The organism is Streptomyces sp. A1136 (assembly GCF_004795055.1).
Lineage (GTDB): Bacteria > Actinomycetota > Actinomycetes > Streptomycetales > Streptomycetaceae > Streptomyces.
Window position 1 is genome coordinate 169,907 of the sequence record NZ_SSBJ01000002.1, and the last position, 55,509, is coordinate 225,415.

Here is a 55,509-nt window from a genome sequence, read left to right on the forward strand (position 1 = left end):
GCCTTCTTCTCCTGCTTCTCCCGCTTGAGGTAGCGCATGGTGCGCATGTTGTGCAGGCGGTCGGCGAGCTTGATGACCAGGACCCGGGGGTCCTTGGCCATGGCCACGACCATCTTGCGGACCGTCTCCGCCTGCGCGGCCTCCCCGAACTTGACCCGGTCCAGCTTGGTGACGCCGTCGACCAGCAGGGCGACGGCGTCGCCGAAGTCGCGTCTGAGTTGCTCCAGGCCGTACTCGGTGTCCTCGACCGTGTCGTGGAGCAGGCCCGCCATGAGGGTGGCCGGGTCCATGCCGAGCTCGGCCAGGATGGTCGTCACCGCGAGCGGATGGGTGATGTACGGGTCGCCGCTCTTGCGCTTCTGCCCGCGGTGCCAGCGCTCGGCGACCTGGTACGCCTGCTCGATCTGGCGCAGGGTGGCCGTCTCGATCTTCGGGTCGTTGCTGCGGACTATGCGCAGCAGCGGTTCCAGTACCGGGTTGTACGGGTTGGAGCGCTGGACCCCGAGGCGGGCGAGGCGGGCGCGCACCCGGTTGGAGGACCCGGCCTGCTTCGCCGGAGCGGGCTTGGCCGCGGGCGCGGCCTTGACCGGCACCGGCGGCACGGGCTTGACCGGCGGTGCGGGCGGGGGCGTGGCGGCGGTCGCCGCGGCCTGCTCGGGCTGCGGGTCGGGCTGCGCGGCGGAGAGTGGCTGGGCCTCGTCTGGCAAGAGCGCTCCTTGGGGGTCCCCCCGGACGGGGTCCGGGGGAGGATCCGGGGCCCCGGTCAGGTCCGGATAACCCATGGTAGCGAGGGTTGCGTCCCCTCGTTCTCCGAGCCTCCTCCCGATGCGGGCAGCGGCCGCGTACGCGAAAGCGGCGGGCACCCGGAAGATCCCGGATACCCGCCGCCGCGGCGCGTCGGCGCCGTCAGACCACGATCAGCGCGTCCAGCGGGGCGCCGCCCAGAGCGGGCTCCAGCTTCGCGCGGCCGGGCAGGAAGGACAGCTCCATCAGGACCGCCACTCCCGCCACCTCGGCGCCCGCCCGCCGGATCAGCGACAGCGAGGCCTCCGCGGTGCCACCGGTGGCCAGGACGTCGTCGATGACCATGACCCGGTCACCGATGGCCAGGTCCTCGGCGTGGACCTCGATCTCCGCGGTCCCGTATTCCAGGTCGTAGGCCTGCCCGAGGGTCGCCCCCGGCAGCTTGCCGGCCTTGCGGACCGGCACGAAGCCGATGCCGGCCTGCACGGCCACGGGCGCCGCCAGGATGAACCCGCGCGCCTCCAGCCCGACGATCTTCGTCGCGCCGTACCGCACCGCCAGTTCCGCCAGCGCGTCCGTCAGGGCCGCGAAGGCCTTCGGGTCGGCCAGCAGCGGGGTGATGTCCTTGAACGTCACGCCCGGCTTCGGGTAGTCCGCCACGTCCTTGATCTTGGAGAGGAGCAGCTCGCGCACCTCTGTCGTGCAGGCGGTCATCGGCGCCGCCGTCCCGGGCCCTGGCCCTGTGCGACGACCTGCGGGCCGTCCTCGGCCTCGTACCCGTCGTCCGGGGACTCGCCCTTGGCCGCGGCGGCCGCCCGCTTCGCGAGGACCCGCTTGCGCAGGGCCTTCATCGCAGGCTCGCGCTCCTTGAGGTCGACGACCAGCGGGGTCGCGATGAAGATCGAGGAGTACGCACCGGCCGCCAGACCCACGAACAGCGACAGCGAGATGTCGTTGAGCATGCCCGCGCCCAGGAAGCCGCCGCCGATGAACAGCAGCGCGCCGACCGGGAGCAGCGCCACGACCGTGGTGTTGATCGAGCGGACCAGGGTGCCGTTGATGCTGCGGTTGGCGATCTCGCTGAACGTGTAGCGGGTCTGCTTGGTGATGTCCTTCGAACCCTCCTTGAGACCGTCGAAGACGACGACGGTGTCGTAGAGGGAGTAACCGAGGATCGTCAGCAGACCGATCACGGTGCCCGGCGTGACCTCGAACCCGACGAGCGCGTACACGCCGACGGTGATGGTGAGGTCGTGGATCAACGCGACGAGCGCCGCCACCGCCATCCGCCACTCGAAGGCGATGGCGAGGTAGAGCACCACGAGGATCATGAAGATGCCGAGGCCGGTCCAGGCCTTGTTCGCGATCTGCTCGCCCCAGCTGGGGCCGACCAGGTCGGCGTTGATCTGGTTCGCGTCGACCTTGAGGTCGGTCGCGAGCTGCTTCTTCACGCCGGCCGCGTCGTCGGTGTTCAGACCCGAGATCTGGATCCGCATGCCACCGGTGCCGAGCTCCTGGACGATCGCCTCGTGACCGGAGGCCTTCTTGGCGTCCTCCGTCACGTTGGCGACCGAGACGGCCGTCTTCGGGGTGGTGAAGACGGCACCGCCCTTGAACTCGATGCCCATGTTGAGGCCCTGTACGGCCAGGGCCACGATCGCCGTGATGGTGATCAGGATGGAAACGCCGTACCAGAGGAAACGCTTGCCGACGAAGTCGTATCCGACCTCACCGCGGTACAGCCTGGCGCCGAGATCTCCCAGCTTCGACATCTCACGCCTCCTTTGCGTCGACGGGGGCGGGCACGGCGGCGGCGGTCGCTCCGCCGGCGCTACGGCGGGACCGGCGCAGCGGCGGCTTGGCGCCGAGGCGCTTGGGGTCCAGCCCGGACCACGGGTGGCCGCTGGAGAAGAACTTCGTACGCGCCAGCAGGGTCATGACCGGCTTGGTGAAGAGGAACACCACGACCACGTCGAGCAGGGTGGTCAGACCCAGCGTGAAGGCGAAGCCCTGCACCTTGCCGACGGTGACGATGAACAGCACCGCGGCGGCGAGGAAGGACACGAAGTCGGAGACCAGGATGGTGCGCCGGGCCCTCGGCCACGCGCGTTCCACCGCGGGACGCAGGGTGCGGCCCTCGCGGATCTCGTCGCGGATGCGCTCGAAGTACACGATGAACGAGTCCGCGGTGATGCCGATCGCGACGATGGCACCGCAGACCGCGGGCAGGTTCAGCGCGAACCCGATGCCCTTGCCGAGCAGCGCCATGATCGTGTAGGTGAGGATCGCCGAGACCAGGAGGCTGACGATGGCGATGAAGGCCAGACCCCGGTAGTACACGAGTAGGTAGATCACGACGAGCGCGAGGCCGATGGCGCCCGCGATGAGGCCGGCCTGGAGCTGCTCGCTGCCGAGCGCGGGGGTGACGGTGGTGACGCTGTCCTCCTGGAAGGAGAGCGGCAGCGCGCCGTACGACAGCATGTTGCCCAGGTCCTGGGCGGACTGCTGGGTGAAGCCGCCCGAGATCTCGGCGTTGCCGCCGGTCAGCGCCTGGCTCACGGACGGGTCGGAGATGACCTGGCCGTCGAGCACGATGGCGAACTGGTTCTGCGGGGACTGCTTGGTGGCGAGCTCACCGGTGACCTTGGCGAACTTGTCGGCGCCCTTGTCGGTGAACTGCATCGTGACGATCCACTGGGCGGTCTGCGGGTTGATCGCGCCCTTGGCGTTGTCCACGTCCTGGCCGTTGACCGCGGCCGGGCCGAGCACCCACTTGCCCCAGGTGGTGCCGCGCTTGCCGCAGGCGAGCGTCGGGTCCTCGGGCTTGACGTCCTTGCCCACCGTGGCGCGCTGCTTCTCGTCGTTGCAGTCCAGCGCGGCGAACTTCGCCTGGAGGTCCGCGACGGCGGCATCGGCGCCCGAGGGGGTCGGGACCGGGGTCGGCGCCTTGTCGTCTGCCTTCTTCGACTCGCTCGCCGAGGGCGAGGGAGTGGGGCTGGGCGCACCCGGGGCCTTGAGGGCCTCGCTGAGCACACGTCCCTGGGAAGTGGCGCTGGACGACGGGGTGGCCGAGGAGCCGGGCTTGCCGTTCTCCGCCTTGGGGGCGCCGGAACCGCTCGCCGAGGGGCTCGGGGCACCGCTCGTGGAGGGACTCGGCGTCGTCTGCGGGGCGGCCGGGGCACCGTCGGCGAAGGCCAGGACGGGGCGGAAGTACAGCTGGGCGGTGGTACCGACCTGCTCGCGCGCCTGCTGCTCGTTCATCCCGCGGGGGATGTTCACGATGATGTGGTCGCGGCCCTGCGTCTGGACCTCGGCCTCGGAGACGCCGAGACCGTTGACGCGGCGCTCGATGATGCCGACCGCCGTGTTCATGTTGGTCTCGTTGACCGCGTCCGGCTTGCCGGGCTCGCTCTTGGCCTTGAGCGTGATGCTCGTGCCGCCCGCGAGGTCGATGCCCAGCCGGGGCGTCGTCTGCTTCGTGAGGAACATCCCCGCGGTGAGCGCCACCATCGCGATCAGGATGATGGCCAGGGCGCGCCCCGGCCTCCCCTGAGCCCCCGTGGGCCGCCGGCCCTTCTTCGGTGCTGCCACCTTGTCGTATCTCCCTGTCCAACCGCCCCGCGCCGGGTCAGCGCGCGGACGGCCACGAAATGTGTGGTGGGGACCCCTGCCCCCCGCAGAAGTGTCGCTGACGGGGGCCGCGCCGGCCGCCGGTCAGGCGCCGTCGCGGTCCCCGGCCGGTCGCTACTTGGCGCCGGCCTCGCCGTCGGTCTTGCCGTCCTTCGGCTCGTCGCCCTTGGGCTCGTCCTTCTTGCCCAGGTCGAGCTTGGGAGCCTCGTCCTGGTCCTTGGAGAGGTCGGTCTTGACCGGCTCGTCCGTCTCGCCCGCGGTCAGCGAGGAGGCGTCGTCCGGTACGACCGGCGCGTCGCCGATCGGCTCATCGGTGATGCCGTGGACGATGCGGTTGTACTCCGCGTCCTCCAGGACCGCGCCGATGGCGTTCTTGGCGTAGATCGCGTGGACACCGGGGGCCACCTCAAGGGTGAGGGTGTCGTCGCCGATCTCCTTGACGGTGGCGTACATGCCGCCGATGGTGCGGACGCCGGTGCCGGGGGTCAGGTGCTCGCGCATCTGCGCGGCAGCCTGCTGCTTCTTCTTGGCGGAGCGGGTCATCAGGAACATCGCCCCGATGAGCACGATGAATGGGAGGAGCATGCCGATATTCACGGGACGAAGATCCTTCGCACGACCGCGCGGGAGGCGGCCTTTTCTACGGGGGTGGGCATACCGACCCGAAGGGTCGGCATCGGCGGAGTCTAGGCGAGTCCGCACCGATGGAACAACGCCCAGCATGGCACCGCGGTTCCTGGACGGTCGAACCTCCGCGCCGTCACGCCCCGAACAAGCCCTGTTGTCCGCTTGATCCACTGACGCCGTGCCCGGGCGGGACAAGGCCCAGGTGAGCCCATGCGGCGGGGGTCGCGACCCGCCCGCGCGGGGTACGGGCCAGCAGGCCCTCCCGGACCAGGAAGGGCTCGGCCACCTCCTCGACGGTCTCGCGTTCCTCGCCCACGGCGACGGCGAGGGTCGACAGGCCGACGGGCCCGCCGCCGAACAGCTTGAGCAGTGCCTCCAGCACGGCCCGGTCCAGCCGGTCGAGCCCGCGCGCGTCCACCTCGTAGACCTGGAGGGCCGTACCGGCGATCTCGCGGGTGATCACTCCGTCGGCCCGCACCTGGGCGTAGTCCCGGACTCGGCGCAGGAGGCGGTTGGCGATGCGCGGGGTGCCGCGCGAGCGTCCGGCGATCTCGGCGGCCCCGGCGGTGTCGATCTCCACGTCGAGGAGGCGGGCGGAGCGGTGGATGACGCGTTCCAGCTCCTCGGGGGCGTAGAACTCCATGTGCCCGGTGAAGCCGAACCGGTCGCGCAGCGGCGGCGGGAGCAGCCCGGCGCGGGTGGTCGCGCCGACCAGGGTGAAGGGCGGGAGTTCCAGCGGGATCGCGGTGGCGCCCGGGCCCTTGCCCACGATCACGTCGACGCGGAAGTCCTCCATGGCCATGTACAGCATCTCCTCGGCGGGCCGGGACATGCGGTGGATCTCGTCCAGGAAGAGCACCTCGCCCTCCTGGAGGGAGGAGAGGATCGCGGCGAGGTCTCCGGCGTGCTGGATGGCGGGGCCGGAGGTGATCCGGATGGGCGCGCCCATCTCGGCCGCGATGATCATGGAGAGGGTGGTCTTGCCGAGGCCGGGGGCGCCGGAGAGCAGGACGTGGTCGGCGGTGGCCCCGCGCTGGCGGGCGGCCTTGAGGACGAGGTCCAGCTGTTGGCGGACCTTCTCCTGGCCGACGAACTCCCCGAGGTCCTTGGGGCGCAGGGCGGCCTCGACGGCGGTGTCCTCGCCGTCCGCCGCCGCCGCGACAATGCGGTCGCTCTCGTCGTCCCAGTTCACGGTCTCAGTCTGCCTTCTCGGTTCGTACGGTGATCATCGTCCCGCTCGCGGCGGTGTCCGGTCCGGAGGGCCGGTCGGCGCGAACCGGTTCGACCCGGTCCGGGCCCGTTCAGCGGGCCCGGTTCAGGGACTGGAGCGCGGCGCGCAGCAGTTGTGGGACCGGGGCCGAGCCGCCGGCGGCGATGGCGGCCTCCGCCTGCGGGGTCACCGCCGTGACGGCCTCCTCGGCCTCGCGGGAGGCGTACCCGAGGCCGATCAGCGCGGCGGCGAGCTGCTCCGTCCAGGGCGCGGGACCGGCCGCGGCGGCCCGCTGCGCCCCCACCACGGCGCCCAGCGGCGCGCCCAGCTTGTCCTTGAGCTCCAGCAGCAGCTTCTGAGCGCCCTTCTTGCCGATGCCGGGGACCGCCATCAGGGCCTTCTCGTCCCCGGTCGAGACCGCCAGGCGCAGGGCGTCGGGGCTGTGGACCCCGAGCATGGCCTGGGCCAGCCTGGGGCCGACCCCGCTGGCGGTCTGGAGGAGCTCGAAGACCTGCCGTTCGTCGTCGTCGGCGAAGCCGTAGAGGGTCAGCGAGTCCTCCCGTACGACCAGGGACGTCGCCAGCCGGGCCGTCTCCCCCAGCCGCAGGCCGGCGATGGTGGCGGGCGTGCACTGCACGGCCATGCCCACTCCGCCGACCTCGATCACGGCCAGGGTGGGGGCGAGCGCGGCGACCGGGCCGCTGACGAACGCGATCATGAGGGGCGGCCTTTCACGGCGGAGGCATGCTGGGCGAGCGCCTGCTGGAGGCGGCTTTGGGCGGGGGCCCGCCAGATGTGGCAGATGGCGAGCGCGAGGGCGTCCGCGGCGTCGGCGGGTTTCGGCGGGGCCGACAGCCGCAGCAGCCGGGTCACCATCGATCCGACCTGCGCCTTGTCGGCCCGGCCGGCGCCGGTGACGGCGGCCTTGACCTCGCTGGGGGTGTGCAGGGCGACCGGCAGACCGCGCCGGGCCGCGCACAGCATCGCGACGGCGCTGGCCTGGGCGGTACCCATCACCGTGCTGACGTTGTGCTGGCTGAAGACCCGCTCCACGGCGACCACTTCGGGCCGGTACTCGTCGAGCCACTCCTCGATGCCGCGCTCGACGGCGACGAGCCGGAGCCCCAACTCGGCGTCCGCCGGCGTCCGTACGACCCCGACGCCGAGCATCGTCAGGGGACGGCCGGCGACCCCCTCGACCACGCCGACGCCACACCGCGTCAGCCCCGGGTCCACACCGAGTACGCGCACGTCGCCCCCCTTCTTCGATCGCCTGTCCGTGTGCACGTGCAGGCTATCCCGCCCCACTGACATGACGACGGGCCGACAGGACGTGTCCTGTCGGCCCGTCGCACTGATGCGAGGTGTGGGGCGCCGGTCAGGCGTCGACCTTCTCCATGACCTCGTCCGAGACGTCGAAGTTGGCGAAGACGTTCTGCACGTCGTCGCTGTCCTCCAGCGCGTCGATCAGCTTGAAGATCTTGCGCGCGCCCTCCTCGTCCAGCTCGACCTGCATGGTCGGGACGAAGCTGGAGTCGGCCGAGTCGTAGTCGATGCCCGCCTCCTGGAGCGCGGTGCGGACCGCGACCATGTCGGTGGCCTCACTGATGATCTCGAAGGTGTCACCGTTGTCGTTGACCTCTTCGGCACCGGCCTCCAGCACCGCGCCGAGGACGTCGTCCTCGGTGAGCTCGCCCTTGGGCAGGATGACGACGCCCTTGCGGTTGAACAGGTACGAGACCGAGCCCGGGTCGGCCATCGAACCGCCGTTGCGGGTCATGGCGACGCGGACGTCGGAGGCGGCACGGTTGCGGTTGTCGGTGAGGCACTCGATGAGCACCGCGACACCGTTCGGGCCGTAGCCTTCGTACATGATCGTCTCGTAGTCCACGCCGCCGGCCTCAAGGCCGCCGCCGCGCTTGACCGCGGAGTCGATGTTCTTGTTCGGGACCGAGCTCTTCTTGGCCTTCTGGATGGCGTCGAAGAGCGTCGGGTTGCCGTCGATGTCGGCGCCGCCCATACGGGCCGCGACCTCGATGTTCTTGATCAGCTTCGCGAAGAGCTTGCCGCGCTTGGCATCGATCACGGCCTTCTTGTGCTTCGTCGTAGCCCATTTAGAGTGGCCGGACATCCGCCTGTCTCCTTCGCGTCACCAACAGTGTTCGTACCCGATCCTACCGGGACCTGTTCACAGCCCCGCGCGCACCATGTCGACGAAGTACGCGTGAACCCGGTCGTCGCCGGTGAGTTCCGGGTGGAACGAGGTGGCCAGCACGTTGCCCTGCCGCACGGCGACGGTGTGGCCGTCGTACGTGGCGAGCACCTCGGCGGCGGCGCCGACCGACTCGACCCAGGGGGCGCGGATGAAGACGCCCTCCACGGGGCCGCCCTCGATGCCCGCGAAGTCGACCTGCGCCTCGAAGGACTCGTTCTGCCGGCCGAAGGCGTTGCGGCGCACGATCATGTCGATCCCGCCGAGCGTCTCCTGGTCCTCACGGCCGTCCAGCAGCTTGTCCGCGAGCATGATCATGCCGGCGCAGGTGCCGTAGACCGGCATGCCGGCCCGTACGCGCTCGCGCAGCGGTTCCAGCATCCCGAACAGCACGGCGAGCTTCGACATGGTCGTCGACTCGCCGCCGGGGATCACCAGGGCGTCGACCTCGGTGAGCTCCTCGGGACGCCGGACCGGCCTGGCCACGGCGTCCGCCGCGGCCAGGGCGATCAGGTGCTCCCGTACATCGCCCTGGAGAGCCAGGACACCGATGGTGGGAGTCGTCATTACCAGCCCCGGTTGGCGTAACGCTCGGCCTCGGGCAGGGTGTCGCAGTTGATGCCGACCATGGCCTCGCCCAGGTTGCGGGAGGCGTCCGCGATGATCTTCGGGTCGTCGTAGAAGGTGGTGGCCTTCACGATGGCGGCGGCGCGCTTGGCCGGGTCGCCCGACTTGAAGATGCCGGAGCCGACGAACACGCCCTCGGCGCCGAGCTGACGCATCAGGGCGGCGTCGGCCGGGGTGGCCACGCCACCGGCGGAGAACAGCACGACGGGGAGCTTGCCGAGCTCGGCGACTTCCTTGACCAGCTCGTAGGGGGCGCGCAGCTCCTTGGCGGCGGCGTACAGCTCGTTGTTGTCGAAGCCGCGCAGCTTGGCGATCTCGTTCTTGATCTGGCGCAGGTGACGGACGGCCTCGACGACGTTGCCGGTGCCGGCCTCGCCCTTGGAGCGGATCATGGCCGCGCCCTCGGCGATGCGGCGCAGGGCCTCACCGAGGTTGGTGGCGCCACAGACGAAGGGGGTGGTGAACGCCCACTTGTCGGAGTGGTTGACCTCGTCGGCCGGGGTCAGGACCTCGGACTCGTCGATGTAGTCGACGCCGAGGGACTGCAGGACCTGGGCCTCGACGAAGTGGCCGATGCGGGACTTGGCCATGACGGGGATCGAGACGGCCTCGATGATCTCTTCGATCATGTTCGGGTCGGACATGCGGGCGACCCCGCCGTCCTTGCGGATGTCGGCCGGGACCCGCTCCAGGGCCATGACGGCGACGGCGCCGGCGTCCTCGGCGATCTTCGCCTGCTCGGCGTTGACCACGTCCATGATCACGCCGCCCTTGAGCTGCTCGGCCATGCCGCGCTTGACGCGGGAGGTGCCGATAGCCGACTCAGCGGACTGCGGGGTGGAGGGAAGCGTGCTCACGGATTGACCTCACTCGAAGGAAGAAGGGTGCTGCGGTACTACAGCACTGAGCAAACCTCCCGGGCCCAGTCCACTGCAAGGGCCAATGAGGAGCCGGTGGCTCCTTCCGATTTGGCCATCGGGTACAAATGCGCCCGTCCGGATGTGCCTCGGGACCTGCCGGGACGACACGCCTAGGGGCGGTCGGCGAGGTCCGCGGGCGGCTCGTCGTCCATCTCGAAGGCGAGCGGGAAGGGAGCGTGGCCGGCCAGCCGGAACCAGCGCACCTTGCGGTGCTTGCGCAGCGCCCGGGCGGCCCGTACGGCGTCGTTGTGGAAGCGCCGCGCCATCGGCACCCGGCGCACGGCCGCCGCCAGCTCCTCCGCGGCCTTCACCCCACCGGGCGCCGCCTTCACCGCCTCGACCTGGTCCGCGTCGGCGAACACGGCGCGCAGCGCCTGGCTCAGCTCGCTCTCCGCCACCTCGCGCTGCTCCTCCTCGGCCTGCCGGGCGCCGTGCGCCGACTCGTACAGCACCAGCGAGGAGGCGGGGTCGAGCACCCCGGAGGTGGCGACCTCCAGCACCACGGAGGCCCGCCGCACCAACTGCGCGTCGAGCGCGGCGCGCGCGGCGTCCATCCGCGAGTGCAGCCGGTCGAGCCGCCCGGCGGTCCAGCTCAGGTACACGCCGACGACACCGAGCGCCAGGGCGATCCAGACAAGGGTTTCGATCACGGACGGCGAGCCTACCGTCCACGCCGGAGCGGCCCGCGCGGTGCCGGACGCCGCGGGCCCGGCATGATCCGAAAGACGCGGCCTAGTCCCGGGTCAGGCCCAGCCGGGTACGGAGGCTGACGCGTTCGTCCGCGGCGACCGCCGCCGCGCCGTCCGTGACCGTCTCGTAGACGGCCAGGATGTCGGCGCCGACCGTCGACCAGTCGAAGCGGCGGACGTGCGCGGAGCCGCGCTCGCTCAGTTCCGCGCGGCGGGCCGGGTCGCGCAGCAGGCGCACCGCGGCGGCGGCCAGCGCCTCGGAGTCCTCGTTCGCGAAGAGGTCGCCCGCCCGGCCCTGGTCCAGGACCTGCGCGAACGCGTCCAGGTCGGAGGCCAGGACCGCCGCGCCCGCCGACAGCGCCTCGACCAGGATGATCCCGAAGCTCTCCCCGCCCGTGTTCGGGGCCACGTACACGTCGACGCTGCGCAGCAGCCGGGCCTTGTCCTCGTCCGAGACCATGCCGAGGAACTCGACCCGCGAGCGCAGGTCGGCCGGGAGGGAGGCCACCGCCTCCTCCTCGTCACCGCGCCCGGCCACCAGCAGGCGGACGTCCGGGCACTCCTCGACGATCCTCGGGAACGCCGCCATCAGGACGGGCAGGCCCTTTCGCGGTTCGTCGATGCGGCCGATGAAGCCCAGGGTCGTGCCGCCCCACTCCGCCTTGGGCGGGGCGGAGGCGAAGAAGTCCACGTCCACCCCGTTCGGGATGACGACGGCGTCCCCGCCCAGGTGCTCCACCAGGGTGCGCCGCGCGTACTCGCTCACCGCGATCCGGGCGCTGATCTTCTCCAGGGCCGGCTGGAGGATCGGGTAGGCGGCGATCATCGCCCGTGAGCGCGGGTTGGACGTGTGGAAGGTGGCCACGATGGGGCCCTGCGCCGCCCAGCAGGACAGCAGTCCCAGCGACGGGGAGGCGGGCTCGTGGATGTGGATCACGTCGAAGACCCCGTCGTGGAGCCAGCGCCGTACCCGCGCCGCCGACAGGAAACCGAAGTTCAGCCGGGCGACGGACCCGTTGTAGGGCACCGGCACCGCCCGGCCCGCCGAGACGACGTACGGCGGCAGCGGGGTCTCGTCGTCCGCGGGGGCGAGGACCGACACCTCGTGCCCCAGGCGGATCAGGTGTTCCGCCAGGTCCCGGATGTGGAACTGGACGCCGCCCGGCACGTCCCACGAGTACGGGCACACGATGCCGATCTTCACTAGGCGCGCTCCTCCAGATCGTCCAGCCACAATCGCTGCAACATGTGCCAGTCCTCGGGGTGCGCCGCGATGCCCGCGGCGAACGCGTCGGCGACCGCCTGCGTCATGACGGCGGTCTTCTCGGTCCGGGTGCCGGTCCCCGGGACCGCCACCTCGGGGTGGATGCGCCCGTACATGCGCGGGGTGTCGCCGTAGTGCAGGGTGGCAGGCAGCAGCGCCGCCCCGGTCTGCTGCGCCAGCAGCGCGGGCCCGGCCGGCATCCGTGCCGTCGCGCCGAAGAAGTCCACCTCGACCCCGGAGGCGGACAGGTCCCGGTCGGCGACCAGACAGACCAGGCCGCCGGAGCGCAGCCGGCGCGCGAGCGTGCCGAAGGCGGCCCCGCCGCTGTGCGGCAGCACCTCCATGCCCAGGCTCTCGCGGTAGGCCACGAACCGGTCGTACAGGGACTCCGGCTTGAGCCGTTCGGCGACCGTGGTGAACGGGATGCCGAGGTGGCTGGTCGCCCAGGCCCCGGCCAGGTCCCAGTTCGCCAGGTGCGGCAGGGCCACGACGACCCCCCGCCCGGAGGCGATGGCCTCGCGCAGGATGTGCTCGTCGGCCATCTCCACGTCGGCGGAGAACCGTCGCGCGTCCATGGTCGGCAGCCGGAAGGACTCCATCCAGTACCGCATGTACGAGCGCATGCCCGCCCGGGACAGCTCCCGCAGCCGCTCCGGGTCGGCGTCGGGGACGACCCGGGCCAGGTTCGACTCCAGCCGCAGCACGCTCTTGCCCCGCCGCTTCCACGCCGCGTCGGCTATCCGGCGGCCCAGGGCCACCGCGGCCGGCTCCGGCAGTCTCTTGACGGCCGCCCAGCCGAGCCCGTAGAGCCCGTCGACGAGCTTGTCCCGCGCCGCGCCCATCAGGCCGCCCCGCCCTCGGACAGGTGCGCCTCGGCGTCGGCTTCCGCCGCCTCGCGCCGTACGGTGACCACACGCTGGATCAGCGTGACGAGGGAACCCGCGGCCACCACCCACAGCGCGATCGGCAGCAGTACGCCGATCCAGGAGGGCACGCCGAAGGTCTGGAGGCCGGACAGGCCGGCCGCGACCAGCGAGATCACCAGCCTCTCGGCGCGCTCGACGAGCCCGTTGACGGCGACCGGAAGCCCGATCGCCTCGCCGCGGGCCTTGGTGTACGAGACCACCTGCCCACTGGCCAGGCAGAAGATCGCCACCGCGCACAGCGTGTTGTCGTGGCCCGAGCCGGCGTACCAGAGCGCGAGACCGCCGAAGATCGCCGCGTCGGCGACCCGGTCGAGCGTGGAGTCGAGGAACGCGCCCCAGCGGCTGGAGACCCCGGCCTGGCGGGCCATGTTCCCGTCCACCAGGTCGGAGAAGACGAAGAGGGTGATGGTGATCGTGCCCCAGAAGAACTCGCCCCTGGGGAAGAAGACCAGCGCTCCCGCCACCACTCCGGCCGTGCCGATCAGCGTGACGGCGTCCGGGCTCACCCCCCGACGGAGGAGAAAAGCGGCGAATGGCGTGAGAACACGCGTGAAGAATGCACGCGCGTACTTGTTCAGCATGGCCTTCCCGGAGGGTCGCTGGGCCGCACGGCCCCATCGGCCACCGGCTGGCCCATCGTAGCCGGCGCCCCGCACCCCCACCGCCCCGCACCCACCGGTTCGCGCCGGACAATCCCCGCGCCACCCGTACGTCATGCTCCGGACGGCGCCCGGTACGACGTATGGACGCAGTGTGACGGCGGTGCAAAGCTCGAAGAACCCCAGTCACCCTCCTCACCGCGACACCGGGAGGCACGATCACCATGGGAGCCACCTCACACCAAGCCGGGGCCGCCGGCAGGGCACTGACGGCCGACCGCCCCGCATCCGTACGGAACGTCGTGCTGGTCGGCCACAGCGGCGCCGGGAAGACCACGCTGGTCGAAGCCCTGGCGCTCACGGCGGGGGCCGTGAACAGGGCCGGACGCGTCGAGGACGGGGCCACCGTCTCCGACTACGACGAGATCGAACAACGCCGCCGGCGCTCCATACAGCTGTCCCTCGTGCCGGTCGAATGGGGCGGAATCAAGATCAATCTGTTGGACACCCCCGGATACGCCGACTTCGTCGGGGAACTCAGGGCCGGTCTGCGCGCCGCGGACGCGGCCCTCTTCGTCGTCTCGGCCGCCGACGGCATCGACGGGGCCACCCGCATGGTGTGGGACGAGTGTGAGGCCGTGGGCATGCCCAGGGCCATCGTCATCACCCATTTGGAGGCAGCCCGGGCGGATTACGCGCAGATGACCTCGATCTGCGGTGAAAACTTCGGCGGCGAGGACCCGGACGCCGTCATCCCCCTCTACCTGCCCCTGCACGGGCCCACCGGGCCCGACGGGCACGCACCCGTCACCGGACTGCTCGGGCTGCTCTCCCAGCGGGTCTACGACCACACCTCCGGCGAACGCGTCGAACGCGACCCGGACCCCGCCGAGCTCGCGCTGATCTCCGAGGCCCGCTCCCGCCTGATCGAGGGGATCATCGCGGAGAGCGAGGACGAGACCCTGATGGACCGCTACCTCGGCGGCGAGGACATCGACCTCAAGACCCTCGTCGACGACCTGGAGCGGGCCGTCGCACGCGGCACCTTCCACCCCGTCCTGATGGCGGCTCCGGCCGCCGAGGGGGCCCGCCAGGGCCTCGGCACGGTCGAACTCCTCGAACTGATCACCGGCGGCTTCCCCACTCCCGTGGAACGCCCCCCGCTCACCGTCACCACCCCCGACGGCGCGACGCGCCCCGACGTCACCTGCGACCCGGACGGGCCGCTCCTCGCCGAGGTGGTCAAGACCTCCTCCGACCCCTACGTGGGCCGCGTCTCCCTCGTCCGCGTGTTCTCCGGCACCCTGCGTCCGGAGGAGACGGTGCACGTCAGCGGACACGGACCGGCCGACCGGGGCCACGAAGATCACGACGTGGACGAGCGGATCGGCGCCCTGACCTCGCCCTTCGGCAAGCAGCAGCGCACCCTGACCCACGTCGTCGCGGGCGACCTCGCCTGCGTCGCGAAACTGGCCCGCGCCGAGACGGGCGACACCCTCTCCGCCAAGGACGACCCGCTCCTCATGGAGCCCTGGCCGATGCCCGAACCGCTGCTGCCCCTGGCCATCGAGGCCCACAGCAAGGCCGACGAGGACAAGCTCTCCCAGGGTCTGGCCCGGCTCGTCGCCGAGGACCCGACCATGCGGCTGGAGCAGAACCCGCACACCGGACAGCTCGTCCTGTGGTGCCTGGGCGAGGCCCACCAGGACGTCGCGCTGGAACGGTTGCGCACCCGCTACGGGGTCCAGGTCGACCCCGTCCCCCACAAGGTGAGCCTGCGCGAGACCTTCGGAGCCAAGGCCGCCGGACGCGGCCGGCACGTCAAACAGTCGGGCGGCCACGGCCAGTTCGCCATCTGCGAGATCGAGGTCGAACCCCTCCCGCCGGGCAGCGGCATCGAGTTCGTAGACAAGGTGGTGGGCGGGTCGGTGCCCCGCCAGTTCATCCCGTCCGTGGAGAAGGGCGTACGCGCCCAGGCCGCCCGGGGAGTGGCGGCCGGCTATCCGCTGGTCGACGTACGCGTCACCCTGCTCGACGGCAAGGCCCACTCGGTGGACTCCTCCGACGCCGCGTTCCAGACGGCGGGCGCCCTCGCCCTGCGCGAAGCCGCCGCCGAGGCGCCGATCCACCTCCTGGAACCCGTCGCGGAACTCGACGTCCTGGTCCCGGACGAGTACGTCGGCCCCGTCATGAGCGACCTCGCGGGCCGTCGCGGCCGTGTCGTCGGCACCGATCAGGCCGGCCCCGGGCGGACCCGGGTGCGGGCCGAGATACCCGAGATCGAGATCGGCCGGTACGCGGTGGAACTGCGCTCCGTGTCCCACGGCACGGGCGGGTTCAGCCGGACGTACGCCCGGCACGAGCCGATGCCCCCGCAGTTGGCGGACAAGGTTCGCGAACAGGCAGAGAAGGGAAGTTAATCGACATAGCACATGGGATGCCGCCCATTCAACCGTGTTGCGGTGGGCGGTATTTCCCTGTCCCATGACCACGGGGTGGGCTCCGCCGATAGGCTCTTGGGCGGGGCGAACGCATGACGGCACGTCGATGGGGGCAACGGTGGCGGACGACGGATTCGACTTCAGGCCCGGGGCGCAGATCCCACTCCAGGGAGGCGGCGGGCAGACCGCGGCGACCAACGCCCTGGCCTCCGCCGCGTACCGCGACGGCAAGGTGGACGAGATCCTCAAGGCCAACAACGAGTACCACGAGTCGAAGATCAAGCCGGGCAAGATCTCCCTCCTTGAACCCAACCTCGGCGAGGCCTTCTGCCGGGCCGTGGAGGCCCGCACCCTGGGCCCCGGGCGCAAGCCGCTGATCCAGTCCTTCGGGGCCGACCCGCAGACCGTCGTCGAGCATTGCCTGGCCGCGTCCCGCATCCGCAAGGAGCGCGACCGCAAGTTGCGCCTGATCACCCTCGTGTGCGGGGTGGTGTTCCTGCCCGGACTGCTGCTCTGGCTGGGCCTCTTCCAGCTCCGCAAGTCGCTCGGCAAGGGCAAGCGGGGGTCCTGGGTGGGCACCGCGCTGCTGGTCGGCGTGGCGCTGGTCATCGCCGTACTGATGTTCCGGCTGCCGTTCACCGGGTTCTTCGGCCTCTACCTGCGCGCCATGGTCATCGCCCCGGCCGTCGGTTGGTTCCTGGCCCGCCGGCTCTGCGAGACGACCGCGGTGGACATGCGCTCGCGCTGGGACGGTCTGCTCGGCGGGGGCGGGGTGGCCGCGAAGATCCCCGAGGCCGTGCCCGGCAACCCCGACGAGAAGGCCCGCGAGGACCTGCGCCACCAGTTGGCGAAACTGACCGCCGAGGACCGCAGCAACTCGGTCTTCTACGCCGGCCCCAAGGGCATCCTCGGCATGGGCACCCGCTGGGGCAGCTGGCAGATGGCCGAGGAACTGGTCCCCAAGACCGAGGGCGCCGAGATCCACCCGTTCCGCAGCTGGGACGTCATACGCGCGGTGGACACCGAACTGCGCAAGCTGGAGCGCGGCCCCCTGCACACCGGCGGCTTCCCGACCGCCTCGATCCAGCACTGGATCGTCACCCCGATCGGCGAGGGAGCCACCGAGGTGGCCCGCCCCACCGGTGAGGACGTGGACACCTTCCTGGTGAAGCCGCACGAGATCACCCGGATCTGCAACGAGCAGCAGTTCAGCGCGGGCAACCGGCACTACCTGGGCATCCAGTACCCACTCTGGGACGGCCAGCTGGTGATCACCATGCTGGTGACCGTCACCGTGCTCTACAAGACCCTGCGGGTGGACGTCACCGCGCACGCGCTCGGTCCCGTGCACGGCCTGTTCACCACGAAGTCCGCGCCCAAGACCGTCGAGGTCCCCAAGTCCGTCCGGTTCTGGGAGACGGTGGAACGCGGCCTGCCGCTGGTGGACGCGGACGAGGTGGTACGTCTGGCCGTGCGGGCCCCCCTGAGCTGGTACCCGCCGATCCTGGACTACCTGGGCGGCAAGCTGATCCTCCCGGAGCCCTTCGGCGTCCGCCACGTCTGGGCGGGTTCGATGTGGCGCCACCGGTTCATGGCGGACGACGCCCTGCGCACGGTGACCCCGGTCCTGCGGGCGGTGCACGCCGCCGTGTTCCGGGTGCTGGAGGAGAACGGCGTCGACACCGACCGCTTCATGAACCGCTCGTCCATCATGAGCGGGGTCATCCAGGAGCCCGCCCCGCGCAAGGCGGACGTCTACGACGCCTAGGGCGGCCGGCGAGGCGCACCTCCGGGCCCCCTGGGGCGCGGCGTGCCGGTCGGTGGGCCGACCGGCCGGTGCCCCGGTCAGTCGGTCGGCCAGGCCTCCGCGAGCATCCGGCGGGTGTCCGCGAGGAGTTGGGGCAGCACCTTGGTGTGGCCGACCACCGGCATGAAGTTCGTGTCCCCGCCCCAGCGGGGCACGATGTGCTGGTGCAGGTGCGCGGCGATGCCGGCTCCGGCCGCCGCCCCCTGGTTCATGCCGATGTTGAAGCCGTGGGCCCCCGAGGCCTTGCGGAGCGCGGTCATGGCCCGCTTGGTGAGCTCCCCGAGCTCGGCCGTCTCGGGTCCGTCCAGTTCCGTGTAGTCGGCGACGTGCCGGTAGGGGACGACCATCAGGTGTCCGCCGTTGTACGGGTAGAGGTTCAGCACGGCGTACACGTACGTGCCGCGGGCCACGATCAGCCCGTCCTCGTCGGACATCTCCGGAATCCCGCAGAAGGGACAGCCGTCCCCGGCCTCCGGGCCGGTCGGCTTGTTCTCGCCCTGGATGTAGGCCATCCGGTGGGGCGTCCACAGACGCTGGAACGCGTCCTGCGTACCCACACCGATCTGCTGCTCCGGCTCACTCGTCATGGGATGCAGCATATGACCTTGCCTTCCCTGGGCGTGTCGCCGGGGCGTACACCGGCCGGCGACGGGCCATGCTGGGCGGATGCGCGACGATCGGACGACCCGGGAGGCTGCCTGGGAGCGCCGCACCGAGCTGCCCCTGTTCTATGCCTCCCTGGTCTTCACCGCGAGCTACGCGGTCCGGGTGCTCGCCACCGGGGCGAGCGAGGTCCTGCGCGACGTGGCGCTGGCATTGACCGGCCTGACCTGGGCGTGCTTCATCGCCGACTACCTGGTCCGGCTGGTACTGAGCCGCCGGCGGGCGCTGGCGTTCGTCGGCCGGCACTGGCTGGACACCCTCATCGTGCTCCTGCCGCAGCTACGGCCCCTGCGGGTGGTCAAGCTCCACGACGCCGTCCAGGCCAAGACCAACCGCCCCCGCCGTGAACTGCACGTGCGCGTGATCATGTACGCCGGTCTGGCCGGAATCCTGTTGGGGTTCTCGGGCGCGCTCGCCGTCTTCGACCAGGAGCGGGACGCCCCCGGCGCCTCGATCCTCACGTTCGGCGACTCGGTGTGGTGGGTCTGCACGACCCTGACGACGGTCGGCTACGGCGACGTGGTGCCCGTGACCCCCGTGGGGCGGCTGATCGCCTCGGGGCTGATGCTGTGCGGTCTGGCGCTGCTGGGCGCGGTCACCGGTTCGTTCTCCTCCTGGCTGCTCCAGGTGTTCCGCCGGGAGGACGAGCCGGAGCCCCCGGAGGACGGAAGTCCTCCGGGGGCTCTCTGAGGGCCGTGCCGGGTCAGACCTGGACCCGGTCCTCGACGACCTTGGCCAGCTTGGCCAGCGCCTCGTCCTTGGCGATGCCGTTCTCCTGCGAACCGTCGCGGTAGCGGAAGGAGACGGTGCCCGCGGCCATGTCCTCGTCACCCACGATGATCATGAACGGAACCTTGAGCTTCTGGTGGTTGCGGATCTTCTTCTGCATGCGGTCGGAGGAGGCGTCCACCTCGACGCGCAGGCCCTTCTTCTTCGCCTCGGCGGCGAACGCCTGGAGGTACTCCACGTGCCCGTCCCCGATCGGGATGCCGACCGCCTGGACAGGGGCCAGCCACGGCGGCATGGCGCCGGCGTAGTGCTCCAGGAGAACGGCGAAGAAGCGCTCGATCGAGCCGAACAGCGCACGGTGGATCATGACCGGGCGTTGGCGCGAGCCGTCCGGGCCGGTGTACTCCAGGTTGAAGCGCTCCGGCAGGTTGAAGTCCAGCTGGACCGTCGACATCTGCCAGGTGCGGCCGATGGCGTCCCGGCACTGCACCGAGATCTTCGGGCCGTAGAAGGCGGCGCCGCCCGGGTCCGGCACCAGCGGCAGACCCTGCTTCTCCGCGACCTGGCGCAGGGTCTCGGTGGCCTCTTCCCAGATCTCGTCCGAGCCGACGAACTTCTCCGGGTCCTTGGTCGACAGCTCCAGGTAGAAGTCGGTCAGACCGTAGTCCCGCAGCAGGTTCAGCACGAAGGTCAGCGTGCGGTCGAGCTCCTGCGCCATCTGCTCCTTGGTGCAGTAGATGTGCGCGTCGTCCTGGGTGAAGCCGCGCGAGCGGGTCAGGCCGTGCACGACGCCCGACTTCTCGTACCGGTACACGGTGCCGAACTCGAACAGCCGCAGGGGCAGCTCACGGTAGGAGCGACCGCGCGCGTCGAAGATCAGGTTGTGCATCGGGCAGTTCATGGGCTTGAGGTAGTAGTCGGTACCACCGTCGAGCTGCATGGGGGGGTACATGCCCTCCGCGTACCAGTCCAGGTGGCCGCTCTTCTCGAAGAGGGTTCCCTTGGTGGCGTGCGGGGTGTAGACGAACTCGTAGCCCTCTTCCTCGTGGCGCTTGCGCGAGTAGTCCTCCATGGTGCGGCGGATGACGCCGCCGCGGGGGTGGAAGACGGCGAGGCCGGAGCCGATCTCGTCCTGTACGGAGAACAGGTCGAGCTCGGTGCCGAGCTTGCGGTGGTCGCGCTTCTCGGCCTCGGCGAGGAAGTCGAGGTGGGCCTTGAGCTCGTCCTTCGAGGGCCAGGCGGTGCCGTAGATGCGCTGGAGCATCGGGTTCTTCTCGCTGCCGCGCCAGTAGGCGGCGGCGTTGCGCATCAGCTTGAACGCCGGGATGTTGCGGGTGGTGGGCAGGTGGGGACCGCGGCAGAGGTCCTTCCAGCACAGCTCGCCGGTCTTGGCGTCCAGGTTGTCGTAGATGGTCAGCTCGCCGCCGCCCACCTCGACGTCCGCGCCGTCGTCGCTCGACGCGGAGCCCTTGATGCCGATGAGCTCCAGCTTGTACGGCTCGTCGGCGAGCTCCTCGCGGGCGGCCTCGTCGGTCACGACGCGGCGGGCGAACCTCTGGCCCCGCTTCTGGATCTCCTGCATCTTCTTCTCGATGGCCTTGAGGTCATCGGGGGTGAAGGGCTTGGCGACGTCGAAGTCGTAGTAGAAGCCGTCGCGGACCGGCGGGCCGATGCCCAGCTTGGCCTCGGGGAAGAGCTCCTGCACGGCCTGGGCCATGACGTGCGCGGTCGAGTGGCGCAGGATGTCGAGGCCGTCCTCGGAGGAGATCTCCACCGGCTCGACGGTCTCGCCCTCCCGCACCTCGTACGCGAGGTCCTTGAGTTCGCCCGCGACGCGCGCGGCCACGACGGTGCGCTCGCCGGCGAAGAGCTCGGCCGCCGTAGTGCCCGTGGCCACCACGCGCTCGTCCCGCTCGGAATCGCGTTGGATGATCACACGGACGTCTGACACCGGTCTCTCCTGAACTCTGGGGGTGCGCGAGCGAACACTGCGCGCCTGAATCGTACCGAGCGCGGGGGCCGCGCCGCCAAACGGTTGTCCCGCCGCCCCGGGAAGCCCTCTACGGTGGCCCCATGCCGAAGACGACCGGGCCCGTGCGGCCCTTGGACCTGACCGACGACGCCACCGCTGCCGCGGTACACCGCGTCGGGCGCGAGGCGTACGCGGTGGAGGCGGGACTGATCGGCTTCGACGGGATACCGGCGCTGCGCGAGAGCCTCGCGCAGCTGCGGGAGCGGCCCCTGCGCTGGCTGGGCGTGAGCGGCGCGGACGGGGAGATCGCGGGTTTCCTGGCATGGGAGGAGGAAGCCGACGGCTCCGTCTGCGTCGACCGGCTGTGCGTGGCCCCGACGGCCTTCCGCCGGGGCATCGCCTCGCTCCTGCTGCGGCACCTGCTGACCGACACCGTCCCCGACCGCCGGGTCACGGTCTCGACGGGCGCCGCGAACGCCCCGGCGGTGGCCCTGTACGACCGCCTGGGCTTCCTCCGCGGCGACGACTTCTCCCCCGCCCCGGGCCTGGTGATGGCCTCCTTCACCCGCGACCCGGGAGGAGAGGTCCAGGGCGTGGTGTAGAAGGCGGGCCACGGCGCGGTTTCGGAACACGCCCTCGGCCCGGCCCCCGCCGTCCGGGGGCAGCGACCGGCGGGCCCGACCGTCACTCGTCGGACGGCAGGACGTCGGACGGGTCGAAGGGCTCGTCCAGCGACTTCATCAGGCGGTCCCGTTCCACCTCGTCCAGCGGGACGGGGACGACGTCGGTGGCCTCGGTCAGCCGCCGGAAGCCGCCCCGGCGCTGGAGCCGGCCGCTCATCCGGACCGGAAGGCCCACCAGGTGCGCGTGTCCGGCGACCCGGTACGCCTCCTCGTCGAGCCGGGCCCGCACCTGCGGCACCTCCGCGCCCGCCAGCACCCGCAGCCGCACCGTCCCACCGCCTCCGGGGGCCGAGCGCCGCATCCGGACCACCGCCCCGACGACCCGGACCGGGACGGCCGGCTCGTCCCGGGTGTAGCGGGCGGCGGCCTCGCGCAGTACGGGGAGGTCACCCGGGGAGAACTCCACCGGCTCCGGTCGCGCCGCGCACCCCGCGGGCACCCCCGCGGCCGGGGACCAGGCCAGACAGACGCGGGCCCCCTCGGAACCCCGTACCAGGGCGATCAACGCCTCCGCCAGCTCGCGGCTGACGCCGGCGCCCACCGCCGCGTCGAAGGCCTCCATGCCCCCGGTGGCCCGCCGGTAGTCCACCGCTTCGCGCGCCGCGTGCAGGGCGTGGTGCAGCCGGGTCACGACCCCCCGCCCCCCGTCCACCGGGAGGTACGCGGTCAGCCGGCGCCCGCCCGGCGAGGGGCCCACGAGCACGCCGTCCAGGCTCCGTCGGGCCTGGGCGCGGTGCCGCGCGCCGTAGTACCCGGCCCGGGCTCGGACGGCGAGGGCGCCGGCCAACAGCACCTGGCGCGCGGCCGTACGGAGCTGCTCCTGCACGGGCCACGCCTCCGGCCGCCGCGCCGCGTACGCGCCCTCCGGGAACTCCCGCTCCCAGCGGATCTCGTCGCTCGGCACGCTCAGCCCGAAGAGCACCTCCCGCGCCGAGGGCAGCCCGCCCTGCGACAGCGCGGTCAGCGCCTCCTCCAGGAGGTCGGCGCAGTCCGGGAAGGTCCGGCTCTCCGGGACGAGGAGGCTGGTGCCCGGGCGGCCCGGCGGGGTCCAGCGTCCGTACCGTCCGGCGGCGCCGCCCCGTCGCAGCCAGCCGTGCCGGTGCAGGAGCGCGCCGAGTACGGCCGGGTCGACGTGCGCGGCGTCGGGCGTCGCGGGGGAGGTCGGGTCCACGAAGGGAGACGGGTCCGCGTACGGCGACGGGGACGACAGCGGTTCGAGGCGTGGTGCGTTCCGGTCCATCAGGGTGTCCCTCCCGACCCGACCCGGGTCATGATCTCGCAGAGCGCCCGGTCGTCGAAGATCCGAGTGGTGGGTATCCGTACGGTGGTCCGGCGCCGGCCGGTCACGGGGTGCCCGGCGAGATTGGTCCAGTAGCAGCAGTGCCGCAGGTCGAGCCGGTCGTGCCCGGCGCTGAGCCACTCCCCGCGCTCACGCGGGACGAGCATCACCACGAGGATCTTGTGGACGGCGACCGGGGTGCGGGCCAGCTTCACGAGGTGTTCGTTGTCGAGGGTGAAGCCGAAGGTGGCTCCGGCCGGCCGCGGCGGTATCTGGTAGGTCGCCTTCAACTGCACCTTGATGGTGACCTCGTCGTCGATGACGTGCTCGGACGCGCCGTGACTGACGTGCCAGTCGATGCCGTTGTCGGGAAAGGGCTGGGACAGCGAACACCCGGCCGCGGCGGCGACCGCGTGCAGGTATCCCACCTGGAGGGTCTCCATGCAGGCGGTGGTGGCGAGTGAGCCGCGCGACGGTCCGGTCGCCGCGTCCGTCCGCGGTCCGATCCGCCCTTGCAGCACCCCGCCCGGTTCGGGCTGCGCGAGCGCCATGGCCGGCTCCCCATGCCTTCCGGGCTCTGCCTCGTGAGGGGTGGTGGGGGTGACGACCGATCAGGCGTGCGGTCACCCAAGGAGGTTGTCTCCGCAGCGGACCGGGGCCAAACGGCGTACGGGGCAAACAGCCCGGGTATCACCGATTCGGGCAAGGGGTGGCGAGTTCCCGTCGCGCCCCATCTGCCGATCGGGGACGAGGAGTTCGCCATGACACGCTGGTACGAGGGACCGCTGGCCGCATTCGACACGGAGACGACCGGGGTGGACGTCGAGCAGGACCGGATCGTGTCCGCCGCGCTCGTCGTGCAGGAGTGTGCGGGCGGCCGGGTCCGCACCACGCGCTGGCTGGTCAATCCGGGCATCCCGGTGCCCCGGGGCGCCACGGAAGTGCACGGCCTGACCGACGAACACCTCCAGCGCAACGGCCGTTGGCCGGCGCCGGTGGTGGAGGAGATAGCCCGCTCGCTCGGCGAGCAGCAACTGGCAGGCCGGCCGGTGGTGGTGATGAACGCGCCGTTCGACCTGACGCTGCTGGACCGGGAGTTGCGCAGGCACCGGGCGTCGTCGCTGGCGCGGTACCTGGACGACCGGCCGCTGACGGTGCTGGACCCGCGGGTGTTGGACAAGCACCTGGACCGCTACCGCAAGGGGCGCCGGACGTTGGGCGACCTGTGCGCGCACTACGGGATAGAGCTGGAGGGCGCGCACGACGCGGCGGCCGACGCGTTGGCCTCGCTGGAGCTCGTCCGGGCGCTCGGACGCCGCTTCGCGGGCCGGCTGGAGCGGCTGACGCCCGCCGAACTGCACGCGCTGCAGGCGGTGTGGCACGCGGCGCAGGCGCGGGGGCTACAGGCCTGGTTCGCCCGTCAGGGCACCCCGGAACCGGTGGACCCGCACTGGCCGCTGCGGCCGGAGCTCCCGGCCGCGGCGTAGGCGCGCTCCGGAACACCACGGGCACGGCATCCGGAAAAAGCGGAAGGCCGGTCCGTCTTGCGACGGACCGGCCTGTCCCGGTGGGCGATACTGGGATCGAACCAGTGACCCCTTCGGTGTGAACGAAGTGCTCTCCCGCTGAGCTAATCGCCCGGAACGGGTTGAACAATACAAGAGCCCCGGGGTTCTGTTCAAACCGCTGCCGGCCGGGCCGCCAGCCACGCCGCGAGAGCACGCTGCCCGGCGCGCATCATGAGGGTGTGGTTGAGCCGGAACAGGGGCCGCCCGGGCACCGCGAGGCGGCGCATCAGCGGCCGGCGCACCTCGACCTCCTGTTCGTAGACGGCGCGCGTGCCGGTCCCCCGCGTGCGCACGGTCCATCGCGCCCACCCCTCGACGTCCCCGCTCAGCGCGACCTCCAGCACGCCGCCGGCGGGGTCGCGGAGCAGCTCGGTGACGGTGACGCGCAGCTCGTAGGGCAGCGCGGAGCGGATGACGGCGGTGGCCGCGTCGCCGGCGGCGGATTCGAGGCGGCGGACCTGGGGCCACCAGCGCGGGTAGTCCTCGACCCGCTCCAGGGCGCGGTAGACGAGGGCGGGCGGGGCGTCGAGGTCCCACACGCTGCGGAAGCGGAAGCGGCTCCACCCGTGTCGGGGGCTGTGATCCATGCTCCCAGCCTGCCCCGACTCCCGCACGACCATCCCCGTAGGCCGGGCGACCACGACGGTCCGGAGGTCCCCTCGACGGCCTCCCTACGGCTTCGCGACGGCCCGTCCGGGCCCCGCGGAAGCCCCGCGGCGCGCTCCCCGGCCCGTCGGACCGGCCGTCCCGCGCGAGGGCGTCGCAGGCCCCGTACAGCCCTCCCGGGCGGCGAGGCGCGGGCTCGGACACGCCGAAGGCCCGGAGACTCGTTTCGAGTCTCCGGGCCTTGGGTCCGGTGGGCGATACTGGGTTCGAACCAGTGACCCCTTCGGTGTGAACGAAGTGCTCTCCCACTGAGCTAATCGCCCGGACGCACCGCAAACATTACCGCATGTCAGCGGTGCTCTACGCCATCAGGGCGGATCGGGCCGATCACTGGTCCTTGATGTTCCACGGCAGCATGAGGCCGTACTTCCACAGGTAGAAGCCGATCAACACGGCCGCCACGGCGAGGCCCACGCCGGTCAGGATCAGGTTGCGCCGGCGCACCCTGGGGTCCATCGCCTTGTGCGCCGCCTCGGACACCTTCCGCTTCGTCCAGCGCAGCACCACCTGCGCCCAGGCGAACTCGGTCCCCCAGATCACCAGGCCGGCGAAGATCGCGACCCATCCCGGGCCCGGCAGGACGAGCATCGCGATGCCGGCGGCGATGACGGCCAGGCCGACGATGAACACGCCGACCTGCCAGGTCAGGTGCAGGCTGCGGTTGGCCTTCACGAAGGCCGGCGCCTTCGAGACGTGCGGCTGGTCCGCCGAATCCGTTCCGTTCGGCGCCGACTCGTGCGCCCCGTGGTCACTCCCCGTATTCATGGGTCGAATCTACCGGAGTCGGATCACGGGCCGGAAGCACACGTGATCGGTCGTTTGGATCCGCCGTCCGAGGGACCCAGAGGTCCGCAAAACGGTCAGAGGGGTTTACAACGCCACCGTAGGTGGCATGTCGATTTCGCCGACGTGCGAATCCCCGAGCGCACACTGAGCGAAAGGCCCTGGCGCTTATGAACACCACGGTCAGCTGCGAGCTGCACCTGCGCCTCGTTGTGTCGAGCGAGTCCTCACTGCCTGTTCCCGCGGGCCTGCGGTATGACACGGCCGATCCCTACGCCGTGCACGCCACCTTCCACACCGGCGCCGAGGAGACGGTCGAATGGGTATTCGCCCGCGACCTCCTCGCGGAGGGTCTCCACCGACCCACCGGCACCGGCGACGTCCGCGTCTGGCCGTCCCGCAGCCACGGTCAGGGAGTCGTCTGCATCGCCCTGAGCTCTCCGGAAGGAGAAGCACTGCTGGAAGCACCCGCCCGAGCACTTGAGTCCTTCCTCAAGCGGACGGACGCCGCGGTCCCACCGGGGACCGAACACCGGCACTTCGACCTCGACAAGGAGCTCTCCCACATCCTGGCCGAAAGCTGACCCAGGACGCGGGCGGCCCTCCCGGCCGCGGCCGGGACCACCCGACACCGTCCGACTCGGGGCGACGGTGCGGGATGGACAACCACATGCGGCAGTGCCGGCGCTGTTCTCGCGGAAGCCAACCGCGGGGGCGGCGCCGCCGTGCTTTCCGGGGACGGTCGCACCTCCCGGCAGCGGCCGGGGACGACTAGAGTCGGCCCCCCACGCGGCTCAGACCGATCGCCGCAGGCCCGGCCCCCAGGGAGACCCCCGTGCAGATCCCCCACGACACCCGTCGCGCGCTCGACGTCGTCGTCGCGCTGGTGAACACCGCGGCCGAGCCCGGCAGCCCCGACGGACTGTCCGACGTGGGCGCGCTGCGGGGCTTCGTCCAGGAGTACGCGATCAGCGACGTGGGCGAACTCGGCGCCCGTGACCTCGCCGGGGTGCGCACCGTGCGCGAGAAGTTCGCACAGACCTTCGCCGCCCCGAACCCCCGGGCCGCCGCCACGCTGATCAACGAACTGGTGGCCACGGCCGGCACCACGCCGCGACTGACCGACCACGACGGCTACGACTGGCATGTGCACTACTTCGCGCCGGGCGCCTCCGTGGGCGACCACCTGGCGGCCGACGGCGGCATGGCGCTGGCCTTCATCGTGGTCTCGGGCGAGCAGGAGCGGCTGCGCCGCTGCGAGGCCCCGGACTGCCGACGGGCCTTCGTCGACCTCTCCCGCAACCGTTCGCGTCGCTACTGCGACAGCCGGACCTGCGGAAACCGGCTGCACGTGGCCGCGTACCGGGCGCGCCGCAAGGAGGCGGACGCGCACGGCTCAGAGCAGGAAGAGGTCGTGTACGGCGGCGAGCAGCAGCAGGGTTCCGATCACCGCTAGGAAGATCATCAGGGGCGGCTGGGACAGCGCGAAGAGACAACCGCGGGCTTCTTCGGCGGGAACGCGAGCCGAGGGCTCACCAGGTGATGTGTCCGGCATGTCGGGCCGATGATCGCCCAGCGCGCTCGGAATCGCCCCTCAACACGCCAGGACTCGGCGGGAGTTCGCCCTTTCCCGTGACGGGTCGAAGGGGGCGGGGCGACGGGGCCGGGGCGGCGGGGGCCGGTCCCCTCCCGGTCGGAGGCCGCGCTCAGATGCCGTGCTTCTTGAGGATCGCCTCGATGTCGGAGAAGTCGTCCGCCGGAGCCGCGGCCCGCTCCGGCGTCGGCCGGGAGCCGGCGGCGAGGGAGGGCGCGGAGGCGTCGGGCGCGACGGCGTCCCGGGCCCGGCGGCCCCGCGACGCCCGGGGCTCCGTGGGCTTCCCGGTCCGGCCGACCGCCCGGCGCTCGACGGTCCGGGTGAGCAGGAACAGCGCCCAGGCGAGGCCCAGCAGACCGAAGCCGAGCCAGACGGAGGGCTTGAACACCATCCCCGACACCCACTCCACGACGCCGGTCAGTACCAGTGCGACCGGCACAAGCGAGTACGCGGCGATGCGCGTCGCGGCGAGGAAACGCCTGCGGTACGCGGTCAGCGCGGCGATGCCCAGGCCCGCCGCGGACACCGCGGAACAAATGGTCTCGGCGAGCATGCGGTCCTCCAGGAGCCGACGGATCGGGTGGGGGCGGCGCTCCGCCCCCGTCCATCGTGCACCGGCCACCGGCACGGGGGCCACGGCCGGGGCGGCGCCGGGGCGGATCTCCGGGACATCTCGGGGTCGGCCGTCCTCCCCAGGTCCCGGTCGGTGCGACCGGGGGCCGGCTGGGAGACTGTGCGCATGACCGATTCGCACTCCCCCGACTCCGTTCCCGCGTCCACGCCCGCCGCCCCCGCCGCCCCCGTCGTGCTGGAGGTCTGGTGCGAGCTCCAGTGCCCGGACTGTCACAGCGCCCTGGACGACGTACGCGCCCTGCGGGCCCGCTACGGCGACCGGCTGGACATCGTGCTGCGGCACTTCCCGCTGGAGAAGCACAAGCACGCCTTCGCCGCGGCCCAGGCCGCCGAGGAGGCCGCGGAGCAGGGCCAGGGCTGGCCGTACGCGGAGGCCGTCTTGGCCCGCACCGCCGAGCTGGCCACGCGCGGGGAAGCGGTACTGCTCGATGTGGCGCGTGAACTCGGCCTGGACGTCGAGGAGATCGACACCGCCCTGGTCGACGGCCGGCACATCCTGATCGTCGACGCCGACCAGGCCGAGGGCAAGGCGATCGGCGTGACCGGCACCCCGACGTATGTGATCGGCGGCGAGCGCCTCGACGGCGGCAAGAGCCAGGAGGGCCTGCGCGCCCGCGTCGAGGAGATCGCCGACCGGCTGTTGGCGGGCTGAGCCCGCTACAGCAGGTCCTTGGCGTGGTTCAGGGCCGTGGGTCGGTAGCCGAGGGACTCGTACAGGCGCAGCGCCGGTGTGTTGGTGGTGAAGACCTGGAGGGCGACCGTCCCGTGGCCCGCCCGGAGTGCCTCGCGTTCCGCGAGCAGCATCAGCGCTCGCCCGTGACCCCGGCCGCGGTGCCCCTCGGCGACCTCCACCTCGAAGACGTAGGCGCTCTCGCCCTGCGCGGCGAGCCACAGGTGGCCCACGGGGGCGCCGGCCGCCTCCAGGACTGCGAGGGTGACTCCCTCGGTGTCCCGGCCGTCCGGGAAGCGGGCCGCGTGGTCGGCCACCGCCCGGGCGTGCGCGTCGCGCTCCGGCATACCGCGCGCGGCCAGTTCCGCGGCGTAACCGGCCGGCGCCGCGGCGGCCCAGGCCGCGTACTCCGCGTCCGTCATGGGCCTGGCCGTGACGCCTTCGGGCAGGGCGGGCGGCTCGGCCGGGAGCGCTTTGGCCAGGTAGCGGCTGTACTCGGTGTAACCCAGGGTCTCGGCCAGCCGTAGGCCGCCCGCGGACCCGGCGGGGACCGACACCCGCACCCGCCGGCAGTCCCAGCCGCGCAGCACCTCCTCGGCGGCGAGCGCGGCGACGGTGGCGCGACCCCGGCGGCGGTCCGGCGGGTCGATGACCAGGTCGGAGATCTCCCCGACCCGGGGCCCGAACGCGGTCCCGGCGCTGATCACCAACTCCCCGACGCGCCTGCTGTTGACGCGCACCTCGTACGGGCGCGACCGCGCGCCGCCGTCGTCCTGCCGGAGCGGCCCGCTCGGCCGCAGTGTGGTGGTCATCGTCGAGTTCTACCCTCCGGACGGCCGCCGCGACAGGGCGTGCGGGCGCGAGAGGCCCCGTATCCGGGTCTACGGGTCGAGGTCGGAGCCCGCGCGCTCGTCGAAGATCCGCATCGCCTTGGCCGTCACGGGCCCCGGGGCGGTCGTCACGAGGCGCCCGTCGACGCTGTGGACCGCCTGGACGTCGCGCAGGGTGGAGGTGAGGAAGACCTCGTCCGCGCGGTCCAGCACGTCGAAGGGCAGGTCGGTCTCCTTGGCGCCGGTCCACTCCACCACGAGGGCGCGGGTGATGCCCGCGAGGCAGCCGGAGGCCAGGGGCGGGGTGTGCAGCTCCCCGTCGAGGACGACGAACACGTTCGATCCGGTGCCCTCGCAGAGCTGCCCGACCGTGTTGGCGAAGAGCGACTCGGAGGCTCCGGCCGCGTTCGCGCGGGCCAGCGCGACGACGTTCTCGGCGTACGAGGTGGTCTTGAGACCGGTCAGCGGCGAGCGCTCGTTGCGGACCCACGGCACGGTGATCACCGCGGTGGTGTCCGGGCGCCGCGTGGTCTCGCCGACGGCGACGACCAGGGTGGGGCCGGTCTTGCCGCGCTCGGAGCCCAGCGGGGACTCGCCGCCGGTGTAGGTGATGCGCAGCCGGCCGAGCGGCATCGGGTTGGCCTCCAGTACGGCCGCGCAGGCCCGGCGCACCTCGTCGTGGTCGGGGTCGGGCAGCCCGAGCCCGCGCGCCGAGCGCGTCAGCCGGTCCAGGTGACGGGTGAGCGCGAACACGCTCCCGTCCTTCGCCTTCAACGTCTCGAAGAGGCCGTCGCCCACGGTCAGCCCGTGGTCCAGTACGGACACCTTCGCCGCGTCCGCGTCCCGCAGCTCCCCGTTGAGCCAGATCCTCACCGTACGGTCCCTTCGCTCAGCCCGTGCGCATCGTGCGCACCGTGCGGCTCGTGCGTTTCCGACGCTACCGCGAGGAGCCGGGCCGCCTTCAGTTCGGTCTCGGCCCACTCCCGGTCCGGGTCGGAACCCCAGGTGATCCCGGCCCCGGTGCCGAAGAGGAGGCGGGCGCCGGCGGGCACCTCGCGGTCGATCCAGAAGGTGCGGATGCCGACGGCCAGCTCGGCGGTGCCCCGGTCGGCGTCGACCCATCCCACCGCGCCGCAGTAGGGGCCGCGCGGGGCGGTCTCCAGGGCCTCGATGATCCGCAGCGCCGAGGATTTCGGGGCGCCCGTGACCGAGCCGGGCGGGAAGGTCGCCTCCAGCAGCTCCGGCCAGCCGGTGTCCTCGGCCAGCTCGCCGCTGACGGTGGAGACGAGGTGGACCAGGCCCGGGTGCTCCTCGACGGCGCACAGTTCGGGGACGGCGACCGAGCCCGGTGAGCAGACGCGGCCGAGGTCGTTGCGCACGAGGTCCACGATCATCACGTTCTCCGCGTGGTCCTTGGGCAGCAGGTCGGCGACGGTGCGGCCGGTTCCCTTGATGGGCCCCGACTCCACGTGACGGCCGCTGCGGCGCAGGAACAGTTCGGGGGAGGCGGTGGCGATCTCCACGCCGTGGGCCGGCAGCCGAATCGTTCCTGCGTAGGGCGCGGGGTTGCCGCGCGCGAGCAGGGCGGTCAGGGCGTCGACGTCCGCCCGGGCCGGATCGGGCAGCGGGGCGGACAGCACGCGGCAGAGGTTGGCCTGGTAGACCTCCCCGCGCGCGATGTGCTCGCGGACACGGCGTACGCCGGCCACATAGGCGTCCCGGTCGAGCGAGGAGGTCCACTGGTCGGCGGCGGGTCCGCGCCAGGCGCCGGGGACGGGTCCGGGGACGGGGTCGGGGCGTATGTCCCCGAAGCGCGCGCACACCACACGCCCCTCGAAGTCCACGACCACCGCCCAGAAGCCGGTGGAGTCGAGGGCGGAGGGATCGCTGGTGACGTCGCGGAGATCGGTCGCGAGGCGGCCGCCGAAGCGGGCCAGGGGAGGCAGGTCGTGCACGGCTGCGAGTCTATGACCGGTGGCGCGATGGCGCCGGAGAGGTGACGGCGGGGTGACCGGCGGTGATCGAGCGGCAGCACGCTGCGGAAACGCGTTTTTGAGCTGGCCCGGGAATCCGCTAGAGTTCAACACGTCGCCAGGGAGCGAAGGGGAACACCCCGGAGTGAACACGGTGACCTGCGGACGTAGCTCAGTTGGTAGAGCACCACCTTGCCAAGGTGGATGTCGCGAGTTCGAGTCTCGTCGTCCGCTCGAAGTGGGGGGTCTTCCCGAGAGCCCCCGCAGCTCCGGGTGGAGTGGCCGAGAGGCGAGGCAACGGCCTGCAAAGCCGTCTACACGGGTTCAAATCCCGTCTCCACCTCCAAGGACGATTAGCTCAGCGGGAGAGCGCTTCCCTGACACGGAAGAGGTCACTGGTTCAATCCCAGTATCGTCCACTGGTCCGCGAGGACCACCCGCGCGATTAGCTCAGCGGGAGAGCGCTTCCCTGACACGGAAGAGGTCACTGGTTCAATCCCAGTATCGCGCACGCATCACCTGCTCCACCTGCGGCTTTCGAGCCGTGATCCCGCGCGATTAGCTCAGCGGGAGAGCGCTTCCCTGACACGGAAGAGGTCACTGGTTCAATCCCAGTATCGCGCACCACCGGAAAGCCCCGGCCGTTCCCACGGTCGGGGCTTTCGCGTTCCGTCCGCCGCCGCGCCCAGGAGGGTCGGCCGGGGGGTGGGAGAGGTCCGACGGGCGGAAGCGCGCGTGAAAAAGGGTGCTGCCCGTCCGACTCCCCAGTCGTACGGGCAGCACCCTTCACCTGCCGTCCGTCGTCGCGCCCCCGTCCCCACGGGGTGCGACAAAGGCGATGTCCCGGCCCGGGCCGCTCTCCCGGACCTGGAGCGCCGCTCAGCGCCCCATCATCGCGCCCACGGACGACGCCTGCGCCGCCACCTGCTCGAAGCCCCCGAAGAGGAAGAGCAGGAGGACGGCCAGGGGGAGCACCATGGCGGCGGCCACCAACGGGTGGCGCGTACCGGACTCATGGCTGTGGAACGCGAATGCCTTGCGCCCTTGCCGTGCGGAGCCCGCCATGGTCCTCTCCCTGTCGTCTGGCAGCGGCGGGCTCGTGACCTCGGGGGACGAGTGTGCCGCCCGCCGCTTGTCCTCAACACTAGGCGGGCGCAAGGACCCTGGCCTCATGCCCTCGTACCCATTGCCGGGCCTCCGAGAGGATGAGGGAACGCCCTCGCGCCTACTCCCCTGGGTGGAGATCACTCCCCCGGTGTGAGGGTCTCCCCGGAAGGGATGACCGGAGGGTAGTGACTTCCCTCACTTCCGTCACTCCCCGCACACGCGTGTCTTCCCACGAGCCGTCCGCGCCCGGCGCGGCGGGCGGCGGGCCGGGCGCCGGCGCACAACCCGCCGCCTGGACCGGCGAAGGGGCCAATCTCCTTGGGGTGAGGGCCGTTTGGAGGTATCCGGCGCCCGGGGTGGGACGGCCGCCGAACCAGCTGAGCCACCCTCAAGTGGCGTGCTCCGCACTGAGAATCGATTGTCCCGGCGAGGGCGCGGCCTCTGAGCGCTCGTGCCGGATGGTCCGTAAGCTGTGGCACGTCAACAGGACGACCGGGCAGCGGGGTGGACATGGCGATGATGCGGCTCCGGCGCGAGGACCCGCGTGTCGTCGGCTCCTTCAGGCTGCACCGGCGGCTGGGGGCGGGCGGCATGGGTGTCGTCTACCTGGGGTCCGACCGGCGCGGGCAGCGGGTCGCGTTGAAGGTGATCCGCCCGGACCTGGCGGAGGACCAGGAGTTCCGCTCCCGCTTCGCCCGTGAGGTGTCCGCCGCGCGGCGCATCCGAGGGGGTTGCACGGCGCGGCTGGTCGCCGCCGACCTGGAGGCCGAGCGGCCGTGGTTCGCGACCCAGTACGTGCCCGGCCCCTCCCTGCACGACAAGGTGGCCGAGGAGGGCCCCCTGACGGCGGCGCAGATCGCCGCGATCGGCGCCGCGCTGTCGGAGGGCCTGGTGGCCGTCCACGAGGCGGGCGTCGTCCACCGCGACCTCAAACCCTCGAACATCCTGCTGTCGCCCAAGGGCCCGCGCATCATCGACTTCGGGATCGCCTGGGCCACCGGGGCGAGCACCCTCACCCATGTCGGCACGGCGGTCGGCTCCCCCGGGTTCCTCGCGCCGGAACAGGTGCGCGGCGCCGTCGTGACCCCCGCGACCGACGTGTTCGCCCTCGGCGCCACCCTCGCCTACGCCGCGACCGCCGACTCGCCCTTCGGGCACGGCAGTTCCGAGGTCATGCTGTACCGCGTGGTGCACGAGGAGCCCCATCTCCAGGGTGTTCCGGACGCCCTCGCGCCCCTCGTCCGGGCCTGCCTGGCCAAGGACCCCGAGGACCGGCCGAGCACGCTCCAGTTGTCGATGCGGCTCAAGGAGATCGCGGCCCGTGAGGCGCAGGGGCTGGGCGAGCTGCGGCCGCCGGCGCAGCGCGCCCGAACCGAGCGGCCCACGGGCCGGCTGACCGAGCAGTACCCGGACCAGCGCACGGAGCGACGTACCGGAGGAGGTGCGGGAGGCGGCGCGGCAGGCGGTGGCGCCACCCCGCGGCCGCACGGCTCCTCCGGCGGCCCGCACTCGCGCCCCTCGTCGCCCCGCGACCCCGGCTCCACCGCCGGACGCGGCGGTGGCCGCCCGGCGCCGCGCACGACGGGGACGGGCCGCCGCCCCGCGGGGCCCGACCCCAAGCTGATGCGGCAGCGGCTGATCGTGTTCGTCGTGGTGACGCTGATCGTCGCGCTGGGCATCGCCGCCGCGCAGAAGCTCTAGGCCCGGTCGGCTCCGGTCCCGTCCCGGACGCCCCGGGTCAGGCCGACGGGGGGCGGGTGGCGTAGAAGGCGACCGCCGAGGCGGCGGCCACGTTGAGGGAGTCGATGCCCTCCGCCATGGGGATGCGTACCCATTCGTCGGCGGCGCGCAGGGCGTATGTCGACAGGCCGTGCCCCTCGGAGCCGAGCATGATCGCCGAGCGTTCGAAGCGCTCCGACGGGACCTGGTCCAGGGGGGTCGCCTTCGGGCTCGGGGTCATGGCGAGGATGCGGTAGCCGGCCTCGCGGACCTTCTCCAGGTCGGCAGGCCACTGGTCGAGGCGCGCGTAGGGGACGGAGAAGACCGAGCCCATCGAGACCTTGATGGCGCGCCGGTAGAGGGGGTCCGCGCAGTCCGGGGAGAGGAGTATCGCGCTGATGCCGAGCGCCGCCGCGCTGCGGAAGGCGGCTCCCAGGTTGGCGTGGTCCACGAAGCCCTCGAAGACTGCGATCCGACGTCCCGAGGACTCGTCGGCCAGCAGGTCGCCGGGCACCGGAAGGGGCTTGCGCTGCATCGACGCCAGCGCGCCGCGGTGCACGTGGTAGCCGGTGACCCGTTCGGCGAGCTCGGGGGTGACGGCGTAGACCGGGGCCGGGAGTTCGTCGATGACGTCGCGCATGACGTCGACCCACTTGGCGGAGAGCAGCATCGAGCGCATCTCGTAGCCGGCGTCCTTGGCGCGTCTGATGACCTTCTCGCCCTCGGCGATGAAGAGCCCTTCGGCCGGCTCGCGCCTGCGCCGCAGTTCGACGTCGGTCAGGCCCGTGTAGTCGCGCAGGCGCGGGTCGTCGGGGTCTTCGACGGTGATGAGATCAGCCACAGGGTGATACTGCCTTGTCCTGGGTGTGGTGCCAACGGCCCGGTGCGGCGCCGGCGAAGGTCTTCAGGCCGTCGGTGCGTTGACCGTGACGACCGGGCCGATGACGATGACGGCCGGCGGGCGGACCTCCCGCGCGCGCACGGTCTCGCCGACCGTGGCCAAGGTGGCGTCCACGCGGCGCTGGGTGGCCGTGGTGCCCTCCTGGACGACGGCGACCGGGGTGTCCGCGGGACGGCCGTGGCGGACCAGGGCCTCGGCGATCAGGCCGATCTTGTCGACGCCCATCAGGATCACGAGGGTGCCGGTCAGCTTGGCGAGGGAGGCCCAGTCCACGAGGGACCGCGGGTCGTCGGGACCGACGTGCCCGCTGACCACGGTGAACTCGTGCGCGACGCCGCGGTGGGTGACGGGGATGCCGGCGGCGCCGGGCACCGAGATGGAGCTGGAGATGCCCGGGACGACGGTGCAGGGGATGCCGGCCTCCGCGAGGGCCTGGAGTTCCTCCATGCCGCGGCCGAAGACGTACGGGTCGCCGCCCTTGAGCCGGACCACGGCCTTGCCGGCCTTGGCGTGCTCGATCAGGGCGTTGTTGATGGCCTCCTGGGCCATGAAACGGCCGTACGGGATCTTCGCCGCGTCGATGACCTCGACGTGCGGCGGGAGTTCGTCGAGGAGGTCGCGCGGGCCGAGCCGGTCGGCGATGACGACGTCCGCCTCGGCGAGCAGGCGCCGGCCGCGCACGGTGATCAGGTCGGGGTCGCCGGGGCCGCCGCCGACCAGGGCCACGCCGGGGGTGTGGCCGCGCCGGCGGGCGGAGACGAGGGAGCCGTCCCGCAGTCCCTCCACCACGGCGTCGCGGACGGCGGCGGAGCGGCGGGGGTCGTTGCCGGTCAGTACGGCGACGGTGACGCCGTCGACGCGGCCGGTGGCCGGGGTCCACGCGGTGGCGGCGGAGGCGTCGTCGGCGCGTACGCACCAGACCCGCTCGCGCTCGGCCTCGGCGGAGGCGCGGTCGTTCGCCTCGCGGTTCTGGGTGGCGATCAGCGCGTACCACGCCCCGGCCAGGTCGCCGTCCTGGTATCGGCGGCGTTCCCAGCGGATCTCCCCGGTCTCGGCCATGGCGTCCACGGACGGGGTGGCCGAGGGCGAGACGAGCAGGACGTCGGCCCCGGCCGCGACCAGCGCGGGCAGGCGGCGCTGGGCGACCTGGCCGCCGCCGATGACGACGACGCGGCGGCCGGAGAGGCGCAGACCGACGGGGTACGCGGGGTGTTCGGCCATGGCGGTGCGGCTCCTGATACGGCGTGTGTCTGCGGCCGCTGCTGCGCTGGAGCGGCTTGTCCGGTGTGACGTGCGGTTTCGGGTGTGCGGGTCCACGATACGACCCGGTGCTGCCACCGCCGCGCGGGCAGGCGGGCTCCTGCCCGCGCCTGCCCGCGCGCGGCGGCTCGCGGCTACTTCTCCGTGACTCCGGCGGAGTCGAAGGTGGCGACCTCGTGCATGGCGCGGGCCGCGCTCTGCACCAGCGGGAGGGCCAGCAGGGCGCCCGTGCCCTCGCCGAGACGGAGGTCCAGGTCGACCAGGGGGCGCAGGCCGAGCTTGTTCAGGGCCGCGACGTGGCCGGGCTCGGCGCTGCGGTGGCCCGCGACGCACGCCGACAGGGACTCGGGGGCGATGGCCCGGGCGACGAGGGCCGCCGCGCCCGCGCTGACGCCGTCGAGGATCACCGGGGTGCGCAGCGAGGCGCCGCCCAGGAGGAGACCCACGATCGCCGCGTGCTCCAGGCCGCCGATGGCGGCGAGGACGCCGATCGGGTCCGCCGGGTCCGGCTGGTGGAGTTCCAGGGCGCGGCGGACGACCTCGACCTTGCGGGCGTGCGTCTCGTCGTTGATGCCCGTGCCGCGACCGGTGACCTCGGCCGGGTCCACGCCGGTGAACACGGAGATCAGCGCGGCCGAGACCGTGGTGTTCGCGATGCCCATCTCGCCCGTCAGCAGGGCCTTGTTGCCCGCCGCGACCAGGTCGCGGGCGGTCTCGATGCCCACCTCGATGGCCTGGATCGCTTCCTCGCGGGTCATCGCCGGGCCGGTCGAGAGGTCGGCCGTGCCGGGGCGGACCTTGCGGGGAAGGAGTCCCGGCGTGGCCGGGAGGTCTCCGGCGACGCCCACGTCGATCACGCAGACCTCGGCGCCCACCTGGTTGGCGAACGCGTTGCAGACCGCTCCGCCGCCCAGGAAGTTGGCCACCATCTGGGTGGTGACCTCCTGGGGCCAGGGGGTGACGCCCTGGGCGTGCACCCCGTGGTCACCGGCGAAGATCGCGACGGCGGCGGGCTCGGGGATCGGCGGCGGGCAGACCCGGGACAGGCCCGCGAGCTGGGCGGAGATGATCTCCAGCATGCCGAGCGCGCCGGCCGGCTTGGTCATGCGCTTCTGCCGCTCCCAGGCCTCGCCGAGCGCCTTCGCGTCCAGCGGACGGATGCCGGCTACGGTCTCGGAGAGCAGGTCGTGCGGCTCCTCGCCGGGCAGCGCGCGGCGCCCGTACGTCTCCTCGTGGACGACCCAGGCGAGCGGTCGGCGCCGCGACCAGCCGGCCTGCGCCAGCTCGGGCTCCTCCGGGAACTCGTCGACGTAGCCGACGCACAGGTACGCGACGACTTCGAGGTGTTCGGGCAGGCCGAGCTCGCGGACCATCTCGCGCTCGTCGAAGAAGCTGACCCAGCCGACGCCGATGCCCTCGGCGCGCGCGGCGAGCCAGAGGTTCTCGACGGCGAGCGCCGAGGAGTACGGGGCCATCTGCGGCTGGGTGTGCCGGCCGAGGGTGTGGCGGCCGCCGCGCGTGGGGTCGGCGGTGACGACGATGTTGACCGGGGTGTCGAGGATGGCCTCGATCTTGAGTTCCTTGAACTGCTTCGCCCGGCCCTTGGGCAGCGACTTGGCGTAGGCCTCGCGCTGGCGCTGGGCGAGTTCGTGCATGGTCCGGCGGGTCTCGGCCGAACGGATGACGACGAAGTCCCAGGGCTGGGAGTGACCGACGCTGGGCGCGGTGTGCGCGGCCTCCAGGACCCGCAGCAGGACATCGTGCGGGATCGGGTCGGGGCGGAAGCCCTTGCGGATGTCACGGCGCTCGCGCATGACGCGCTGGATCGCCTCGCGGTCGGCGTCGGCGTAGGCCGGGGCCGGTTCGCCGGGGGCGACGGCCGGTACGGGCGCTTCGGCGGCCTCGGTGGCCTCCGCGACCTCGGCCGGCTCCGGCGTCCCGGCGGGCGCGGGGACTTCCTCGGCGGGCGGGAGGGGCTCGGCGGGCGCCGCGACGGGGGCTTCCGGCCCCGGGACGGCGACGGGCTCGGCCGGCGCGGCGTCGGCGGCGAGCGGCTCCGGCTCGGCCGGGGCGGCCTCCTCCGCGGCGGTCTCGTCGGCGACGGGGGACTCGGGCGCCTCGGGCGCGGCCGCGGCCTCGACGGGCTGCGCCGGCGCCACGGCGGCGACCTGGGCGGGCTCCGGCTGCTGCTCCGGCTTCAGCTCCTGCTGGGGGGCGGCCTCGGGGAGGGCTTCGACCGGCGCGGGCTCCACGACCGCGACGGGCTCCGCCGGGGCGGGCTCGACCGGGGCGGCCACGGCCTCCGGCGCGGACTCGCGCTCCGGCGCGGGCTCGGGTGCGGTCGGGGCGGCGGCCTCCGGCTCGGCGGCGGCCTGCGGCTCGACAACGGCTTCCGCCGCTGCGGCGGGCTCCTCGACGGGCTCCGCGGTCGCCACGACCGACTCGGGAGCGGGCTCCGGGGCGGAGTCCCGGGCGGGCTGGGCGGGTTCCGGCTGCGCCTCGGTGACGGTCGCGGGCGCCGGGGCGGCGACCTCCGCCGGCGGCTGCGTGGGCCACGGCGTCCCGGCCTGCGGCGGGACCTCGGTGGGCTGCGGCGCGGCCGGGGCGGGCTCCTCCGGCTGCGGGACGTCCAGGTACTCCGGGCCCGTGGTGGGCGGACCGGGGTCGCGCACCGGGATCGGGGTCACCGGCGCGGGCGCCGCCACCGGGGCGGTGGCCGGGCCCCGGTCCGCCAGGGACCGTACGACTCCCCCGGCCTCGGGGACGGCCGGGCCCATGTGCAGCGGGCGGCGGGCGGCGGCCTGGGCCGGCGGCGCGGCGGCCGGTGGCGGGACCGTGAGACCACCGAGGTCGAGCGCCCCGGAGTCCCGGCCGCCCGTCTCGTGCGCGCCCGCGCTGTACTCGGTCTGGGCGGCGTCGGGGAAGCCGGGCTGCGCGGGGGCGGGGTAACCGGCCTCGGGGAAGCCGGGGTAGCCGCCGTCCGCCGCGTTCGCCACGGCGCCGTTCGCCGCGGCCGCGTTCTCCGCGGCGGCGTGGTCGACGTAGGCGGGCTCGACGTGGACCCCGCCGGTCTGTTCGGTGTAGAGCGGCTGCGGGTAGTCGGGGTACGACTGCGCCTGCTCGACGGGGAACGCGGGGGCCGGCGGGACGGGCTGCGGGTCGCTCCACGCGCCCTGCCCGCTCGGCATCAGCAGGAGTTCCTCGTCCTCCGCCTCGGCGGAGTCGTCCACCAGGTCCTGGAAGGCGTAGCCCGCCGGAGCCTGGGGCGGGACGGGGGGAAGGGGCGGGGCCTGAGCGGGGATGCCCTGCTGATCCACCATGCCCGTGTTGTCCGGGTGACCCTCGCCCGGGACCTGGCCGGTGTCAGTCATGCGTACCCCTCGCCCATCGGTGTTGCCTCTTCGATCGCCCGGTCGCCCACAGGGCCGCCACGCGGAGTTGCCGTGCGGGTTGTCGTGAGCCGCGTTCGCCTCGGGTGCGTCCGCACGACAACTACTGAGCATTGTCGCGCCCGTCAGCCGTCGTGTGGGCCAGAAATCAGCACGGTCCGTTGTGGACTGCGCCACGTCCCGCGTCCGCCGAGGCAGTACGACGATCGGTCAGCCTACCCCGGGGGCCGCGTCCGGTCCTGTCCGGGCGGTTCGGGGCCGCTCCGCCGCCAGCAGGAACACGACGGAACGGTCCTGTTCGTCCCAGGTCCGCGTGTCGAGTCCGACGGACTGGAGCAGGGCGCACTCGACGGCGTACCCGTGTTCGGTGAGCGCGCGGCCGATGGCCTCGGCCTCGTCGCGGGTGGAGGCGTGGCTGACGATGCGTTCGGGCCGGCGGTCGGCGACGGCCGACACCACCGCGGCCCCGCCGGCGCCCACCCGCACGACGTCGGGTTCGGGCAGGTCTTCGAGTACGAGGGGGGCGCGTCCGGCGACGACCTGGATCTGCACTCCGCGGGCGCGGGCGAGGGCGGTTACGCGTTCGCACGCCCCCGGGTCCGCGTCGACGGCGATGACTGCGGCGCCGAACGCGGCGGCGTCCACGGCGAGTGCGCCGGAACCGGAGCCGATGTCCCAGACGAGGTCGCCGGGGCGCGGGCCGAGTCGGGCGAGTTGGGCGGCGCGCAGGTGGGCCGCCTCGCCTTCGCCGGCTGCGACTCCGGGCCGGGCCCAGCCGCGTTCGGCGGGTCGGCCGGCGTTGCGGCCCAGCAGCCAGGCCGGTTCGGCGGTCGCGGGGACCTGGCCGCCGATGACGATGACGACGTTGGGGTCGCGCCAGCTGTGGTCGGCGGCCTTGTCGGAGGTGAGGACGGTGACCCGCTCCCGGGTGGTGCCCAGTTCCTCGCAGATGACGAAGGTCCGGTGCACCGGGCCGAGCAGCAGGGCGAGTTCGGCGGGCCCCGCGCCGGGCGCGGTGAGCACGGCGACCTTGGGGTGGGCACGGCAGACGTTGACGGCGCGGCGCAGGGTGCGCGGGTGCGCGACCACCACTTGGGCGTCGTCCCAGGGCATCCCGGCGCGGGCGAAGGCGGCGGCGACGGAGGAGACGGCGGGGACCACCTCGACTTCGAGGCCGTACTCGGGGGCGCGCAGGGTGCGGACGACCCCGAAGAAGCCGGGGTCGCCGTCGGCGAACACGACGGCGCTGCCGCGGTGGCCGGCGATCCGGCGGGCGGCGAGCCCTATGCTGCCGAGGCGGATGCGTTCGGCGGTGGGCGGTACCTCGGGCAGCGCGAGGTGGTGGGCGGCGCCGGCCACCAGGGTGGCGGCCGAGAGTGCGGACCGGGCGGGCGCGGTCAGCGCCGAGCCGTCCCAGCCGATCACCGTGACCCGGTCGGCCATCGTCGTCAGTCTCCTGTGGTGGGGGCAGGCGAAGCCTCGTCGGGCGGGGCGGGCACGGTGAGACTACCTGGTCATCGGGTCAGTTCCGGTCGGCGCCGACGCTGTGGCAGCCCACGTCCGCCCGCTCCCGGATCTCGTACTGCTCGCCCTGGCCGGGGTACTCGTCATAGCCGCCGGTGTCTTCGACGTCCTCGGGGACCAGCCCCCACACGATGAGGTCGCTGCGGGTCTCGGTCCAGCCGCCGTCCGCCGTCTGGGTGCGCACTATGCACGCGTTGCGCAGGACGCCCTCGCTGATGCAGCCGATCTTCTGGGCCACTTGGTGGGAGGCGGTGTTGTCGGCGGCGGTGCGCAGTTCGAGGCGCTCGAAGCGGCGGTCGTCGAAGAGCCACTGGGCGACGGCGAGGACCGACTCGCCGGCGTAGCCCTCGCCGCGGGCCCAGGGGGCGGTGAGGTAGCCGACCTCGGTGGCGCGGGTGCGCCAGTCGGTGTTGCGCAGGTGCACGGCGCCGACGAGACGATGGGTGAGGAACTCGGTGACGGCGAGGACGATGCCCCGCCCCTCGGTGCGTTCGGCGTGCGAGCGCCGGGTGGCCCAGTCGTGGGCGTCGGCGCGGGTGTAGGGGTGGGGGGCGGAGGTCCAGGCGATGACCTGCTCGTCGTTCATCATCTCGGTCAGAGCGGTGACGTCCTCTTCCTCGAACGGGCGCAGCACCAGCCGGTCCGTGCTGATCGTGACGTCCGGGAAGGTGGTAGTCATGCGCAGCTCCATGCCTGAGACCGTGGTGCGACCGTGGTGCGGGGGGACCGTTCGTGCGGGTCGTAGGCCACAGCATGCAGCATCGCGGTGGTGATGTGCAGGGCCGGGCTGCCCGGATGCGGGCAGGCGCGGGCCCCGCTCGCCCGACCGGGCGCGCGGGGCCGAAAACCCCGGCGGGTGCGGAGGCGTGCGCCCCCGCATCCGCCGGGCGACAGGCCTAGGCCTTGGGGGCGCCGAAGGCGGGGGTGACGGAGCCCTGGTACTTGTCCTCGATGAACTTCTTGACCTCGTCGGAGTTCAGCAGCTTGGCGAGCTTCTGGACGCGCGGGTCGTTCTGGTTGCCGTCCTTGACCGCGAGGAAGTTGGCGTAGGGGTTGCCGTCGGCCTTCTCCAGGATCAGGGCGTCCTTGGCGGGCGCGAGCTTGGCTTCCAGGGCGTAGTTGCCGTTGATGACGGCGGCGTCGACGTCGTTCAGGGCGCGGGGGACCGTGGCGGCCTCCAGCTCCTTGAACTCCAGGCCCTTCTTGTCCGTGATGTCGGACAGCTTGGCGCCGGTGCCGACACCCTCCTTGAGGGTGATCAGGTTGTTGGCGGCGAGCAGCTGGAGCGCACGGCCCTCGTTGGTGGTGTCGTTGGGGACGGCGATCGTCTGGCCGGCCTTGATGTCACCGACGGCCTTGACCTTCTTGGAGTAGAGGCCCAGCGGCTCCAGGTGCACGTTCACGACGGGCACGATGTGGGTGCCGTTCTTCTTGTTGAAGTCGTCGAGGTACGGCTTGTGCTGGAAGTAGTTGCCGTCGACCTGGCCCTGCTCGGTGGCGGTGTTGGGCAGGACGTAGTCCGTGAACTCCTTCACCTCCAGCTTGAGGCCTTCCTTCGCCGCCAGCTTGTCCTTGACGAAGTTCAGGATGTCGGCGTGGGGGCTCGGGGAGGCCGCGATGACGAGCGGCTTGCTCTCGTCGGCCTTGCCGCCGTCGGCCTTGGCGGAGGACGGGTCCGAGGAGCTGCCGCAGGCGGTGAGGCCGAGGGCGAGCGCGGCGGAGACGGCGGCGAAGGCGGTGAGCTTGATGTTCTTACGCACGAAGAGTGCCTTTCATTGCGGTGCAAGTACGCGGGTCTCGCGCGGGTCTTGCGGGTGGTGGCCCAAGCACGACAAGTGCGGGCTTTCCGGGGGGGCGGGGAAGTCTTGCCGGCCGTCGCCGGTCAGGCGGTGCGGCCGCGGCGGGAGAGGACGCGTACGACGCCGTCGCCGATCAGCTGGATGACGGTGACGAGGGCGATCAGGACGACGACCGTGGCGACCATGAATCCGGTCTCGAAGCGCTGGAAGCCGTACGTGATGGCCTTGGAGCCGAGCCCTTCGCCGCCGACCGCGCCCGCCATGGCCGAGTAGCCGACCAGGGTGATGACGGTGGTGGTGACGCCGGCGATGAGGGAGGGCAGCGCCTGCGGCAGCAGGACCTTGCCGACCAGGGTCGGGACGCCGCCGCCCATGGACTCGACGGCTTCGACGAGGCCGGGGTCCACCTCTCGGACGGCCGTCTCGACGAGCCGCGCGAAGAAGGGGACGGCGCCGATGGCGAGCGGGACGATCATGGCGGTGGGGCCGATGAAGGTGCCGACGACGGCGGTGGTGACGGGGATCAGGGCGATCAGCAGGATGATGAACGGCAGCGAGCGGCCGATGTTCACGATCACGCCGAGCACCTTGTTGAGCGGCTGGTTCTGGAGCAGTCCGCCCCGGTCGGTGAGGACGAGGAGGATGCCGATGGGCAGTCCGCCCGCGACGGTGACCAGCGTCGACCACAGCACCATGTAGAGGGTGTCGTAGGTGCCCTGGGTGAGCAGGGGCTGCATTTCGGACCAGGTCACTTGGCACCGTCCTTGACGAGCTCGGCGAGCTCCGCGTCGGCGATCACGTCTTCGTCCACGCCCTGCTCGGCGGACGGGTCGTCCTCGACCACGTCGACCTGGAGGCCCTGCTCGCGCAGGAAGCCGACCGGGACCACGTTGTCCTCGTAGCGACCGGGCAGTTCGATGCGCATCCGGCCGATCTGTTTGCCGGCGACGGTATCCATGGCGGCGCCCAGGATGGAGATGTCGATGTTGTAGGTCCGGGCGAGCTGGGAGATGACCGGCCGGGTCGCGGCGGCGCCTTGGAAGGTGACGTCGATGACCGTGCGGTCGGGGCCGGTGGCGGCGCCGCTGACGGGGAAGAGTTCACCGGCGAGTTCGGAACCGGGGGTGGCCAGCAGTTCGGAGACGGTGCCGGATTCGATGACCCGGCCGCCCTTCATCAGCGCGGCGGAGTCGCAGACGGCCTTGACCACGTCCATCTCGTGCGTGATGAGCAGCACCGTCAGACCGAGCCGGCGGTTGAGGTCGCGCAGCAGTTGCAGGATGGAGCGAGTGGTCTCGGGGTCCAGGGCGCTGGTGGCCTCGTCGGAGAGGAGCACCTTGGGGTCGCCGGCCAGGGCGCGGGCGATGCCGACGCGCTGCTTCTGACCGCCGGAGAGCTGGCCGGGGTAGGCCTTGGCCTTGTCGGAGAGTCCGACGAGGTCGAGGAGTTCGGCGGCCTTGCGGGAGCGTTCGCGGCCGGAGACGCCGAGGATCTCCAGGGGCAGCTCGATGTTGCCCTGGACGGTGCGCGAGGACAGCAGGTTGAAGTGCTGGAAGACCATGCCGATGCGGCCGCGGGCCTCGCGCAGCTCCTTGCCGGCGCGCCGGCCGCGGCCGGCGAGCGCGGTGAGGTCGACGCCGTCGACGGTCACGGTGCCGCTGGTGGGGCGCTCCAGCAGGTTCACGCAGCGGATGAGGGAGGACTTGCCGGCGCCGCTCTGGCCGATGACTCCGAAGACCTCGCCCTCCTTCACGTGGAGGTCGACGCCGTCCAGGGCGGTGACCTCGCGGCCACGGGATTGGTAGACCTTCGTGAGGCCCGATGTGGTGATCACAGGATTTCCGTCGCTGTCGAGTGCGCGGCGCAGCGGGGTGCCGGGCACGGGGCAAACATCTGGCACGCGATACGGGTCGTACCGTCACAAACGGGTGAGGCGGACGCGTGCGCGGGGCGGGAGCGTTTCCGGGTGTCACACGATGGTGTCCACGGGGCTCGGCCGGTCTCGCTTCGGGGCGCGAGACTGCGGGGAAGGGGCCCTCAGAAGGCGCACATTCGACACATACAACGAGCACCGGGCGTCATCGTCGCCTCGGTCGCAAGGGTGCGGCTGCTCGTCGTGGTCATGGGCCCAGTAAAGCAGACCCATCGGCTCAGCGTTCAACGCTGTCCGGATACCGGACGCAATCGGTTCGCATGCCGGACGGAATGTCGGAGGCGACGTCCGACGGTGCGGAGCATGCCCACGGGGCCCTCCGGGGGCGCGCGCAGCGGATCTTTCGCCCCGTAATACCCTCGCTGCATGCTCGACGCCCTGACGGTCGCCCTCGGCGCGGCCGCACTCGCCCTCGCCGCCTGGTGCGGTTTCGCCGCCCTGCGGAACCAGCCGACCAAGGACTGGCACTTCATCGGCATGGCCGTGGTGACCGTCCTGGTCCTCGCCCAGCTGGTGGTCGGCGTGGTCAAGCTGGCCTCGGGCGAGAAGCCGGAGCAGGGCACGGTGCTGTTCGTCGCCTACCTGCTCGGCGCCTTCGCGGCGGTCCCGGCGGCCGGGCTGCTCTCGCTCACCGAACGCACCAAGTGGGGTTCGGTGACGGTGGCCGCGGGCGCGGTCGTCCTCGCCGTCCTCGAAGTACGCCTCTACGACATCTGGGGAACCGCCGGTGCCTGATCTGCCCGACACCGATCGCGCCGCGGCCGACACCGCCGGGGCGCCCGTGGGACGCGAACGGCTGGTCTCCGGACCGGGGCTGCTGCTGGTGTGGCTGTACGGGGTGATCACGGTGGGCGCGGTGTCGCGTTCGGCCTACCAGATCTCCACCGAGTTCGACCGGGCCCCGCTGCCGTATTCGCTGTCGGCGGTGGCCGCGATCGTCTATGTGTTCATCACGTACTCGCTGGTGCGCGGCGGGGAGACGGCCCGCAAGGCGGCGCGGCTGTGCTGCGCCGCCGAGCTGACCGGTGTGCTCGTCGTCGGGACCTGGACCCTGGTGCGGCCCGAGGCGTTCCCCGACAGCACGGTGTGGTCGCAGTTCGGCATGGGCTACCTGTTCATCCCGGTGATCCTGCCGATCACCGGGATGCTCTGGCTGCGGGCGAAGCGCTGACGCGAAGACGCGTGCCCGCGGCCCCGGCTGACGCGGACTCGGCCGGGCGGGTCAGGCGCTGACCGCGAAGTCGGCCGCGTCCTTCGTCTCCTTCTCCAGGATGACGAGGTGGACCCCGTCGGACGCGGTCCGGTCGCCGACCCGGACGTAGCCCGCCTTGCGGTAGAGGCGCAGGTTCGACTCGCTCTTGTGACCGGTGTGCAGCCGGAACCGGCTGGTCCCGCCGTCACCCGCGAGCGCCTCCTCCACCGCGCGCAGCAACCGGGCGCCCAGCCCGTGGCCCTGGAGCCTGGGGTGGACGCACAGCTTGGCGATCTTGCCGGTGCCGTCCGCGTCGACGTTGCCCCGGACCGTGCCGACGACCTCGTCGCCGAGCCGGGCCACGAGCACGGTGTCCGTCGCGAGCTCCGCCTTGAGGGAGTCGAGGGTCTGGGTGAGCGGCTGGATGCGGTAGTTGCCGTAGAGCTCGGCCTCGCGCTGGAACGCCAGGTATTGGAGCTTGAAGATCTGCTCGACGTCCTCGGCGGCCGCCGCCGAAATGGTCACGCTCATACCCATGTGCGCATGCCTCCAGCTCACCTGGTAGCCCGTTGGTCTACCGCTCCATTCCCCGCGGGCGTGGAGCCGCAACCTCTGCAGCCAGCATTCTGCGCAGACATCCCAGGCAACGGGAACGCACGGGCCCCAAACTTCCTTGTGAGATACCCAACTCTCCTGCGATTTCACGGTATGTGAGGTCCCTCGGCGAAAGAAGTGCCCCTATGAGTTCGGGGCAGCGCCCGGGCAACCGGGCGACGGCCGATCGAAGGACCCTGCGCTGCTCCCCGTGCAGGAGCGCGTCCTCGGGGTCGGCGCCCGCACAGCCGGGCCGGGCGCCGTAGGGCACCTCGCGCCGGGCCCGGCGGCGGGCGCGGCGGGCCTCGGCGCGCACCGCCCGGCGCAGCCAGCGGGCCCGTTCGGCGGAGGCGCCGGCCGCGGCGCCGGCCGGACCGGGGGCGGCGGGCCCCCGTTCCAGCAGCCTGACCCAGACGGCCTGCTCCAGATCGGCGGCGTCCACCCCCGCGGCCGGCGCCTCCGCGGCGGCCTCCGCGGAGAGCAGCGGGCCCAGTTCGTCCAGGAGGTCGGTGTCCTTCATCACGTCCATGCCGGGCGGGACGCGGGACGGGTGTGCGGCGGTTTCCCCGCCGGACACAGCACACCCGTACGAGTAACTCGACTCGCTTGTTGACGGCGGCGACGGCCGGCGCCGCGGCGCCGACGGCCGCGACGCCGGGCGGTCTACGGGCGGGGAGGCCTGCCCGGCCGGAAGGCCTCGGCGGCGAGCAGCCCGGTGTCCGGGTTGTCGGTGAAGATGCCGTCGACGCCGAGCTCGAAGTACCGGCGGAAAGCACCGAAGGCGTCCCCGTAGGCGGTCGGATCGGCGCCCTTGCGGTACTCGGCCGGCAGGAAGGTGTTCTCGTTGCGCGCGGTGTAGGGGTGCAGGACCAGCCGCCGGGCGTGGGCATCGCGCACCAGGGTCGTCGGGGTGCCCAGCTTGCCGTCGGCGTCGCGCGGCACGATCAGGTCGAGGGTGGGGCCGATGCCCTGGGCGAAGCCGGCGATCCACTTCAGGCCCTCGGGCGTGACGAGGTCGGCGACGGTGCGGGGGTCCTTGGCCAGTTCGAAGTCCCAGGGGCGGGTGCCGGCCGCCGACAGCAACACCACGCGGGGCGCGGAGACCAGTCGGGAGAGCCGCCGGATGCTGGACGGCTCGAAGGACTGGAGGAACAGGGGCGCGTTCGCCCCGTCACGACCGTAGCGACGCAGCAGCCTCGCGAGGGGCTCCTCCAGGCCGAGGCCCAGCGCCCGGAAGTAACTGGGGTGCTTGGTTTCACAGTGCAGCCACACGCGCCTGCCCCGCGTGCGGCCCTCCTGGTCGGCCCAGCGCAGCACCTCCTCGAAGGTCGGCACGTCCCAGCGGCCGTCGTAGAGCGTGTTGCGCTGCCGCACGGCGGGGATACGTTCCTTCGCGCGCAGCGTCTTGAGCTCCGCGAGGGTGAAGTCCTCCGTGAACCAACCGGTGACGGACACCCCGTCGACGGACTTGGTGGTGCGCCGGGAGGCGAACGCGGGGTGGTCGGCGACGTCGGTGGTGCCGCCGATCTCGTTCTCGTGACGGCAGACCAGATGTCCGTCCTTGGTGGGGACGAGGTCCTGCTCGATGACGTCGGCGCCGAGGTCGAGAGCCAGTTGGTACGAGCCCAGGGTGTGCTCGGGCCGGTAGCCGCTGGAGCCGCGGTGACCGATGATCAGCGGCACGGGCAGGTCCCGGTAGCCGCCCTCGCGGTGGCCGTCCGGGACCGCCGCCGCGGCAGTGCCCTCCGCCAGTCCGGTGATGCCGGTCCCCGCCGCGAGCACCGCGGCCCCCAGGACCGTACGCCGTGCTGCCCCGCCCTGCGCCATGGGTGTCACTCCCTGTGTGTGAGGGCCGCACGCCCCGGGATCTCCAGGTCAGCGGCCGGATCGGCCCGCCGATGGTAGGCGCGGACGGGTGGCGCGGAGGGGGGCGCGGACGGAACATGGCGCGAACACGCGTCAACACTGCGTATCCGACACGTGAACCCGATGTGCGATCAGCGGTGACCCGCGAGTATCGTCCTCACCTGCACTACCACTGTGTCGTGCGAAGCCGCTTTTCGATGCCGGAGGGCTCACGTTGTTCCGTACCGCGCTCATCAAGGCCACCGTCGGATCGGTCATGCGGATGATGATCCGCACCCGGGTGGAGGGCATCGAGAACATTCCGGGCACCGGTCCGGTCATTCTCGCGGGCAACCACCTGACCTTCATCGACTCGATGATCCTGCCGTTGGTGTGCGACCGTACGGTCCACTTCATCGGCAAGGACGAGTACGTGACGGGCAAGGGCGTCAAGGGCCGTCTGATGGCCTGGTTCTTCACCGGCGCCGGCATGATCCCCGTGGACCGGGACGGCGCCAACGGCGGAGTAGCGGCCCTGATGACGGGCCGCCGCATCCTCGACGAGGGCAAGATCTTCGGCATCTACCCCGAGGGCACCCGCTCCCCCGACGGCCGGCTCTACCGCGGCCGCACCGGTATCGCCCGCCTCACCCTGATGACGGGCGCGCCCGTGGTGCCGTTCGCGATGATCGGCACCGACAAGCTCCAGCCCGGCGGCAAGGGCATGCCCCGCCCGGGCCGGGTGACCGTCCGCTTCGGCAGCCCGATGGAGTTCTCCCGGTACGAGGGCATGGACCGCGACCGGTACGTGCTGCGCGCCGTCACCGACTCGGTGATGGCCGAGGTCATGCGGCTGTCGGGCCAGGAGTACGTGGACATGTACGCCACGAAGGCCAAGGAGGCCGCGTAGGTCCTGACCGGCGAGCGCTACTGCCGCCGCAGTGACCGGCTGACGCCCGCGGCGGTCGTCGTCGCGAGGACCCAGCCGGTCACGATCAACAGGTATGACAGCCATTGGTACCAGCCGCCCGGCGCGAAGGCCTCCTCCTGGCCGAAGCCGATGATCGGCAGCATCAGGTCGATGGTGTAGAACACCGCGTTGAAGTCGGGGGCCTCCCCCGGCTTGAGCGGCCGGGGGTGGTGCAGGGCGTACGCGAGCGAGCCCGTCACCAGCAGCGCCAGCAGCCAGCCCGCCGCGCGCAGCGGGCGGAACCCGTAGCCGACCGTGCCGTCCTGGAGCAGGCCCCAGACCCTGGCGGGGCGGGGCAGCGTGCCGCGGTGTCGGCGGAGCTTGGCGAGCTGGACGGTCCGCGCCGCCTCCTCGTCGCCGGCCGTACGGTAGGCCGCCGCGAGCTGCTCGTAGGCGTACGGGAGGTACCCCGACTCCTCGCGCTCCAGCGCGGGCAGCCGCTGCTCGGCGGGCAGGTGGGGGGCGAGGGTGCGGTAGGTGAGGCCGTCGACGGCGATCCGCTCGGGCCAGCTGTGCGGCTCGATGTGGAGCATGTCGAGGGTGGAACGGCGCAGGTTCACATGGCCCCGGATCGGCGGGCACCGGCGCAGCCACAGCTCGCCGATGGAGCAGCTGGAGGCCCGGAGGGCGGTGCCGCCGGGGTTGGCGAGGTCGCTGCGGGTGAACATGGCCTGCCCCGGGATGCGCGATCCGGTGAGGTTGACCATGCCCCGGGCGTGCAGCCGGGCGGCACGCAGGTCGGTGCCGACGGTCAGCGTCTCGGCGTGCAGGGCTATCGCGCCTGGGTGGAGGAGGCGGGCGTCGTCGAGCTGGACCTGTCCGCCCACGGTGGCGCCGTTCAGCCGCAGTTGGCCGTGGACGGTGAGATCGTTGGCGATGATGTCGGTGCCGATCTCGGCGTGGTTGAGCTGGAGCGCGGCCTCGCCCTCGACCTCGCCCGGGGCCGGTTCGATCACGGCCCCCTGGAGGAAGAGACCACCGGCGATCCGCGCGCCCTGGAGGCGGACGGGCCCGGTGATCCGGCAGCAGGAGAGCCGCAGGACCACCTCGACACGCACGGTGGCGGCGGTCAGGCCGGGCAGGGTGGAGTAGCCGAGGACGAGCGCCTTCAACTGGGCCCCGTACAGGAGCGGCTTACGCTCGAACCAGCAGTCCCGCAGCCGGATCGGGTGGTCGACGACGGCGTACCTGAGGTCGAGCGGGCCGGTGATCCGCGCGCCCTTGACCTTGAGTCCGGCGACCTGGCCTTCTTCGACCGGCCCGGCGCCGAGCAGGAGGGCCCGGAGCACCTCGGCGCGGACGGTGCGGTCCGGTCCCCACCCGGCACCGTCGACGGAGCTGTCCTCGGGCTCTTCGCGGAAGTCGACGGCCTCGCCGCGCGGGAAGGCGTCCCACACGCGGCGTTCGGCGGGCGTCAGATCGTTGATCTCCATCGCGGGATGGTGTCCGGCGCGTCGACGGGGTGTCAACTTTGGCCGGAACAGCATCCCTTGGGGTGGCTCAGTGCTCGACGCCGTCCTGGAGTTCCTGCCCGCGGAGCAGGAACCAGGCGGCCGCGGCGGTCGCCAGCAGGACGGCCGCGCCGACTCCCGAGGCGAAGCGGAGCCCGTCGACGAAGGCGTCCTGGGCCGCGCCGACCATCGCCCCGGCGGTCTGCGGGTCCAGCATCCGGCCCGCCTCGACGGCGCCGCCCAGCGACTCGTGCGCCGCGTCGGCGACCGGCGCGGGGACCGAGGCGGGGGCGGTGAACCCCTGGTAGACGCCGGTCACGATGGAGCCGAGCAGGGCGATGCCGAGGGCGGCGCCCAGCTCGTAGGCGGTCTCGGACACGGCCGAGGCCGAACCGGCCTGCTCCTTGGGGACACTGGAGAGGATCACGTCGGCGGTGACGGTGAAGGAGAATCCGGCGCCGAGGCCGACGACGAGCAGGGCCGCGCCGAGCAGCGGGTAACCGCTCTCCTTGTGGAGCAGGGTGAGCGCGCCCAGGGCCAGGCCGATGGCGGCCAGACCGCCGCTGACGATGACGCGGACCGAGTACCGGCGGGCGTAGCGGCCGGCGAGCAGACCGGTGGCGACCGCGCCGATCGCGGCGGGCAGTTCGGCCAGGCCCGCCTCCAGCGGGTCGCGGCCCTGGACGAGCTGGAGGAACTGGGAGAGGAAGAAGACGAGTCCGGACAGCCCGAAGACGGTGAGCAGGTCGGCGAGGACCGCCCCGGAGAAGCCCCGGTGCTTGAACAGTCGCATGTCGAGCAGCGGCGCGCCCAGCGTGAACTGGCGTCGCACGAAGGCGTACAGGGCTCCGGCGCCGAGGACGGCGGTGGCACCGACCGCCGGGGTGACGCCGTGGGTGGCGACTTCCTTGACGGCGTAGACCACACCGATGACGCCGATCAGCGAGAGGCCGACACTGGGCAGGTCCCAGGGGCCGGCGACGGGGTTCTTCGACTCCGGCAGCAGCTTGACTCCGACGACGACCAGGACGGCCATCACGGGCAGGTTGATGAGGAAGACCGAGCCCCAGTAGAAGTGCTGGAGCAGGGCTCCGCCGACGACCGGCCCCACGGCTGCACCCGCCGAGGCGGTGGCGCCCCAGATCCCGATGGCGAGACTGCGCTCCTTCGGGTCGTGGAAGATGTTGCGGATCAGCGCGAGGGTGGACGGCATGAGGGTCGCGCCGGCCACGCCGAGCAGCGCCCGGGCCGCGATCATCATCTCGGGGCTGGTGGCGCAGGCGTTCAGCACGGAGACGGCACCGAAGGCCGTGGCGCCTATGAGGAGCAGCTTCTTGCGGCCGATCCGGTCGCCGAGCGAGCCCATGGAGACGAGCAACCCGGCGATGACGAAGGAGTAGATGTCGCCGATCCACAGCAGTTGGGTGCCGGACGGCTCCAGGTCCTCGCTGAGGGAGGGGGTGGCGAGACCGAGTACGGTGGCGTCGACCGCGACCAGCAGCACGGCCAGGACGAGCACGCAGAGCGCGAGCCACCTGCCGCCGCCCTTCACCTCCGCTTCCCCCTGCCGCGTGAGCTGTTCGGTACGGGTCATTTCTCCACACTCCGTCGTGCGCCACCGAGCAACAGCTCGGTGATCATGTATTGGAAGTCCTTGGCCGCGACCCGGCCGTCCATGACGGCCCAGGCGCAGGTGCCGATGAGGCCGTAGAGGGCCTCGGTGAGCCAGGCGGGGCTCAGGTCGATCCGGATGGTCCCCTCGTCCTGACCGCGCCGGAACAGGGCGCCGACTCGGGCGTCGAGCCTGGCCCATCCCTCGTGGACCTGGTCGCCCTCGAAGAGCTGGTTCTCGGTGACGAGGAAGGCCAGCAGTTGGGCGTTGGGCTCCGTCTCGGCGATCAGGCGCCGCAGCGCCTCGACGGCCGTCCCCTCGCCCAGGCGGGCCTTGTCGAACGCCACCTCGAACTCGCGGATGCCCATTTCCTCCAGGGCCCGTACGAGGGCGTCGCGCCCGGCGAAGTGTCGGTGCAGGGTCGCCCGCCCGATGCCGGCGGCGCGGGCGACCTCGTCCATCGTCGCGGTCGATTTGCGGGAAAGCAGGGCCGCCGCGTCGCGGAGCACCTGGTCACGATCCATGGCCATGAGACAACTGTACCCCAAATGAGACGTTGATGTCTCATTCCTTGTGAATATCGGGCTGCCCCGGGGGCGCCCGGAAGGGATCATGCCGAGATGGAACCGCTGAAGCCGCTGCTGTTGATCGACGTCGACGGACCGCTGAACCCCTACGCGGCCAAGCCCCAGCGCCGCCCCGAGGGCTACAGCACCCACCGGATGCGCCCGAGGGGTTGGTCGGAGGCGGAGAGTCGCAGGCCCCTGCGGGTGTGGTTGAACCGGGGCCACGGCGCGGAGCTGCTCGCACTGGCGGACACGTACGAACTGGTCTGGGCGACGACCTGGAAGGACGAGGCGAACGACTGGATAGGACCGCACCTGGGGCTGCCGCGGCTCCCCTTCATCGACTGGCCGCGAATGCACGGGCGGGCGCCGCGCGGCACCTTCTGGAAGACGCAGTACGTCGTGGAGTACGCGGGCCACCGGCCGTTCGCGTGGGTCGACGACGACATCACGGCCATGGACCGGGAGTACGTCGACCGGCTCCACCCGGCGCCGGCTCTGCTGATGCGGATCGACGAGCGGGTCGGGCTGCTCCCGGCGGACTTCGAGGCGCTCGCGGCGTGGCCGGCGTAGACGACGAAGGGGCGGCCGGAGCGGGTGCTCCGGCCGCCCCTCACGGGGACGCGGCTACTGCTTGTGCGCGGCCCAGGCGTGCTGGATGACCAGGTCCGCCTTGAGTTCGGTCAGCTGCGTCGCCACCGCCGACGGCGCGGTGCCGCCGCGACCGTTGCGGGAGGCGAGGGCGCCCTTGACGTTGAGGACCGTGCGGACCTCCGGCGTCAGGTGCTCCGAGATCTTCGCGAACTGCGCGTCCGTGAGCTCGTCCAGTTCGATGCCGAGCGCCTCGCACTCCTTGACGCACTCGCCGGCCACCTCGTGCGCGACCCGGAACGGCACGCCCTGCTTGACCAGCCACTCCGCGATGTCCGTCGCGAGCGAGAAGCCGGCCGGGGCCAGCTCCTCCATCCGCTCGCGGTTGACCGTGAGCGTCGCCATCATTCCGGTGAAGGCGGGCAGCAGCACCTCCAGGGTGTCGCAGGAGTCGAACACCGGCTCCTTGTCCTCCTGGAGGTCGCGGTTGTACGCGAGCGGGAGGGCCTTGAGCGTGGCGAGCAGGCCGGTCAGGTTGCCGATGAGGCGGCCCGACTTGCCGCGCGCCAGCTCCGCGATGTCCGGGTTCTTCTTCTGCGGCATGATCGACGACCCGGTGGAGAAGGCGTCGTGCAGCGTCACGAAGGAGAACTCCTTCGTGTTCCAGATGATGATCTCCTCCGCGATCCGGGACAGGTTGATCCCGATCATCGCGGTGATGAAGGCGAACTCGGCGACGAAGTCACGGGAGGCCGTGCCGTCGATGGAGTTGCCGACCGACCCGCGCTCGAAGCCGAGGTCCGCGGCGACCGCCTCCGGGTCCAGGCCGAGCGAGGAGCCGGCCAGGGCGCCGGAGCCGTACGGCGAGACCGCGGTGCGGGTGTCCCACTGGCGCAGCCGCTCCGCGTCCCGGGACAGGGACTGCACGTGGGCCAGTACGTGGTGGGCGAAGAGCACCGGCTGCGCGTGCTGGAGGTGGGTGCGGCCCGGCATGGCCACGTCGGCGTGCGCCTCGGCGAGCCCCACCAGCGCGTCCTGGAGGTCGGCGAGCAGACCGCCGACGATCCGGGCGTGGTCGCGCAGGTACATGCGGAAGAGGGTGGCCACCTGGTCGTTGCGGGACCGGCCGGCGCGCAGCTTGCCGCCGAGGTCGGCGCCGAGCCGCTCCAGCAGGCCCCGCTCCAGGGCGGTGTGCACGTCCTCGTCGGCGATGGTGCCGGTGAAGGAACCGTCGGCCACGTCGGCTTCGAGCCGGTCCAGGCCCGCGATCATGCGGTCAAGCTCGTCCGCCGTGAGCAGGCCCGCCTTGGCGAGCAC

At 72.2% G+C, this 55,509-nt stretch carries 54 protein-coding genes and 7 tRNA genes (2 of these 61 only partly in view); 18 read left to right on the plus strand and 43 right to left on the minus strand.

Annotation, left to right across the window (positions count from 1 at the left end):
* The 15 genes from E6R62_RS02675 to pgsA all read right to left on the minus strand — a co-directional run.
* Positions 1-707, minus strand: the start of a protein-coding gene (locus E6R62_RS02675) for a bifunctional (p)ppGpp synthetase/guanosine-3',5'-bis(diphosphate) 3'-pyrophosphohydrolase (RefSeq protein WP_136210941.1). Its footprint begins 1,756 nt before the window's first position; 707 of the gene's 2,463 nt are visible here — the first part of the coding sequence; its start codon is at positions 705-707; its stop codon lies off the left edge, out of view.
* 199 nt (positions 708-906) lie between these two features.
* Positions 907-1,458: an adenine phosphoribosyltransferase gene (locus tag E6R62_RS02680; protein ID WP_136210943.1), complete on the minus strand. Its 552-nt coding sequence runs from the start codon at positions 1,456-1,458 to the stop codon at positions 907-909.
* Complete coding sequence (secF, locus tag E6R62_RS02685; protein WP_136210945.1) at positions 1,455-2,516, minus strand: protein translocase subunit SecF; 1,062 nt, start codon at positions 2,514-2,516, stop codon at positions 1,455-1,457. The genes E6R62_RS02680 and secF overlap by 4 nt, the downstream gene beginning before the upstream one ends.
* Before the next feature lies 1 nt (position 2,517).
* Complete coding sequence (secD, locus tag E6R62_RS02690) at positions 2,518-4,335, minus strand: protein translocase subunit SecD (protein ID WP_136210946.1); 1,818 nt, start codon at positions 4,333-4,335, stop codon at positions 2,518-2,520.
* 153 nt (positions 4,336-4,488) lie between these two features.
* Positions 4,489-4,971 carry a preprotein translocase subunit YajC gene (gene yajC, locus E6R62_RS02695; protein ID WP_136210948.1) on the minus strand — a complete coding sequence of 161 codons (483 nt, stop codon included), beginning with the start codon at positions 4,969-4,971 and terminating at the stop codon, positions 4,489-4,491.
* Between the two features lie 163 nt (positions 4,972-5,134).
* Positions 5,135-6,193 (minus strand): Holliday junction branch migration DNA helicase RuvB, encoded by a 1,059-nt coding sequence (ruvB, locus tag E6R62_RS02700; RefSeq protein WP_136210950.1) that lies wholly within the window; start codon positions 6,191-6,193, stop codon positions 5,135-5,137.
* A 109-nt stretch (positions 6,194-6,302) separates the two neighbouring features.
* The gene (ruvA, locus tag E6R62_RS02705) at positions 6,303-6,929 is read right to left on the minus strand and encodes a Holliday junction branch migration protein RuvA (protein ID WP_136210952.1); all 627 of its coding nucleotides are present in this window, start codon (positions 6,927-6,929) and stop codon (positions 6,303-6,305) included.
* On the minus strand, positions 6,926-7,462 hold the full coding sequence (gene ruvC, locus E6R62_RS02710) for a crossover junction endodeoxyribonuclease RuvC (protein ID WP_136210954.1): 537 nt from the start codon (positions 7,460-7,462) through the stop codon (positions 6,926-6,928). The genes ruvA and ruvC overlap by 4 nt, the downstream gene beginning before the upstream one ends.
* Positions 7,463-7,589: 127 nt before the next feature.
* Entirely contained in the window at positions 7,590-8,342 is a 753-nt protein-coding gene (locus E6R62_RS02715) for a YebC/PmpR family DNA-binding transcriptional regulator (protein ID WP_136210956.1), read from the minus strand.
* Between the two features lie 57 nt (positions 8,343-8,399).
* Positions 8,400-8,990, minus strand: coding sequence for a pyridoxal 5'-phosphate synthase glutaminase subunit PdxT (gene pdxT, locus E6R62_RS02720; protein WP_136210958.1), 591 nt, complete (start codon positions 8,988-8,990; stop codon positions 8,400-8,402).
* Positions 8,990-9,907 carry a pyridoxal 5'-phosphate synthase lyase subunit PdxS gene (pdxS, locus tag E6R62_RS02725; protein ID WP_030157377.1) on the minus strand — a complete coding sequence of 306 codons (918 nt, stop codon included), beginning with the start codon at positions 9,905-9,907 and terminating at the stop codon, positions 8,990-8,992. The genes pdxT and pdxS overlap by 1 nt, the downstream gene beginning before the upstream one ends.
* Positions 9,908-10,080: 173 nt before the next feature.
* Positions 10,081-10,620: a LemA family protein gene (locus tag E6R62_RS02730; RefSeq protein WP_136210960.1), complete on the minus strand. Its 540-nt coding sequence runs from the start codon at positions 10,618-10,620 to the stop codon at positions 10,081-10,083.
* Positions 10,621-10,702: 82 nt separating this feature from the next.
* Positions 10,703-11,863, minus strand: a complete 1,161-nt coding sequence (locus tag E6R62_RS02735) for a glycosyltransferase family 4 protein (protein WP_136210962.1) — start codon at positions 11,861-11,863, stop codon at positions 10,703-10,705.
* Complete coding sequence (locus E6R62_RS02740) at positions 11,863-12,765, minus strand: phosphatidylinositol mannoside acyltransferase (RefSeq protein WP_136210964.1); 903 nt, start codon at positions 12,763-12,765, stop codon at positions 11,863-11,865. Before E6R62_RS02740 ends, E6R62_RS02735 begins: the two co-directional genes overlap by 1 nt.
* On the minus strand, positions 12,765-13,430 hold the full coding sequence (gene pgsA / locus E6R62_RS02745) for a phosphatidylinositol phosphate synthase (RefSeq protein ID WP_136210966.1): 666 nt from the start codon (positions 13,428-13,430) through the stop codon (positions 12,765-12,767). The genes E6R62_RS02740 and pgsA overlap by 1 nt, the downstream gene beginning before the upstream one ends.
* A gap of 242 nt (positions 13,431-13,672) precedes the next feature.
* Here pgsA and E6R62_RS02750 point away from each other — a divergent pair, with 242 nt between their 5' ends.
* Entirely contained in the window at positions 13,673-15,868 is a 2,196-nt protein-coding gene (locus E6R62_RS02750; RefSeq protein WP_136210968.1) for an elongation factor G-like protein EF-G2, read from the plus strand.
* A gap of 139 nt (positions 15,869-16,007) precedes the next feature.
* Positions 16,008-17,657 (plus strand): hypothetical protein, encoded by a 1,650-nt coding sequence (locus E6R62_RS02755; RefSeq protein WP_136210970.1) that lies wholly within the window; start codon positions 16,008-16,010, stop codon positions 17,655-17,657.
* A gap of 77 nt (positions 17,658-17,734) precedes the next feature.
* Here the strand turns inward: E6R62_RS02755 and E6R62_RS02760 are convergent, their stop codons facing one another.
* On the minus strand, positions 17,735-18,295 hold the full coding sequence (locus E6R62_RS02760) for an HIT domain-containing protein (RefSeq protein WP_136210972.1): 561 nt from the start codon (positions 18,293-18,295) through the stop codon (positions 17,735-17,737).
* A gap of 67 nt (positions 18,296-18,362) precedes the next feature.
* Here E6R62_RS02760 and E6R62_RS02765 point away from each other — a divergent pair, with 67 nt between their 5' ends.
* Positions 18,363-19,049: a potassium channel family protein gene (locus tag E6R62_RS02765; protein ID WP_136210974.1), complete on the plus strand. Its 687-nt coding sequence runs from the start codon at positions 18,363-18,365 to the stop codon at positions 19,047-19,049.
* A 13-nt stretch (positions 19,050-19,062) separates the two neighbouring features.
* On the opposite strand, the gene thrS is transcribed toward E6R62_RS02765, so the two are convergent.
* A complete protein-coding gene (gene thrS, locus E6R62_RS02770; RefSeq protein WP_136210976.1) occupies positions 19,063-21,039 on the minus strand; it encodes a threonine--tRNA ligase in 1,977 nt (658 codons plus the stop codon).
* Between the two features lie 122 nt (positions 21,040-21,161).
* On the opposite strand from thrS, the gene E6R62_RS02775 reads away from it, so the two are divergent.
* Positions 21,162-21,662, plus strand: a complete 501-nt coding sequence (locus tag E6R62_RS02775; protein WP_136210978.1) for a GNAT family N-acetyltransferase — start codon at positions 21,162-21,164, stop codon at positions 21,660-21,662.
* An 82-nt stretch (positions 21,663-21,744) separates the two neighbouring features.
* Here the strand turns inward: E6R62_RS02775 and E6R62_RS02780 are convergent, their stop codons facing one another.
* A complete protein-coding gene (locus E6R62_RS02780) occupies positions 21,745-22,983 on the minus strand; it encodes a hypothetical protein (RefSeq protein ID WP_136210980.1) in 1,239 nt (412 codons plus the stop codon).
* On the minus strand, positions 22,983-23,573 hold the full coding sequence (locus E6R62_RS02785) for a DUF4365 domain-containing protein (RefSeq protein ID WP_136210982.1): 591 nt from the start codon (positions 23,571-23,573) through the stop codon (positions 22,983-22,985). The genes E6R62_RS02780 and E6R62_RS02785 overlap by 1 nt, the downstream gene beginning before the upstream one ends.
* A gap of 210 nt (positions 23,574-23,783) precedes the next feature.
* On the opposite strand from E6R62_RS02785, the gene E6R62_RS02790 reads away from it, so the two are divergent.
* Positions 23,784-24,509 carry a 3'-5' exonuclease gene (locus E6R62_RS02790; RefSeq protein WP_136210984.1) on the plus strand — a complete coding sequence of 242 codons (726 nt, stop codon included), beginning with the start codon at positions 23,784-23,786 and terminating at the stop codon, positions 24,507-24,509.
* A gap of 81 nt (positions 24,510-24,590) precedes the next feature.
* Here the strand turns inward: E6R62_RS02790 and E6R62_RS02795 are convergent.
* The 4 genes from E6R62_RS02795 to E6R62_RS02810 all read right to left on the minus strand — a co-directional run bounded on the left by E6R62_RS02795 (position 24,591) and on the right by E6R62_RS02810 (position 26,021).
* A tRNA-Val gene (locus E6R62_RS02795) sits at positions 24,591-24,662 on the minus strand.
* A gap of 38 nt (positions 24,663-24,700) precedes the next feature.
* Positions 24,701-25,177, minus strand: a complete 477-nt coding sequence (locus E6R62_RS02800; RefSeq protein ID WP_136210986.1) for an SRPBCC family protein — start codon at positions 25,175-25,177, stop codon at positions 24,701-24,703.
* 270 nt (positions 25,178-25,447) lie between these two features.
* Positions 25,448-25,519, minus strand: a tRNA-Val gene (locus E6R62_RS02805).
* A 64-nt stretch (positions 25,520-25,583) separates the two neighbouring features.
* Entirely contained in the window at positions 25,584-26,021 is a 438-nt protein-coding gene (locus E6R62_RS02810; protein WP_136210988.1) for a TIGR02611 family protein, read from the minus strand.
* Between the two features lie 188 nt (positions 26,022-26,209).
* On the opposite strand from E6R62_RS02810, the gene E6R62_RS02815 reads away from it, so the two are divergent.
* Both E6R62_RS02815 and E6R62_RS02820 read left to right on the plus strand, forming a co-directional pair.
* Positions 26,210-26,623 (plus strand): SsgA family sporulation/cell division regulator, encoded by a 414-nt coding sequence (locus E6R62_RS02815; RefSeq protein WP_030011909.1) that lies wholly within the window; start codon positions 26,210-26,212, stop codon positions 26,621-26,623.
* A 251-nt stretch (positions 26,624-26,874) separates the two neighbouring features.
* Positions 26,875-27,495 (plus strand): CGNR zinc finger domain-containing protein, encoded by a 621-nt coding sequence (locus tag E6R62_RS02820; RefSeq protein WP_136210990.1) that lies wholly within the window; start codon positions 26,875-26,877, stop codon positions 27,493-27,495.
* 250 nt (positions 27,496-27,745) lie between these two features.
* On the opposite strand, the gene E6R62_RS02825 is transcribed toward E6R62_RS02820, so the two are convergent.
* Positions 27,746-28,186 carry a hypothetical protein gene (locus tag E6R62_RS02825; RefSeq protein ID WP_136210992.1) on the minus strand — a complete coding sequence of 147 codons (441 nt, stop codon included), beginning with the start codon at positions 28,184-28,186 and terminating at the stop codon, positions 27,746-27,748.
* A 186-nt stretch (positions 28,187-28,372) separates the two neighbouring features.
* On the opposite strand from E6R62_RS02825, the gene E6R62_RS02830 reads away from it, so the two are divergent.
* Positions 28,373-28,918, plus strand: coding sequence for a DsbA family protein (locus tag E6R62_RS02830; protein ID WP_136210994.1), 546 nt, complete (start codon positions 28,373-28,375; stop codon positions 28,916-28,918).
* A 5-nt stretch (positions 28,919-28,923) separates the two neighbouring features.
* On the opposite strand, the gene E6R62_RS02835 is transcribed toward E6R62_RS02830, so the two are convergent.
* The 3 genes from E6R62_RS02835 to E6R62_RS02845 all read right to left on the minus strand — a co-directional run bounded on the left by E6R62_RS02835 (position 28,924) and on the right by E6R62_RS02845 (position 31,721).
* Positions 28,924-29,748 carry an N-acetyltransferase gene (locus E6R62_RS02835; RefSeq protein WP_136210996.1) on the minus strand — a complete coding sequence of 275 codons (825 nt, stop codon included), beginning with the start codon at positions 29,746-29,748 and terminating at the stop codon, positions 28,924-28,926.
* A 69-nt stretch (positions 29,749-29,817) separates the two neighbouring features.
* The gene (locus E6R62_RS02840) at positions 29,818-30,639 is read right to left on the minus strand and encodes an aminotransferase class IV (RefSeq protein WP_136210998.1); all 822 of its coding nucleotides are present in this window, start codon (positions 30,637-30,639) and stop codon (positions 29,818-29,820) included.
* Positions 30,636-31,721: a chorismate-binding protein gene (locus E6R62_RS02845; RefSeq protein WP_168713944.1), complete on the minus strand. Its 1,086-nt coding sequence runs from the start codon at positions 31,719-31,721 to the stop codon at positions 30,636-30,638. Before E6R62_RS02845 ends, E6R62_RS02840 begins: the two co-directional genes overlap by 4 nt.
* A gap of 179 nt (positions 31,722-31,900) precedes the next feature.
* Here E6R62_RS02845 and E6R62_RS02850 point away from each other — a divergent pair.
* The 5 genes from E6R62_RS02850 (at position 31,901) to E6R62_RS02870 (ending at position 32,366) form a co-directional block, all read left to right on the plus strand.
* Positions 31,901-31,973: transfer RNA gene (locus tag E6R62_RS02850), tRNA-Gly, on the plus strand.
* 38 nt (positions 31,974-32,011) lie between these two features.
* Positions 32,012-32,085, plus strand: a tRNA-Cys gene (locus tag E6R62_RS02855).
* Between the two features lies 1 nt (position 32,086).
* Positions 32,087-32,158 (plus strand) — tRNA-Val (locus E6R62_RS02860).
* 20 nt (positions 32,159-32,178) lie between these two features.
* Positions 32,179-32,250: transfer RNA gene (locus E6R62_RS02865), tRNA-Val, on the plus strand.
* Between the two features lie 41 nt (positions 32,251-32,291).
* Positions 32,292-32,366, plus strand: a tRNA-Val gene (locus E6R62_RS02870).
* 252 nt (positions 32,367-32,618) lie between these two features.
* Here E6R62_RS02870 and E6R62_RS02875 read toward each other — a convergent pair.
* Positions 32,619-32,804, minus strand: coding sequence for a hypothetical protein (locus E6R62_RS02875; RefSeq protein ID WP_136211001.1), 186 nt, complete (start codon positions 32,802-32,804; stop codon positions 32,619-32,621).
* A 546-nt stretch (positions 32,805-33,350) separates the two neighbouring features.
* Between E6R62_RS02875 and E6R62_RS02880 the strand changes: the two genes are divergently transcribed.
* Positions 33,351-34,547 (plus strand): serine/threonine-protein kinase, encoded by a 1,197-nt coding sequence (locus E6R62_RS02880; RefSeq protein WP_206308627.1) that lies wholly within the window; start codon positions 33,351-33,353, stop codon positions 34,545-34,547.
* 37 nt (positions 34,548-34,584) lie between these two features.
* Here the strand turns inward: E6R62_RS02880 and E6R62_RS02885 are convergent, their stop codons facing one another.
* From E6R62_RS02885 to E6R62_RS02920, 8 genes are all read right to left on the minus strand, one after another.
* Complete coding sequence (locus E6R62_RS02885) at positions 34,585-35,406, minus strand: RNA methyltransferase (protein ID WP_136211005.1); 822 nt, start codon at positions 35,404-35,406, stop codon at positions 34,585-34,587.
* Between the two features lie 63 nt (positions 35,407-35,469).
* On the minus strand, positions 35,470-36,687 hold the full coding sequence (cobA, locus tag E6R62_RS02890; RefSeq protein WP_136211008.1) for a uroporphyrinogen-III C-methyltransferase: 1,218 nt from the start codon (positions 36,685-36,687) through the stop codon (positions 35,470-35,472).
* Between the two features lie 173 nt (positions 36,688-36,860).
* The gene (gene cobT / locus E6R62_RS02895; RefSeq protein WP_136211010.1) at positions 36,861-40,097 is read right to left on the minus strand and encodes a nicotinate-nucleotide--dimethylbenzimidazole phosphoribosyltransferase; all 3,237 of its coding nucleotides are present in this window, start codon (positions 40,095-40,097) and stop codon (positions 36,861-36,863) included.
* Between the two features lie 228 nt (positions 40,098-40,325).
* Entirely contained in the window at positions 40,326-41,558 is a 1,233-nt protein-coding gene (gene cbiE, locus E6R62_RS02900; RefSeq protein ID WP_136211012.1) for a precorrin-6y C5,15-methyltransferase (decarboxylating) subunit CbiE, read from the minus strand.
* A gap of 79 nt (positions 41,559-41,637) precedes the next feature.
* Entirely contained in the window at positions 41,638-42,318 is a 681-nt protein-coding gene (locus E6R62_RS02905; RefSeq protein ID WP_136211014.1) for a GNAT family N-acetyltransferase, read from the minus strand.
* 217 nt (positions 42,319-42,535) lie between these two features.
* A complete protein-coding gene (locus E6R62_RS02910) occupies positions 42,536-43,399 on the minus strand; it encodes a MetQ/NlpA family ABC transporter substrate-binding protein (RefSeq protein WP_136211016.1) in 864 nt (287 codons plus the stop codon).
* Positions 43,400-43,521: 122 nt separating this feature from the next.
* A complete protein-coding gene (locus E6R62_RS02915; RefSeq protein ID WP_136211018.1) occupies positions 43,522-44,190 on the minus strand; it encodes a methionine ABC transporter permease in 669 nt (222 codons plus the stop codon).
* A complete protein-coding gene (locus E6R62_RS02920; protein ID WP_136211165.1) occupies positions 44,187-45,272 on the minus strand; it encodes a methionine ABC transporter ATP-binding protein in 1,086 nt (361 codons plus the stop codon). Before E6R62_RS02920 ends, E6R62_RS02915 begins: the two co-directional genes overlap by 4 nt.
* A 465-nt stretch (positions 45,273-45,737) precedes the next feature.
* On the opposite strand from E6R62_RS02920, the gene E6R62_RS02925 reads away from it, so the two are divergent.
* Together E6R62_RS02925 and E6R62_RS02930 are read left to right on the plus strand one after the other, a co-directional pair.
* Positions 45,738-46,106, plus strand: a complete 369-nt coding sequence (locus E6R62_RS02925) for a hypothetical protein (protein WP_136211020.1) — start codon at positions 45,738-45,740, stop codon at positions 46,104-46,106.
* A 1-nt stretch (position 46,107) separates the two neighbouring features.
* The gene (locus E6R62_RS02930) at positions 46,108-46,542 is read left to right on the plus strand and encodes a hypothetical protein (protein ID WP_240801449.1); all 435 of its coding nucleotides are present in this window, start codon (positions 46,108-46,110) and stop codon (positions 46,540-46,542) included.
* 51 nt (positions 46,543-46,593) lie between these two features.
* Here E6R62_RS02930 and E6R62_RS02935 read toward each other — a convergent pair whose 3' ends face one another.
* The 3 genes from E6R62_RS02935 to E6R62_RS02945 all read right to left on the minus strand — a co-directional run bounded on the left by E6R62_RS02935 (position 46,594) and on the right by E6R62_RS02945 (position 48,993).
* A complete protein-coding gene (locus E6R62_RS02935; RefSeq protein ID WP_136211022.1) occupies positions 46,594-47,100 on the minus strand; it encodes a GNAT family N-acetyltransferase in 507 nt (168 codons plus the stop codon).
* Between the two features lie 37 nt (positions 47,101-47,137).
* The gene (locus E6R62_RS02940) at positions 47,138-47,686 is read right to left on the minus strand and encodes a sigma-70 family RNA polymerase sigma factor (RefSeq protein ID WP_206308635.1); all 549 of its coding nucleotides are present in this window, start codon (positions 47,684-47,686) and stop codon (positions 47,138-47,140) included.
* A gap of 134 nt (positions 47,687-47,820) precedes the next feature.
* Positions 47,821-48,993 carry a glycerophosphodiester phosphodiesterase gene (locus E6R62_RS02945; RefSeq protein WP_240801439.1) on the minus strand — a complete coding sequence of 391 codons (1,173 nt, stop codon included), beginning with the start codon at positions 48,991-48,993 and terminating at the stop codon, positions 47,821-47,823.
* A gap of 244 nt (positions 48,994-49,237) precedes the next feature.
* Between E6R62_RS02945 and E6R62_RS02950 the strand changes: the two genes are divergently transcribed.
* On the plus strand, positions 49,238-49,912 hold the full coding sequence (locus tag E6R62_RS02950; RefSeq protein WP_136211026.1) for a 1-acyl-sn-glycerol-3-phosphate acyltransferase: 675 nt from the start codon (positions 49,238-49,240) through the stop codon (positions 49,910-49,912).
* A 17-nt stretch (positions 49,913-49,929) separates the two neighbouring features.
* Here E6R62_RS02950 and E6R62_RS02955 read toward each other — a convergent pair whose 3' ends face one another.
* The 3 genes from E6R62_RS02955 to E6R62_RS02965 form a co-directional block, all read right to left on the minus strand.
* Positions 49,930-51,405, minus strand: coding sequence for a membrane-associated oxidoreductase (locus E6R62_RS02955; protein ID WP_136211028.1), 1,476 nt, complete (start codon positions 51,403-51,405; stop codon positions 49,930-49,932).
* Between the two features lie 67 nt (positions 51,406-51,472).
* Positions 51,473-53,017: an MFS transporter gene (locus E6R62_RS02960; RefSeq protein WP_136211030.1), complete on the minus strand. Its 1,545-nt coding sequence runs from the start codon at positions 53,015-53,017 to the stop codon at positions 51,473-51,475.
* Positions 53,014-53,565, minus strand: coding sequence for a TetR/AcrR family transcriptional regulator (locus E6R62_RS02965; RefSeq protein ID WP_136211031.1), 552 nt, complete (start codon positions 53,563-53,565; stop codon positions 53,014-53,016). Before E6R62_RS02965 ends, E6R62_RS02960 begins: the two co-directional genes overlap by 4 nt.
* A gap of 99 nt (positions 53,566-53,664) precedes the next feature.
* Between E6R62_RS02965 and E6R62_RS02970 the strand changes: the two genes are divergently transcribed.
* Positions 53,665-54,174 carry an HAD domain-containing protein gene (locus tag E6R62_RS02970; RefSeq protein WP_136211171.1) on the plus strand — a complete coding sequence of 170 codons (510 nt, stop codon included), beginning with the start codon at positions 53,665-53,667 and terminating at the stop codon, positions 54,172-54,174.
* Positions 54,175-54,228: 54 nt separating this feature from the next.
* Here E6R62_RS02970 and argH read toward each other — a convergent pair whose 3' ends face one another.
* On the minus strand, positions 54,229-55,509 hold the 3' portion of the coding sequence (gene argH, locus E6R62_RS02975; protein WP_136211033.1) for an argininosuccinate lyase. The gene runs 147 nt beyond the window's last position; only the last 1,281 of its 1,428 coding nucleotides appear in the window; its start codon lies off the right edge, out of view — the gene reads right to left on this strand; the stop codon is at positions 54,229-54,231.

Coding starts and splice junctions, on each gene's coding strand:
- E6R62_RS02680 (WP_136210943.1), bottom strand. CDS start 1,458: ATGACCGCCTGCACGACAGAGGTGCGCGAGCTGCTCCTCTCCAAGATC.
- secF (WP_136210945.1), bottom strand. CDS start 2,516: ATGTCGAAGCTGGGAGATCTCGGCGCCAGGCTGTACCGCGGTGAGGTC.
- ruvA (WP_136210952.1), bottom strand. CDS start 6,929: ATGATCGCGTTCGTCAGCGGCCCGGTCGCCGCGCTCGCCCCCACCCTG.
- E6R62_RS02715 (WP_136210956.1), bottom strand. CDS start 8,342: ATGTCCGGCCACTCTAAATGGGCTACGACGAAGCACAAGAAGGCCGTG.
- pdxT (WP_136210958.1), bottom strand. CDS start 8,990: ATGACGACTCCCACCATCGGTGTCCTGGCTCTCCAGGGCGATGTACGG.
- E6R62_RS02740 (WP_136210964.1), bottom strand. CDS start 12,765: ATGGGCGCGGCGCGGGACAAGCTCGTCGACGGGCTCTACGGGCTCGGC.
- pgsA (WP_136210966.1), bottom strand. CDS start 13,430: ATGCTGAACAAGTACGCGCGTGCATTCTTCACGCGTGTTCTCACGCCA.
- E6R62_RS02750 (WP_136210968.1), top strand. CDS start 13,673: ATGGGAGCCACCTCACACCAAGCCGGGGCCGCCGGCAGGGCACTGACG.
- E6R62_RS02760 (WP_136210972.1), bottom strand. CDS start 18,295: ATGCTGCATCCCATGACGAGTGAGCCGGAGCAGCAGATCGGTGTGGGT.
- E6R62_RS02765 (WP_136210974.1), top strand. CDS start 18,363: ATGCGCGACGATCGGACGACCCGGGAGGCTGCCTGGGAGCGCCGCACC.
- E6R62_RS02775 (WP_136210978.1), top strand. CDS start 21,162: ATGCCGAAGACGACCGGGCCCGTGCGGCCCTTGGACCTGACCGACGAC.
- E6R62_RS02780 (WP_136210980.1), bottom strand. CDS start 22,983: ATGGACCGGAACGCACCACGCCTCGAACCGCTGTCGTCCCCGTCGCCG.
- E6R62_RS02785 (WP_136210982.1), bottom strand. CDS start 23,573: ATGGCGCTCGCGCAGCCCGAACCGGGCGGGGTGCTGCAAGGGCGGATC.
- E6R62_RS02790 (WP_136210984.1), top strand. CDS start 23,784: ATGACACGCTGGTACGAGGGACCGCTGGCCGCATTCGACACGGAGACG.
- E6R62_RS02800 (WP_136210986.1), bottom strand. CDS start 25,177: ATGGATCACAGCCCCCGACACGGGTGGAGCCGCTTCCGCTTCCGCAGC.
- E6R62_RS02810 (WP_136210988.1), bottom strand. CDS start 26,021: ATGAATACGGGGAGTGACCACGGGGCGCACGAGTCGGCGCCGAACGGA.
- E6R62_RS02815 (WP_030011909.1), top strand. CDS start 26,210: ATGAACACCACGGTCAGCTGCGAGCTGCACCTGCGCCTCGTTGTGTCG.
- E6R62_RS02825 (WP_136210992.1), bottom strand. CDS start 28,186: ATGCTCGCCGAGACCATTTGTTCCGCGGTGTCCGCGGCGGGCCTGGGC.
- E6R62_RS02830 (WP_136210994.1), top strand. CDS start 28,373: ATGACCGATTCGCACTCCCCCGACTCCGTTCCCGCGTCCACGCCCGCC.
- E6R62_RS02835 (WP_136210996.1), bottom strand. CDS start 29,748: ATGACCACCACACTGCGGCCGAGCGGGCCGCTCCGGCAGGACGACGGC.
- E6R62_RS02875 (WP_136211001.1), bottom strand. CDS start 32,804: ATGGCGGGCTCCGCACGGCAAGGGCGCAAGGCATTCGCGTTCCACAGC.
- cobA (WP_136211008.1), bottom strand. CDS start 36,687: ATGGCCGAACACCCCGCGTACCCCGTCGGTCTGCGCCTCTCCGGCCGC.
- cobT (WP_136211010.1), bottom strand. CDS start 40,097: ATGACTGACACCGGCCAGGTCCCGGGCGAGGGTCACCCGGACAACACG.
- cbiE (WP_136211012.1), bottom strand. CDS start 41,558: ATGGCCGACCGGGTCACGGTGATCGGCTGGGACGGCTCGGCGCTGACC.
- E6R62_RS02905 (WP_136211014.1), bottom strand. CDS start 42,318: ATGACTACCACCTTCCCGGACGTCACGATCAGCACGGACCGGCTGGTG.
- E6R62_RS02925 (WP_136211020.1), top strand. CDS start 45,738: ATGCTCGACGCCCTGACGGTCGCCCTCGGCGCGGCCGCACTCGCCCTC.
- E6R62_RS02935 (WP_136211022.1), bottom strand. CDS start 47,100: ATGGGTATGAGCGTGACCATTTCGGCGGCGGCCGCCGAGGACGTCGAG.
- E6R62_RS02940 (WP_206308635.1), bottom strand. CDS start 47,686: ATGGACGTGATGAAGGACACCGACCTCCTGGACGAACTGGGCCCGCTG.
- E6R62_RS02955 (WP_136211028.1), bottom strand. CDS start 51,405: ATGGAGATCAACGATCTGACGCCCGCCGAACGCCGCGTGTGGGACGCC.
- E6R62_RS02960 (WP_136211030.1), bottom strand. CDS start 53,017: ATGACCCGTACCGAACAGCTCACGCGGCAGGGGGAAGCGGAGGTGAAG.
- E6R62_RS02965 (WP_136211031.1), bottom strand. CDS start 53,565: ATGGCCATGGATCGTGACCAGGTGCTCCGCGACGCGGCGGCCCTGCTT.